This window comes from Anabaena sphaerica FACHB-251 (genome assembly GCF_014696825.1).
Classification (GTDB): domain Bacteria; phylum Cyanobacteriota; class Cyanobacteriia; order Cyanobacteriales; family Nostocaceae; genus RDYJ01.
Genome location: NZ_JACJQU010000025.1, coordinates 1 through 57671, shown reverse-complemented (window position 1 = coordinate 57671; position 57671 = coordinate 1). Strand labels below are relative to the sequence as shown.

The window sequence follows — 57671 nt, the reverse complement described above, 5'->3', positions numbered from 1 at the left end:
AACTCCTCATTATTTTCACTATCAGTAAATGAAGAAACAGGAGAAGTAATATTTATTTCTACCTCAGAAGGCGATATAACCGAATGGAAGTTCTTGCTTTCTTCAATAAATTCAATCATCAAAGATGTAGCACTAGGGATATATTTAACTCCTCTTCCTTTTTCACCAATTAATATCAGAACAGAACCCCTATTTTCCAACTCCTTGTTAAATTCAGGAAACGCAGAAGCAGGGGGAGCTATATCTATTTCTACTTCACAAGGTAATATCAAAACAGGAAACCTATTCTCCTCCTCCGTGTCAAGTTTAGGAAATGCAGGAACAGGGGGAGCTATATCCCTTTCTACATCTCAAGGTGATATCACCACCACAGGAAATATACTTTCCTCCTCGTCTTCAAATTCAGGAAACGCAGGAGCAGGAGGAGCTATATCCTTTTCTACATCTCAAGGTAATATCAAAACAGAAAACCTATTCTCCTCCTCCGTGTCAAGTTTAGGAAATGCAGGAGCAGGGGGATCTATATCCCTTTCTACCGCTCAAGGTAATATCACTATAGGAAACCTTAACTCCTTCTCGTCTTCAGATTCAGAAAACGCAGAAGCAGGGGGAGCGATCGCTCTTTCTACCTCAGAAGGTAATATCACTACAGGAAACCTATTCTCCGCCTCATCTTCAAATTTAGGAAACGCAGGAGCAGGGGGAAAGATATCCCTTTCTACATCTCAAGGTGATATAACTACCACAGGATATCTAGACTCCGCCTCATCTTCAAATTTAGGAAACGCAGGAGCAGGGGGAGAGATATCCCTTTCTACATCTCAAGGTGATATAACTACCACAGGATATCTAAACTCCTCCTCATTTTCAAATTCAGGAAATGCAGGAGGAGGAGGAGCTATATCCCTTTCTACATCTCAAGGTGAGATCAGTACCACCGGAAACCTCAACTCCTACTCATCTTCACCTAATGGCAACGCAGGAGCAGGAGGAGCTATATCCCTTGAAACCTCACAAGGTAATATCAAAACAGAAAACCTATTTTCCGCCTCATATTCACCTAATGGAAATGCACAAGCAGGGGGAGCTATATCTCTTTCTACCTTAGAAGGTGATATCACTACAGGATACCTCATCTCCATGTCATATTCAGATTTAGGAAACGCAGGAGCAGGGGGTGATATTACCATCAAAATATTTAACGGCGATATCAACATACCTTTCATCACCTCATCTGCTTCAGGACAAGGTGGAAATAGTGGCAAAATTGAAATTACAGGAGATAACTTAGATATCTACAATACCGTAATTGTTAGCGATGGTGTAAATGGCAGTAAGAGCGGTATCATTAGATTAGACGCACCCTTGATTCAATTTACAAATAGCGATATTAGTAGTTCCAGCTATAGTAGTGGTAATTCTGGAGAAATACAATTAAAATCCACAGGTGATATTAACGTAAATAACAGTCGTTTATTTACCACCTTAGAACCTGGTAGCACAAAAGCAGGTGGTCATATTCAGATTCAAACTAAAAATCTCAACCTCAGCAACTTTTCCGTTATCAATACCGGAACTTATAGCATTGGTAATGCAGGTAATATCACCGTTAATGCTGAAAATGTCTCCCTAACCAATGGCAGTAGCTTACAAAGTTTAACCGCAGATCAAGGCAATGCAGGTAATATCTTTTTAAATGTCCCATCTGGTAATATATTTCTGACTAATAGTAGCAGTATTAGTACATCTGCCACAAACACAGCATCAGGAAATAGTGGCAATATTGAAATAAATTCCCGCACCTTATCTTTATTAAATGGCAGTCAAATTCAAGCATTAACAGAAGGAATAGGAACATCAGAAGCTGGGGAAATAATTATTAATGTTAGTGATAGTATCCTCATCGGTGGAATAGATCCTAATTTTGCCAATCCTGATCCCAGTGCTTTACCAGGACAAAATGTGATTAAAGTTGATTATAATAATCAACAAATTTTAGGTATAGGTACAAATAATTCAATTTCCACAGCACAACAAATCCAAGCTAGTGATTTTCTCATTAATAATCTTAACAAAACAAATGAAAATTTAGTATTTTCTAGCAGAGTTCCTTATGTTTCTGTAAAAGCTACAGGAAATGATAAAATTCATGTTTACGCAATTCAAGTAAATGCTGGAACACAAGCAGTTTTTGATATTGATAATACTGGGTTTAATTCCTCTGGAAATTTCGGCACTCCTGAATACAAAACCTTTCCTGCTATAAATACCAAATTAACATTATTAGACAGTCAAGGCAACGTATTAGCATCTAATGATAATAGTCCTCATGGTCTGGGTTCAGCAGGAAGTGATTTCACTATGACTTTACAACAAGACCCATATATCAGATATACTTTTAATCAAGGAGGGATTTATTATATTCAAGTTAGTAATTTTAATGAACAAGGTGTCCCTAGTAGTTATAAAAATTCTGAGGGTAAGACTATTACAGAAACATTCTACGATCTGCAAATCTCACTAGAACCTAATCCCATTCAAGCAAATATTAATAATCAAGGACAACCTTCAGGAATTTTCGCCTATACTCAAGGAGCAGGAAAAGCAGGAAATATTAACCTTAATACTAACACTTTCAACTTAGAAAATGGTGGACAAATATCAGCATTTACTAATGGTAGTGGTAGTGGTGGTACAGTTAATCTTAATGCCAAAAACTCAGTTAATTTAGGTGTAGGAGTCCAGAATTTTGCGCCTGTGGTTTCTGTAGAAACTAATGGTGCAGGAAAAGCAGGAGATATTAATATTAATACTCCTAACTTCACCCTATCAGAAACCGCCCGCATCACTGCCACCGCTACTGAAAACGCCACCAATACAGAACAAGGTGGAAGCATCACCTTAAACGCCTCAAAAATGAATCTAGCCGGAGTTGTGGGTATTTTGGCCGAAACCCAAGGAGAAGCACCCGCAGGAACTTTAAAACTCAATCCTTACCAAAATCAGAACACATTAGATTTAACCTTGTTCCCTGGTTCAATTATTTCAGCTTCCACTACTGCACAAGGTAAAGGTGGTGATTTAATCATTACTGCACCCCAAAATATTAACATCTCAGGACAGGGAAAATTAGCAGTTGAAAGTACAGGAAGCGGTGATGCGGGTAATATTTTCATTACTACTCAAAACTTGAATATTACCGATGGTGTAAAAATCTCAGCTTCTACATCAAAAACTGGTAGAGGTGGAAATATTAACGTTAATGCTAATAAATTTAATACTAATAATGGCGCACAATTACTAACTACAACATCCGGTATTAAGCAAGCCGGAAATATCAACCTAGAAGTGAGAGATAATATCACCTTAGATGGTACAAATACGGGATTATTTGCGAATACAGAAATAGGTTCAATAGGTAAAAGTGGAAATATTACCATAGATCCAGAAATATTTATTATTAAAAATGGTGCAGGAATCGGAGTAAATAGTCAAGGAAGCGGTGAAGGTGGCAATATTTCTATAGAAGCTGGTACTCTCAGATTAGATAATAAGGGTTTTATTAATGCAGAAACAGCCAGTAACCAAGGTGGTAATATTAATCTGAATATTCAAGATTTTTTATTCTTGCGAAATCACAGCAAAATTACCGCAACTGCGGGAACAGCACAAGCAGGGGGAGACGGTGGTAACATCAATATTAATGCGCCTTTTATTGTTGCCTTTCCTGATGAAAATAGTGATATTACTGCTAACGCTTTTCAAGGAAATGGGGGAAAAATTAATATTACAACCAATGCTATTTTTGGATTAGAATATCGACCTAAAGAAACTGAAAAAAGTGATATTACTGCATCTTCTAAATTTGGTTTAGCAGGAGAAGTAGAAATCAATACTCCTGATGTAGATCCCACTTCTGGTTTAATAGAATTACCTGAAAATTTAGTTGATGCAGCATCATTATTAGGAAAAGATATTTGTTCTTATGAACAACGTGCTAAAAAGAATTCTTTTACTATCATCGGTAGGGGTGGTATACCTGCGGAAGCTAATGAATTAATTAGTAATTCACCTGGTATGCTAGAATGGGCTACTCGTTCAAATAAACCAGAAGTGAAGAGGGAGAATTTAAAGTCTCTCTCATTGGAGGAAAGAGGTTTGGAGAAAGATTTTTCAAATTCAATAATTCAAGAAGCTCAAGGATGGATAATTACAGCTGATGGAAGGGTGTTTTTAACAGCAGCATCACCAAATATTACTCCGCAAAGTTCGGGGTTAAATCATCCTGGTTGTGGTGTTTTGAATAATTAAGTAAATTGATTATGTTTCCTTATCATTTTATCGGTTATTGGGGTGAGAATAAGGAAGATTTTTTCACGCAGAGACGCAGAGACGCAGAGAGAAGAGGGGAGGGAGAAGGGTTTGTTTGGAATGTTGTTTATGTTGGGTGTGAATCTGCACCTGAAATAGAGAAAAATACTATTGCTGCTATTTCTGCTTCGGGTTTTTTTGATGCTGATATTTGGGTAATGTTAGAAGAAGATAGGTTAATTTTAGGTAGGGAAGCTTTTGGGAGAGTTTCTTTATTTTGGACTCAACAAAATGATGTGATTTGGTTCGCTTCTCAGTTACAGTTACTTTTAGACATAAAAGAAAAACCGGAAGTTGATATTTTTGGTTTATATGGTTATTCTTGTTTTTCTTATGTTCCTAATCCTTTAACTTCTGTTAATCAAGTGTTTTCTGTACCTGCGGGGACGGAGTTAATTTTTGATATTAATAATATTGGTTTTCCTGAAGTTAGAAAGATTTATCAGTGGCGTGAATCAAAAAAACAAATCACAGATGAAAATATCGCAGTTTCTCAGTTACAAGTTTTATTAAAACAATCAATAGAAAAGCAAATTGCAGATTTAAATGATGAACCTGTGGGGGTTTTCCTTTCAGGGGGTTTAGATTCTTCCATTGTCGCGGCTTTGTTGGTAGAAGCGGGGGTGAAGGTTCGCGCTTATTCTTTAGATTTTGGGAAGTTTGGTATTTCTGAATATCCTTATGCGGAACAAGTAGCGCATTTTCTCAATATTCCTATTATTAAGGTTGATGCTAGTCCCAAAAATATTAAAAATGCTATTATTCCTACTATTAAGGCTTTAGATTTACCTTTTGGTGATGGTGTAACTGTTCCTTTATATTTACTTAATCAAGTTGCTTCTCAAGAAACTCAGATTATTTTTAATGGTGAAGGTGGTGATCAATTATTTGCAGGTTGGACTAATAAACCTTTAATTGCTGCTAGTATTTATCAAGTTGAACATCCGAATAAAAGTGACAGTTTTAGTGAACAATATCTGCGAACTTTTCACCGTCTTTGGGGTTATGAAGCTAGAGTGTATCAGCCAGATGTATATGCACAGATTCAGGGTTTAAATGCCCAGGAATGGCTTTTAGATGCTCTTGATTCGAGTTTTTGCCCTTCGTTGTTGCATCGTCTCCGTCGTGCTAGTTTGATGTTAAAAGGAGCGCAAAATATTCATCCTCGTGCGACTGCGTTGGGGTTTGTGCATGGGTTAAATGTGCGATCGCCTTTTTGTGATTTACTTTTAGCAGAATGGACTTTTCAGCTATCTGGAGAACTGTGTTTACACGGTGCTTGTGAAAAATATATCCTCAAACGCGCTGTAGAAAATTGGCTACCACCAGAAATTGTTTGGAGACAAAAGCGGGGTATGGGTGTTCCCTTAACCTCTTGGTGTTTAAATGATTTTTGGCATGATATCGGTAATTGGCTAAATCCGGGTATACTAAAGGCAGAAAATATTTTTTACCTTGGTATAGCAGCACAAATTGTTACAGGACAATTAGGAGGAAATATTCAAGGACGACGGATAGGTGAGAGTCTTTGGTTACTAATTATGTGGGAACTTTGGTATACTCACGTTTTTGGTGTCAAACTAGGTCAAAAGTCTTGGAATCATCCATTTTTATTACCTAATTGGTTATGGAAATATTACCAAAAATTTACCAAGCAATCCCAAATTTAAGAACTCCATTTTCTTTGGAACTCGCTCAAGAGTTATTACAAATTTACGGTTCTCCTTTGTATATTTATGATGGGGATATTTTACGTCAAACTATTTCACGTATTACTAAAGCTATCAGTTATCCTCACACTCAGTTTCATTTCGCTAGTGTGACAAATGGCAATATTGCATTATTAAAAATATTTAAAAATGCTGGTTGGGGACTTCATGCTAATACTCCAGGGGATATTTATTTAGGTTTAAATGCGGGTTTTGAACCTCAAAATATTGTGTATAGCGGGAGTAATTTAAATCGGGAGGAAATGGAACAGGTTTTAAATTGGGGTGTGACTACTCTGAATTTGGATAGTATTTCTCAGTTGCGTTTGTTGTGTGAGGTTTTTTTGTCTCACGCAGAGACGCAGAGACGCGGAGAGGAAGAGGAGTTACGTCTTGGTTTGCGGTTGAATGTTTCGGAAGATAGTCGTATTGGTGTTAGTTTAGCAGATTTTAGTGAAGCTGTTTCTATTGCTAAGGATGTGGGTTTAAAGATTTCGGGTTTACATTTTTATCGGGGTACGGGGACTAATGCAACTTCTGCTTTTACTGATGTGATTGATTGGGTTTTAGACATAGGACAAAATTTACCAGATTGGCAATATTTAGATTTCGGTGGTGGTTTTGGTTATCCATATCATCATCAAGGTGCTGCTTTTAATTGGGAATTATTTGGAGATGAATTGAGTAGCAGAATTAGGAAGTTAGAAAAAAATATTAATTTGATTATTGAACCAGGACGCGCTGCTGTAGCTGCTGGTGCGACTTTGTTAGCTAAGGTTGTATCTGTAAAATGGCAAGGTGAAAAACAAATTATTGGTGTAGATTCTACTGTTGCTAATATTTCTGTTCCTGCTGTACATGGGGGTTATCGAGAAATCGTAACTTGGAAAAATCCAACTTCGGAAAATTACTTCACTGATGTTTGTGGAAATACTACTTATTCACGGGATTATTTAGGTAAAAATTGCCAACTTCCAGCTTTAGTAATTGGTGATATCATTGCTATTTTAGATGTTGGTGCTTATGGTTATGCTATGTCTTCTCACTTTTTACATCGTCCCAAACCTGCGGAGGTTTTATTAGAAAATAGTACACATCGCTTAATTAGAAAAAGAGAAGATTACAGTGTTTTAATAAATAATCAAATAGTTTAAATATATTACCCATTACCCATTACCAAAAACTTATGAAACGTATTAACTGCGGAACTGATAATAACCTCAAAGACAGAACAGCAAATAACTGAAGATGTAAACGATGTAATCATCCTTTTGTTTTTCAATCCAAAAAAGTGGGAACTATGAAAATTACATATCTTATGTTTGCTAAAACATTAACCAATATTTCTGCTAATGAAACTCTATATTTTACACCTAAGCAGCTTTTATATTTCTTAGATAATCGTTTGCGGAAAAAATGGAAACAATCACTGACACCTTTGTCACTTGTCGTCTCCTATATAATGTTTGGTGTTTCTATAACTGTGATTTTGGGAGGTGTTACCCGTGCTTTTTTACCTCATTCTTTTATAGTTTGTAACTTAATTTATCAAGGAATAGCAATTTTCTATTTATTCAAATCTAGAACATCCAGTAAATATAATAATACTACTCGTCAAGCAAGCGGGAGATTTTTAAAAATTTTAGGAATATTAATTATAATAGTGGGAACATTGGTAAGTATATTAATAAACTCTATTCCTATTTTCTGTACTGTTATAATTTTAGGAATTTTGTCAATATATTTAGGAAATAAATGGGTAACAAAAGTCGAAAATTTACCACAGAAGTTTTTAGTGACTCAATCTTATGTAGATGATTTGTTGAAAGAATGGGAAGCAGCTAATGGTAAAGTTGAAAAGGTTTTACCTGAACCAAAAAATCAAATTAAACCAGCATCTATTAACCCGGATGTAACCGCTTACAGTTTTGATAGGTTAGTAGTTTGTGATAGTGCTAATATTGCACAATTGTTAATTGCTAATAATTTCCACTTTGAAAATAACTGTGCAATTCTTAGTATCAATGGTTATCCCCAAAGTATCTTTAATACTACAATGAAAATGTTACGCAGAAATCCCAACTTACAGGTTTTTACTATTCATGATAGTAGTCCTCAAGGTGTCAGTTTGGTGCATCATCTCCGCACCAGTGAGATGTGGTTTTTAAATAGTGATGTGACTATTATTGATGTGGGTTTATTACCACGTCAAATTATTAATAATCACAGGGAAATATTTATAATAAATGATTCTGCTTCAGCTAAAAAATCCAAAGAGTTACCTTTAGAAATTCGTCAAAATTTAACTAAGGAAGAATTAAAATGGTTAAATGCTGGTAATTTTGTAGAACTAGAATCTTTTTCACCACAAATGTTAATTAAAGTTCTCAGAAGTGGTATTTCTGGAAGTTTAAATTTAACAACGGGTGATGATAGTAGTTTTCTTTTGGTGGATGATACAGGGAATGATATTTATGTAGTAGAAAGTTTTGGTTAGGTAAAAACAGTATAAACTATGTGTTTAATAATGCAAATAATAGAGTTTGATCTGTACCTATTATCATCTCATCTGTTAATCACAAAAACTTTAATCACATATATTACCAATTAACAATTACCAAAAACTTATGAAATGTATTAACTGCGGAACTGACAACAATTTAAAAGACAGAACAGCAAACAACGGAAGATGTAAACAGTGTAACCATCCTTTTGCTTTTGAACCAACAACAATGGGAAATGTAAAAATTACAGATCCCATGTTTTCTAAAATCTTAGCTGATATTTCCGGTAATAATACTTTGTATTTTACACCAAAACAACTTTTGTATTTTTTAGATAGTCGTATCCGCAAAAAAGGATTTCAAACTGCTGGATTTCTTGGTACTTATTTATTTCTCAATATTTGGGTAACTGGGTTTGTGGGAGGAATTACCAGTGCTTTTTTACCTAATTCTTTTCTGGTTGCTAATTTACTTTACCAAGCAGCGACAATTTTCTATTTATTTAATAACACTAAGTCAAGTAAATTAACTACTGCTAGTCGCAAAGTGAGTGCTAAAAATTTACGATTTCTAGGAATAATAATTTTGGTTGTGGGAATATTAGCGAGCTTGTTTGTATTTAATTCTTTTCCACTTTTTTCTAGTGTAGTAATTTTAGGAATGCTGTCAATATTCTTAGGAACTCGACAGTTAGGAAAAGGAGTAAATTTACCACAGGAATTTTTAGTTACTCAATCTTATGTAGATGGTTGGTTAAAAACATGGCAACAAATTAATGGTAAAATTGATAAGGTTTTACCTGCACCACAAGAACAAATTGCACCTGCATCTATTAACCCCGATGTAACAGCTTATAGTTTTGATAGGTTAGTTGTTTGTGATAGTGCTAATATTGCTCAATTATTAATTGCTAATAATTTCCACTTTGAAAATAATTGTGCAGTTCTTAGTGTTAATGGTTATCCTCAAAGCATTTTTGAGACAACAATGGAAATGCTGCGACGCAACCCCAATTTACAAGTTTTTGCTCTTCATGATTGTAGTCCTAAAGGTGTGAGTTTAGTGCATCGTCTCCGCACCAGTGAGAATTGGTTTTTAAATAGTGCTGTAAAAATTATTGATGTGGGTTTATTACCCCGTCAAATTCTTGCAAATAAGCGGGGAATGTTTGTACAAAATGTAGCTGCTTTAGCTAAAAAATCGACAGAATTACCTTTAGAAGTGCGTCAAACTCTATCTAATGAAGAGTTAGCTTGGTTAGATGCTGGTAATTTTGTGGAGTTGGAATCTTTTAGTCCGCAAATGTTGATTAAAGTTCTCAGAAGTGGTATTTCTGGAAGTTTGAATTTAGAAAGTGATGATAGTAGTATGATTTTAATTGGTGATTCGGGCAATGATATTTATATGGTGGAAAGTTTTGGTTAATTAAATGATGTCACATATTTACAAATTATGATCCCAGTATTTTGCCGATAAAAGTAAATCTGTACCAAAATCAAATTGCCATGTATCAGGGAAATCTGTTTGTTTATACTCAAGTGATTTTTACTTAATTACTAATTTTTTATTTACCTGCAACCAAATTTCCAAACTTACCAATAACCATAGTTTAACACCATATCTTCCCCAAATATCTCCTTTAAAATCTAACCAATTACGTAAAATATCCTGATTAATATAAGGTGAAATCGCACTATTTCTATTTAACAGCAATTTCCTCGCTTCCCGTTGCCAATATTTTTTAAATCCTAGTTGTACGGGAACCATCATCCCGCTTTTAGGACGATGAATAATGCTATCTGGTAAAATATCACTTACAGCTTTTTTAAAAACTGCTTTTTCTTCCACTCCTGAAAGTTTATATTCTGGGGGAATTTGCATACTTAAATCAACTACTCGCTGATCAAATAAGGGTGATAAACCTTGTAAATCTGCTGCTTGAGTTAAGTTATTCACTTTTGTTAAAATTTGATCTGCACCTTTAAATTTAATATTCAATGACATTAATCTATTTAAATAATTAGCATCAGAATTTAAATCAGCCGAAAATACAGATGATTCGTTTTTTATACTTTGGTAAATCTCTGGTTTTAAAAGTTGTGGTAAATCTAATGCACACTTTTGAAAAGAAATTAAATAAGCTTGCAGAGAATCTTGATTATTAATTGCACCATATAAACTATTAATCAACATAGGTTGATTTTTAGGTCCACCAAAGCAAGGATCTCCACCTTCTCCATTGAGGGTAATCTGTACATTTTCCCTTGCCATTCTTCCTAATAATAGGTTTGGGACTGTTAATGGATCACCGATAGGATCATCTAAATAACTCATTGTTTCCGGTAGACGTTCCCACATATCCCGGAAGGTAATTTCTAAAATATGGTGTTGGGTTTGGCAATGTTGAGCAACTAAATTAGAAAATTCTAATTCATTGGCAGTTTCTGTACCAAAATGAATTGAATAAGTATGAACTGGTGCAGTATGAATTTTTGCGGCTAATGCAGTAATGCTACTTGAATCTAAACCACCTGATAAGAAAACTCCTACAGGTTCGTTTTTTGGTAAATATTCCTGTACAACTAGCTCCAGTAAAGAACGGAGTTTTGTGCTATACCATTCTAAAGGTTGATTTATATCTATAACTTGTTCTTGTAGTTGCCAATATTGATAAATTTCCTCTGTTGGCATTTGCATTAAGGTTCCGGGACGCATTTCTCGGACATTTTGCCACAGTGTTCTTTCTCCGGGGACGAAAGCACAACAGAGGTAATCTCTCAATGCTACTAGATCTAAATCATGTGAGTGAAAAGGGTTTAGAGTTCTTAATTTTGGGGCTATCCAGCGAGTTGAACCCGTGGTAGTGTAATATAAAGTGCGGCTACCTATGGCATCTCTTCCTAAATATAATATTTGCTTCTCCCTATCCCAAACTACTAAGTTGAACATCCCTAATAATAGGTTTAGAAATCCAGAGTTGTATTTTTCCCAAAGTTGTGCAATTATTTGTTGATTACTAATATTATCATGAATATCAATCCCCAATTCTGTGAGTAGATTTTCTCGATTGCTTAACCATATATCACCAATTACGACAAATCTTTTGGTGGGACTAACTGCACAATTTTTTGGTGTAGAAATAACTGCAAATTTTTCATCTTGCCAAATGACATCTGCTGTTAAATTATCCAACTTTCCATAAGCTACACACCAACTATGAGTTACTTCAAGATGGGAAAGTTTTGATTTAGGAGTTTTAAAAAAATTAACAAACATAGATATACATACAATTCAGAATTCAGATTATTTCGTAGAGTTGGTAATGATAACCAAATCTTATTTTGAAGCTGTAAAAGGTATAAAATCTAAAGTAAGCAATAGTACGAAACAAAAAGAGATTTGGATTACATCTGAGTATAAATAATATCTTAGGGTCAACTAAAAAAATATGTATGGCATTATTATATACTAAAAATATAAGCAGTGAATTTACAGCAGCAGCCAGAGATGAGCATTCATCCACTATAAATTACCAATTACCAATTACCAGCCTTGCAAGATATGACAATCATTTAAACAGACCTGATATTACCCATGATTAACACAATTTTAGTACCCCAAGGAGCAGAATACCAAGCCGTGTGTAGCGGGTTAAATCGTGTCCCTGGTTTTCAATCCAAGGTGATAGCTGTTCCTATTGGTATGCAACCACTGTATCAATTCTTAGAAAAAAATTGCCAACATCTAAATCAACTAAATCAAAAAGTCCTACTGATGGGTTTATGTGGGAGCTTAAATCAGCGTTACAGCGTTGGTAATATTGTTCTCTATCAAGATTGTTTTTATCAAGGAAATCTGCAAGCGTGTGATAGTAACTTTACCACAGATATACATAACCAACTTGGGGATAAAGTATCTTTTGTGAAGGGATTAACGAGCGATCGCGTGATATCCTTAGCAAAGGAAAAACGTAATTTACATGAAAAATCCGGTGCTGATGTTGTCGATATGGAAGGAGTCGCGTTTCTAGAATTTTTCCAGCAACTTGGGGTATCAACAGCAATGTTACGAGTCGTCAGTGATGATGCTTTCCATGATATACCTGACCTCACAACAGCTATCAGCGCCGATGGTTCACTTCAACCTTTACCCCTAGCCTGGAAATTAATTTGCCAACCTCTGGCTGCTACTCGGCTGATTCGCGGTTCCTTACAGGGACTCAAAGTATTGGAAAAAGTAGCTTGCTGTTTAGCAAGTCCGCAAACTACGAGATAGATCCCCGACTTCTCAAAGAAGTCGAGGATCTGAGTATCACACAACTCAAAGCTTAAATTGCCGCTTCTTCCCGCTGAGAATCAAAGAACATCTCGAAAGAACTATCAGGTACTATTTGGCGTAAGTGCTGAATATAACCGTCGGCATCTGACCGACTACGGAATCTAGCAACAATCACACGCTCTTGATTCGCAACCACACGAGCTATAGCCCAAGCATTCAGCCGATTTCTATAAGAAATTGCCTGATTTGTTGATTTGGTATCTTTGTAATCTGTGTTTTGTGGCATGATTATATTATCCGTATGAATTTGATTGATTGGCGTTAGTGCGTCTCTTAGGGGGGATAGCACTAGCGCCTTTAATTGATGATGCCACCTTGTTATTACATAATTCTTGGATTGTCAATACTTAGTGCAACACATTTGTTTTTACTAGGCAAGAAAACTTAGATAAATGGAGTTTACAGAGTGGTCAGGATACACAAATCAAGTTCACTAAAACAATGCTGAATGCTTTGTAAATAAAACCACATCTCGTCTAGTAAAATAGTTACATCTTACTTAAATATCTTACTTAAATATCAATTTCTCAATACATATAGCATTCCTCAATAATATGTGAGAAAATATGTTGCGTATTCTCCCTTACCTATCTCTAGGATAAAGTTTACAGTTATCACAGGAATGCTATATGAGATTAACTACATCAATTTTAAAAAAAGTAGCTATAGAAATGGGTGCTACTGTTTTAATTGAACCTGAATATGAATTAATTGGACATATTACTTTTGAAAATGGGAAAAAAACCGTTTTTGATAATACTAGACTCAATATTAATGGTTTTGGTTCTGCATATTTAGCTCAGGATAAAGGCTTCTCGAATTATTTTTTGCAGCAACTTGGTTACAGAGTTACAGAGGGTAAAACATTTTTTAATGAAAAAATGTGTGCAAAAATAGCCAACCCTAGAAATATCCATGATGGTTGGGATTATGTCCAAGAATTAGGATTACCTGTAATTGTTAAACCGTTAAATCTCAGTTTAGGAATCTTAGTTACGAAAGTATCTGACCAATCTGAATACTATCAAGTTGCAGAAAAAATTTTTAATATTCATCCTGGACTAATAGTAGAAAGATTTTATAATGGTAATGACTTTAGAATTCTAGCTTTAGATAATGAAATAATTGCTGCTTATCAAAGAATTCCCTTATCTGTAACTGGTGATGGGCATTCTACTATTTTGCAATTACTAGAAACAAAACGCGAACAGTTGATAAAGACAGGTGAAAAGATATTAATTGATTTAGAAGATTTCCGCATTATTCAAAAATTACACAAGCAAAACCTCACTTTTGATAGTGTAATTAGGAAAGATACTTTAGTTTATCTGTTAGATAATGCTAATCTATCTACTGGAGGTGATTCAGTAGATTTCACGGAAAATATTCATCCTGATTTTCAGAAATTAGCGATTAATATCACTAAAGATATGGGTTTGAGATTAGCAGGTGTAGATATCCTTACCACTGATATTACTCAACCATTGGTAGATTATACTCTATTGGAAATTAATAGCGCCCCTGGTTTAGCTCATTATGCTTTTCTTGGTGAGATGCAAATACAGAAAGTAGAAGATTTATATCGCAAAATTCTCCAAGCATTAGAAAACGAATAAATGTGGTAAGAATTCAGGAGTCAGGAGTCAGAAGTCCTAACTCCTTAGAGGATGTCTGAGAGGGTGTTTGAAAAGTCTCAATCCATACTAACCCTGCCGAATATAATTCGCGGCTGCACAGACAAAACCCACCTCCGTGGGTTAGAAACCCTTGATTTTTTATTACTTGTGTAGTAGTGTTCGCGCCAGCGTGGCGAAGCCATATTATATTCGCCCAAAACTTTTCTTTTTCGTGTTCTATACTTGTAGACCCCCTAAATCTCCCTTAAAAAGTGGGACTTTCATTGCGTAAGGGGGATCTCGATAAAATCTGATACTTATCAGATATCCTCGTTTAATTCACAAATTTTTATCTAGTAGAGATTCAAATTCCGCTTGTAAGGCTTTGATATCTGCCACTCTAGCCACTAGTAAATTATCTCTTCCCGCATCTTTTAACCTGGTTTTCCAATATTGAATACTTTCTGCATTGTTCAACCAAAACTCAATCACAGTGTCTACAACTTGATCTAAATTCCAACCTCCAGATGCTGGAACTGATTCCACAGATTCTAGAAACGCATCTAGTGTACAAGTATCGGTTCCGAAGTATTCTATACGTTGGGGCTGAGATTTTTGCATATTCTGTTGTTGGTGATCGAAAAAGTACAAAACTGGAGATACTCCTACAATGTCAAAAGTATATTCCATTCAGTCCTCCAAATCAGTTGTCAGTGGGAAAAGGCAAAAGGCAAGAGCCAAGAGGATTCTCTCAGATTTAAGGTGTACCGAATTTTTTCAAAGTTCCAATAGCAGTCCTATAGTATTTCTATATATTCAAATATAACTACAGAAACGTAGAATTACAACTTCAATGACAGGTTTTTAAAATTATGCAAAATTTATTTATAATTTAGCACTTGTTGACTGAGAGTGCTAATTTAAATTCAGCTTATTTGATGTATTATGAAATAGTTTCTAGCATTAATTAAGGAGGAAAAATTATTTTTAATAGTTTCTTAATTATTGCATTCACCAATGGTAGAGGTGAATTAGCAGCGTTGTCTGTTGCCTGTTTATGGGCGATCTCATCTGTGGTATATGGAGTATTGGGGCAACGGATTCCACCGTTACAGCAGAACTTAATTAAAGGGATAATTGCGATGCCTACTGCGGGCGAAGCCATCGCACTCCTGCTAATTACAGTAATAGTTGCAATTATCGGATTGGCTTATTATTATACCAAGCATAGTCCAAAAAACCACAGTATAGAAATTACAGCAGGGAACAGGTAATAATTACCCATTACCAATTAAAAAATAAGTTGTCACTTCACCTCTACCCTTGACTTGAATTTCTCCCCGCTTTTCTAATTCGTACTCATCTTTGAGGTGCAGATAAGTTGTTTCAGAAACTTGAATTTTACCGACAACGCCGTGAGATTCCATGCGACTAGCTAGGTTAACAGCATCACCCCATAAATCATAACTAAACTTTTTCAAACCAATCACCCCAGCAACGACAGAACCAGTATTAATACCAATTCGCAGTTGAAATGATTGGCCTGTTGCTGTTTTAAATTGAGAAATACTCTGTTGCATATCCAGCGCCATTTGAGCAACTGCGATCGCATGATCTGAGCGTGGAGTAGGTAAGCCACCAACTACCATATAAGCATCACCAATAGTCTTGATTTTCTCTAAGCCATAAAATTCTGCTAACCTATCAAAACTGGAAAAAATCTGATTGAGTGAGTTGACTAATTCTATCGGGGATATTTGAGCAGCTAAACCAGTAAAATTGACAAGATCAGCAAAAAGAATTGTTACCTCATCAAATCGGTTAGCAATCGGACTTTGTTCCTGCTTCAACTGTTGGGCTATCTCTGCGGGTAAAATATTCAGCAGCAAGCGTTCTGACTTTTCCTGTTCATCTCGTAGACAAGCTTCAATCCTTTGGCGATCGCTAATTTCTTTTCGCACTCTTTGAAACATTTGTTTAAAAGCCTCAATCACCTCACCCATCTCATCTTTACGTTCAATAGATAAAGTAGAAAAAGGTGGATCATCTAAATCCGCACTAATAGCTTCACCCGCAGCTACCAAATCATCTCGCAGCAACAAAATTGGCCTAATTACCGTTATTCCCAAAGTTAACATCGTGGAGAGGGTGACAAAAACCGAGATCACTAAAACCAATCCAGCAATCCGTATTAAAAAAGCATACAATTCTACTTGCACAGCAGCAGAGTTGTGACGTACAATCAGGATATATTTTGTCTGCGGTTTGGGAATAGACCAAGCGACATCGTAGCGTTTTCTATCCTGACTTCTCCATCGAAAAACTTTAGCTTTACCCAAAGAATCATAGGAAATAGTAGGTTGCTCACCAAATTTTTCCACCAATTTTCCATTAGCTTGGTAAAGCACTCCTCCCAGAATCACAGACTCAGGTTTGAGTTTTTTAGTTGTCATGGTCAACATTTCTTCAGGATCTTCTCCTTGCTCAAGTTTGTAAACAAGGGAAGAAAAAACTTCGTTAGAAACATTCTCCAGCTTTGATAACAGTTCATCTTCTCGTCGCAAGTAAGATGGTATCAAAATTGCTATTTCAACAACTACAATACTAGTGAATACCCAGGTAACAATGGACCTGGATAGCCTAGCTTGAAAAAGCTGTAGGAAAATTTTTAAATGGGTGAACATCCAGCCTTCTCCTTCAATAGTACTGAGTGCTTTAAACGCCTGGAGGGTTCCTTCCCATAGGCTGTGTTGAGTAATACATCATAAATAACTCTTTTTATTTTCTTTGTCTCAACACATAACTCTTGTTACGCTAACAGCACTCAGCACTGTTGTAGTCAAATTAACTCAATCCTGAAGATTGATCACCATCTAGGGGCAAAATAAAGTATCCCGTGTATCCCTACCCGTTACAGGATTAGTACCTTTAGCCAGTTTGCATAATTTATCTTGCTCATCCCGACGCAACAGTACATCAGTAAAATCTGCTCCGTCAACTATAGCACCATCAAATTTAGCACTAGCAGCAAACGCACCTTCTAACACTGCATTGGTTAAATTTGCTTTAATCAGACGTGCAGAATCCAAAGTAGCATTGGTGAGATCAGCCCCTACCAAGTTTGCTGACTCTAGATTAGCTGCAAAGAAGCTCACACCACGCAAGTTAGCACCACTGAAATTGCTCTGACGAAGATTAGCTTTGGTAAAGCTGGAATCTGTTAAATCACGTCCAGAAAAATCAGCTTCAATCAAGATTTCTTTGTTGTATTCTAGAGCCGAAGCCGTTGATGTTAAACCGACTAATGCTGTCATGGGAATAATTGCCCAAAGCAGTAAACTGAGTATGAGTGACAAAAATCGATACTTTGTATTCATGGTAATTTTTCACTATTTTTAATTCATGCCTAAACCTCCTGCATCTAATTATGCTGATATCGGTGACATAGGAGAAGACCTAGTAGCACAATGGTTACAATCTACAGGTTGGGAAATTCTGCACCGTCGCTTTTCTTGTCGCTGGGGAGAAATTGATATTATTGCCCAGTATCACGATCAAACAGCAACAGTAACCCAGCAAACCCCTAATCCTCAAAACTCAATACTGGCATTTGTAGAAGTGAAAACCCGCAGTGCAGGTAGTTGGGATGCCGGAGGGAGAAATGCTATCACGTTACAAAAGCAAGCAAAACTCTGTAGCACTGCTGAAATATTTTTAGCTCAGTATCCTGAAAAAGCCGATTATCCGTGTCGCTTTGATGTGGCTATTGTCTTTTCTCAACGCTTGTCAAAAAAACTTGAGGGGACGCTAGTTACCCCAGAATCCCTAGCTAGTTTATCAATAGCTGGGTATAATTTTAAGCTGCTTGAATACATACCAGCAGCTTTTGATATGCCAGTTATTAATTAGTGGTTGGTAATTGGTAATTGGTAATTGGTAATTGGTAATTGGTAATTAGTAATTGGTACTTGGGAAAAATGTTTACCCAGTCCCCAGTCCCCAGTCCCCAGTCCCCAGTCCCCAGTCCCCAGTCACTTCTTTTCACGCCAAAGTTTCTGGACAATAGCCCAAACCTCGGACAAATTGTTGTCGGAATGCTTCGATTTCCTCTTTTTCTGGGCTACCATGAGATACAATAGCTACTTGGTAGCGACGCATCACATCCACGGGATGCTGTCCCGCCTCCAAGCTCCAAAGTGCCATTTGTACCCTCATGGGTGGCTCGTAACTAATTCCTAATTCATTGAAGAAAGCCCGAAAATCACCATCTTCTTGGGCTGAGATAGGCTCTCTAAGTTTGATTCTCACTACCCAACCATCAATTTGATGAATTACGGTGATGAAGGAAACAGGAGTTTGGGGTCTACTGTGCAGGTGTTGAACGACCCTGAGCGTTAGACTAGCATTTGCCAGGTAATATAAATATTCCATGATGGTGTTTGGGATCAAATCCAATCCTACATCTATATCTTCCTGAATAAAGGATAGTTCCCGGTAGGGTAAAAGTCCCCGTTTTTGTATGGGGAGATTTACCCAATTTTGGTAATTTGTCATTGGTCAGTTGTTATTTTTCTCCCTTTTACCTGTTACCTGTTACCTGTTCCCTTTGAAAAAATGTCTAACTTAGAGATTCAAGATGTTGATTTAGACCGTTCATTATCTGGGTATGATTACGAACTTCCGACTGAACTGATTGCCCAAAATCCGGCTGTACCCAGAGATAGTTCACGTTTACTGGTGGTAAATTCTCCCAATACAGGTAAGGAAACACCAGCCCTCAACTACATTTTCCGGGATTTGTCTGAACTCCTACAACCGGGGGATTTGTTAGTGATGAATAATACAAAAGTTATTCCAGCAAGGTTGTATGGTCGCAAGTCTACGGGGGCTGTGGTGGAAGTGTTGCTGTTGGAAGAAAGACAGCATAACTGTTGGTTAGCTTTGGTGAAGCCAGGAAAGCACTTCAAGGTGGGAACTAAGATTATTTTTGATGGGGACAGATCAGCCTTGGGTACTGAACTGAGGGCTACAGTTGTGGAAAGAGATGAAGCAACTGGGGGGCGGTTGTTGCAGTTTGATGTACCGGAGAATATGTCTTTAGTGCAGGTGTTGGAGAAATTTGGGGAAATACCTTTGCCTCCTTATATCAATGCGTCAACTGCTGCTGATGAACAGTATCAAACTGTATACGCTCAGGAACAAGGAGCGATCGCTGCACCAACGGCAGGTTTACACTTTACACCAGAGCTTTTCCAAAAATTGCGCGATCGCGGCATTAATCAAGCTTTTTTAACTCTGCACGTGGGAGTCGGTACTTTTCGTCCTGTGGAAGTGGAAGATGTGACTACTCACCAAATGCACGCAGAATGGATTGAAGTTAGCGCCGCCACAGTAGAGCAAATCCGCGCTACTAAAGCTGCTGGAGGGCGAATTATTGCTGTTGGTACTACAGTAGTCCGGGCTTTAGAAGGTGCTGCACAATCTGGGTCTTTACAACCTTATGTGGGTAAGGTAAATTTATTTATTTATCCTGGTTATCAATGGCAGGTGGTAGAGGGTTTAATTACCAATTTTCACCTACCCCGTTCTAGTTTGCTGATGCTGGTAAGCGCCTTGATTGGTAGAGAAAGGTTGTTGAAGATTTATCAACAAGCGATCGCATCTCAATATCGTTTCTATTCCTTTGGTGATGCCATGCTAATTTTGCCAGCAGCAACTCTTAATGCTGGTGATTGGTGATTGGTGATTGGTGATTGGTGATTGGTGATTGGGGACTGAGAAGATGAATAACCTAATTACCAATTCCCTGTTCCCTGTTCGCTATTCCCTGTTCCCTATTCCCTATTCCCTATTCCCTATTCCCTGTTTCCTGTTCCCTGTTCCCTGTTCCCTGTTCCCTGTTCCCTGTTCCCTGTTCCCTACGAATTATGAATTGAATTGTGAATTTTTGATGTAGTTATGGGTACTCTGATGTTGTGAGGATCTCAACTTTAAATACAGGGCTGCTATATGTCTAAAAAACTGCAATTTAATCAGTGCTTACACAGTCAATTTAAAGGAACATTTTACAAAAGTTCTGTACAGCGATTGGGACTTCTGTTTGCTTCCTCTGCATTTTTAGTGTTGGCTTTACCGGCTATTGATTTACCTGGTAGTAAGTTGTTGGCGCAAAATGTGGTTTCTCAGGATTTGGATGCAGCTATGTTTTACCAACAGGGAGTTACACGCTATAACCGCAAAGACTTACAAGGTGCAGAATCAGCCTTTCGTCAAGCATTGCAGCGAGATTCCAATATTGGTTTGGCACGGAATTATTTAGGCAATATCTTGATGGAGCAAAATCGTCTAGATTTAGCTGTACAAGAATATGGGGAAGCAGTTAGACTTATTCCCAATTTTGGCGAGGCTTATTACAATTTGGGGTTAGCTTTGCAAAAACAGGAACAGAAAGAAGCAGCGATTACTGCTTACCGACAAGCTTTGGTCATAAATCCGACGATGGCATCTGCTCACTATAATCTAGGTTTGCTCTTGTATGAACAAGAACTGCGTGAGGAGGCGATCGCATCTTATCAGCGAGCTATTAATTTAGATAGCAGTAATGTGAATGCTTACTTGAATTTAGCGATCGCTCTCCAGCAAGAAGGTCAAACAGAACAAGCAATTTCTAACTATCGTCAAGTCTTAAAGCTTGATCCTAAAAATACTGTAGCTTATAACAACTTGGGCAGTCTTTTAGTCATTCAAGGTCAACCTTCAGAAGCTATTGCCGTTTACCAACAAGCTATTCGCCAAAATACCAAAAATGCTTTAGCTTACTATAACTTAGGAGTAACTTTATATAATCAGGGAAATCTCAAAGAAGCTAATCAAGCATTTAAACGCGCTCGTCAAGAGTATGGTCAACAAGGAAATACAGAACAAACCTCAAAAATTGACGAGATGACCCAGAAAATTTCCCAATACTTAGCACCAAAAAAACCTGAAGTTAATCAAACAACAACTCCCACTCCTAGCGGTGATGTAGTGTTGCCACCACCTGAGCAAGCAACACCAGTTAATCCGACTAATGAGCCTAATACCTTTCAACTACAGCTACCACAGCCAGAACAAATGCCAACAGAACCAACAAATTCCAACTCAAATCAGAAGTGAAATTATAGCTGAGGAGGTTGGGAGATGGCGAGATGGGGAAATGGGGAGATGGGGAGATGGGGAGATGGGGAGGAAGAAAATTTTAGATTTTAGATTTTACACATTAATAATTTCTGCCTCCTGCCTCTTGCCTTCAAATTGGTAAACGATTAATATCTTTATTACAGCCAATCACTACCATTGCTGAACCCCGCTCTAATCGCTTAGATGGGTCAGGATTAATTTTAAATTTACCATCCTGACTCACTGCCAATAAATTTAAACCATAACGATTCCGAAGTTGAATTTCCGCAACAGTTTTATTGTGGAATTCATCAGGGACAATCAACTCAACAATACTATGATCTGGATCAAGGTCAAATCGATCTAGAATTGATGGTTTAGTCAGTGTTCTTGCTAAAGCACAACCAGCTTCATATTCAGGGAAAACTACATGATCTGCCCCCACTCTTTTTAACAGCTTGCGGTGAACTTCACTAGAGGCTTTAGCAACTACATGAGGTACTCCAGCTTCTTTCACGTTGAGAGTAGTAATAATGCTTTCTTGAACATAGTTACCAATTGCCACAATTACTGTATCAAATTCAAAAATACCAGCTTCTTTGAGTGCAGCAGGTTCAGTTGAGTCTAGTTGTACAGCATGACTAACTATTTCCTCAGTTAATGCTTCTGAAACTAGCTTTTCATCAACATCTGTAGCCAGAACTTGATAACCTAAATTATGCAGTGTAGAACAAACAGAACGACCAAAACGACCTAACCCAATTACAGCAAATTGCTGGTTATCCTGGCGTAAACTGCGAAAAAACTTTAATGATGAAAGGTTCATAATTTGTCATTAGTTATTTGTCATTTGTCATTTGTCGTTGGGTTATGAAACTCCCTATCTTCCCAGTCCCCAGTCCCCAATTAACCAACAAGTAAATTTTCTTCAGGATAGTGAACTCTGCTAGGACGAGGATCACCTAATATAGCTGACATTGATAATAAAACACCGACTCTGCCAATATACATTGTGATAATTAAAATCAGTTTTGCTGCTGTGGAAACACCAGCGGTTATACCTGTAGATAAGCCTACTGTAGCAAATGCTGATACCACTTCAAACAGAATTTGAATAAACTCTAATTTCGGGTCTGTGAGACTAATTAAAATTGTTGCCCCAATCACAGTAGCTAGAGAACCAACAACTACACCTACAGCTTTTAATATCAGTGATATTGCTATCTTCCGATCATACAGTAAAACTTCTTCTTTCCCTTGGAGTATAGTTTTTGTACAACTGGTGAGAACTCTCAATGTAGTAGTTTTTATACCTCCACCTGTACCACCTGGACTTGCACCAATAAACATTAATGCAATGGTGATAAATAAACCTGCATCAGTCATTTTGCCAATATCGATGGTGTTAAATCCAGCTGTTCTAGGTGTGACAGATTGAAACCATGCTAATAATAATTGGTCAGAAAAACTAAAATTCCCAAAGGTTTGAGGATTCCTAACTTCTATACAAAGAAAGGCAACTGTTCCCAACACTAAAAGCAACAAAGTCGTACTGGTTGCTACTTTAAAATCTAGAGAAAATACTATGGCATTGGGTTTCTTTAACAGTCTATCACGCAACCATAGATACATATCTAAAATTACCTGATAACCAATTCCTCCAAAAATAATTAATCCTGTCACGGTGAACACTACTAACAAAGAAGTTTGATAACCGATTAAATTATCCTTGAACAGACTAAAACCTGCATTATTAAAAGAATTGACACTATGAAATATTGCTAACCACAATCCTTTATCCCAACCATATTCAGGAACAAAAACTGGTAGTAATAAAAAGATACCCGTGATTTCAAAAATCATGGTTGTAGCTATAATTGAACGGATAATTTGCGTACTACCACTCATTCCTGGACGGTCTAAAGCTTGTTGAATTGCTACTTTTTGCTGCAAGTCAAATCTTCTGCCAATTAACAAAATCAGAAAGGTGGTAGTTGTCATGTATCCTAAACCACCAATCTGCACCAACAGTACCATAAACAGTTGACCCCAAAAGGAAAAATAAGTCCCAGGATCAACTACTGATAAACCTGTAACACAAACTGCGGAAGTAGAAGTAAAAAGTGCTACAGTTGGGTCATTCCACATACCATTACTAGTTGAGAAAGGCATCATTAACAGGATGGTTCCTGCTAGGATGACAGCCAAAAATCCCAAGCAGATTGTGCGAGCAACAGTCATAAGTAATTCAAAATTTTCCTATAAAAGCAAAATCGCCTTATCTAATTAAATACACAGATGGTAGCCTAGCAATATGTTTTTTTTAATTTGGCTTGATCTTCATCTGGTAGATTCATGAGTACAACACTTTATCAGCAAATTCAACAATTTTACGATGCTTCCTCTGGTTTGTGGGAACAAATTTGGGGAGAACATATGCACCACGGCTATTATGGTACAGATGGTAAGCAGCAAAAAGACCGTCGTCAGGCGCAAATTGATTTAATCGAAGAACTGCTGAACTGGTCAGGGGTAAAGGATGCAGACCATATCCTTGATGTAGGTTGTGGAATTGGTGGCAGTTCTTTATACTTAGCCCAAAAGTTTAATGCCAAGTCAACGGGAATTACTCTCAGCCCTGTACAAGCCACTAGAGCGACCCAACGAGCCTTGGAAGCTAATTTGGGTGCAAGAAGTCAGTTTCTGGTTGCCAATGCTCAAGAAATGCCTTTTGCTGATAATTCGTTTGACCTGGTGTGGTCGCTAGAAAGTGGTGAACATATGCCAGATAAAACTAAGTTTCTGCAAGAGTGTTATCGGGTGTTAAAGCCTGGTGGTACTCTGATTATGGTAACTTGGTGTCATCGACCTACGGATCAGTCACCACTAACTGCGGATGAGCAAAAGCATTTGCAGGATATCTATCGGGTTTATTGTTTGCCTTATGTGATTTCGTTGCCAGAGTATGAGGAGATCGCTCATCAATTACCATTAAACAACATTCGCACGGCTGATTGGTCAACTGCTGTTGCTCCTTTTTGGAATGTGGTTATTGATTCGGCTTTTACTCCCCAGGCATTTTTGGGATTACTGTTTTCTGGTTGGAGTACAATTCAAGGGGCGCTTTCTTTGGGGCTGATGCGTCGAGGTTATGAACGGGGATTAATTCGGTTTGGTTTGTTATGTGGACAGAAATAATTGATAATTTGTAATTTGTAATTTGTTACAAGCCTATGGATTTATCTGTAGGTTGAATCTAAAATCTAAAATCCAAAATCGAGTAATGAATCAGTTTTCTCAACAAAATTCGCCTATTTTTCCGGGAAGTTGGCTTTATGCTTTGTGGAAGTTTTCTCGACCACATACAATTATTGGCACAAGTTTAAGTGTGTTGGGTTTATATTTGCTGACTCTAGGTGTCACTTCTACAAGTTTTTCTGGAGTGCATTTAGGTCAACTTTTAGGAACTTGGTTAGCTTGCATATCTGGAAATATCTATATTGTTGGTTTAAATCAGTTGGAAGATGTGGCAATTGATAAAATTAATAAGCCTCATTTACCTATAGCTTCAGGAGAATTTACTAAAGAACAAGGCAATTTAATTGTCATTATTACTGGGATTTTAGCTTTGGTTTTAGCTTGGCTAAATAGTCCTTTTTTATTGGGGATGGTGGGAATAAGTTTAATTATTGGTACTGCTTATTCTTTACCACCTATTCGCTTGAAGCAGTTTCCTTTTTGGGCAGCATTGTGTATTTTTTCGGTGCGAGGAACTGTTGTTAATTTAGGACTGTTTTTGCATTTTAGCTGGTTGTTGCAAAGAAGCCAAGGTATACCTGCTGCTGTATGGGTTTTGACGGTATTTATTTTGGTGTTTACATTTGCGATCGCTATCTTTAAAGATATCCCCGATATGGAGGGCGATAAACTTTACAATATTACTACTTTTACCCTCCAACTAGGACAACAATCAGTATTTAATCTTGCCCTTTGGGTGTTAACTGTTTGCTATATGGGGATGATTTTTGTTGGTGTGTTCAGGATAGCTGAAGTTAACCCCATCTTTCTGTTTATTACCCATATCATACCCTTGATTGTGATGTGGAGACAAAGTAGGAAGGTAGACTTACAAGATAAAAGCGCAATTTCGCAGTTTTATCAGTTTATCTGGAAACTGTTTTTCATCGAATATCTAATTTTCCCTATCGCTTGTATTTTAGCTTAAACTTTAGCTTGAAATTATGTTAGAAAATTCACCCACTAGTAATATTGTCGCTATATCTTTAGTAGCTATCAGTATAGGCTTACTAATTTATTTTGCTTGGAAAACGTTGATAACTTCAAATTTATTTCAAAAAGGAGTTAATCTATTTCAAGCCAAAGATTATGAAGGAGCAGAAGCCGCTTTTCGTAAGGTGATTGCTATTAATTCTACTAATGATGTAGTGCGGTTATTATTGGGTGATATTTTAAATTACCAAGGTAAAATTGAGGAAGCTAAAGAATTATTCAGTGCTGTAATTAGTCGCAGTCCCAAAAATGCCGATGCTTATTTGAGATTAGCAAATATTTTACTACTGCAAAAAAATCCAGAAGAGGCAATAAAGAACTTACAAACATCAAAAGCTTTATTCCAAAAACAGCGTCAACCTCAAAAAGCAGCAACCATAGATAAAATTCTCAAAGAAATAGGGAACAGGGAACAGGGAACAGGGAACAGGTGACAGATGACAGGTGACAGGGAAGAGGTTACAGGGAAGAGGTTTTTACCAATGACTAATGACTAATGACTAATGACTAAAAAAGTTTACATCGTTGGTGCGGGTCCTGGAGATGTGGCTTATTTAACTGTTAAAGCCTATCGTCTCTTGGCATCTGCTGAGGTTTTAATTTATGATGCTTTAGTAGATAGCGAATTGTTAGACTGTGTACCAGCAGATTGTTTAAAATTAGATGTTGGTAAACGTGGTGGTAAACCTAGCACTCCCCAGGTTGAAATTAACAATTTATTGGTGAAGCATTGCCTGGAAGGTAAACAAGTTGTTAGACTTAAATCAGGTGATCCATTTATTTTTGGACGCTGTATTTATGAAATTGAAGCCCTAAAAGCTGCTGGTTGTGAATTTGAAGTGATACCGGGAATATCTTCAGCGTTAGCAGCACCTTTATTAGCAGGAATACCCCTAACAGATACCGTTCTCAGTCGCTGTTTTGCTGTGTTGACAGCACATGAACCAGAGGTTTTAGACTGGGAAGCACTATCAAGATTAGAAACTTTGGTAATTTTGATGGGGGGAAAAAATCTAGCGGAGATAGTCTATCAACTGCTACGATATGGGCTATTGCACTCCACACCCATTGCTATCATCCGTTGGGCAGGAACTCCTAGTCAAGAAGTTTGGACAGGTGAACTGGGTAATATTTTGGCACAAACTGCTGATTTATCTCTTTCCCCTGCTGTAATTGTTATTGGTGAAGTTGTAAGATTACGGGAGTTCCTATAGAATAATGAGATACCCAATTTGTATAATAAGTTGCGGATATTATCATTCACCAATTAGTGAGGATTGGTACATAACATAAAAAAATATAAACTGTTATCAATTACTCCTCTGCCAACTATAAAATCGTGCATAGCAATATCCCTATATCCCCATCCTCCCATCCTCCCACTTGTCCCCTCGCAGGTAAAACCATCTTAGTTACCCGTTCAGTTGGACAGTCCAGCCAATTTAGCGATCGCCTGACCGCCGAAGGTGCTACAGTAATTGAATTACCCGCTTTAGAAATAGGTCCTCCTTCCAGCTGGCAACCTTTAGACCAGGCAATATCTAAGTTATCAACTTTTAACTGGTTAATTTTCACTTCCACTAACGGCGTAGACTACTTTTTTAGCAGACTCCAAGCCAAAAGTAAAGATAAAAGCGCCTTAGCTAGGGTGAGAATTGCCGTTGTGGGTCAGAAAACAGCCCAAAGTCTTAAAAAACACAATATTCAACCAGATTTTATTCCTCCCCACTTTATTGCTGATTCTTTAGTTATCAACTTTCCGGAAAACCTAGCAGGTAAAAAGATTTTATTTCCCAGAGTTGAAAGCGGTGGAAGACAAGTTTTAGTCAAAGAATTAACGTCCAAGGGTGCAGAAGTCATCGAAGTTCCCGCTTATGAATCTTTCTGTCCCCAGACTATTCCTCCAGCAGCAGAAATAGCTTTGCAACACCACGCCTTAGATGTCATTACCTTTGCTAGTTCTAAAACTGCACAATTTTTCTGTCTATTAACAGCAACTAAATTTCCCGAAGGAATCACACATTACTTAGACAAAACTTGTATTGCTTCCATTGGGCCCCAAACTTCTAAAACTTGTTTTGATTTATTTGGTCGTGTCGATTTAGAAGCGGAAGAATACACTGTAGATGGTTTACTCAAAGCAATTATTCAATGGGCTAGTAAGTGATTGGTGATTGGTGATTGGTGATTGGTGATTGGTGATTGGTGATTGGTGATTGGTGATTGGGTAAATATAAATTAATAACTAATAACTAATGACTAATAACTAATGACTAATAACTAATGACTAATAACTAATGACTAATAACTAATGACTAATAACTAATGACTAATAACTAATAACTAATAACTAATGACCAAACGCTTAATAGGTTTAACTGGGGGTATTGCTACGGGTAAAAGTACAGTGGCTAATTATTTAGCTACTACTTATAATTTACCGATTTTAGATGCAGATATTTATGCCAGAGAAGCAGTATCTGTTGGTTCACCTATCCTCGCACAAATTGCCCAACATTACGGTAAAGAAATTTTACTTCCAGATGATAATTTAAACCGTCTAAAACTGGGAGAAATAATTTTTAATCAACCAGAAGAACGTGATTGGGTAGAAAATATTATTCATCCTTATGTAAGGAATTGTTTTTCTCAAGCTATTCATGAATCATCTGCAAATACTTTAGTTTTAGTTATTCCTCTATTATTTGAAGCTGGTTTAGAAAATTTAGTGAGTGAAATTTGGGTGGTTTCTTGTTCCGCAGAACAGCAAAAGCAAAGATTAATTCAACGTAATAATTTAACCGATGAACAAGCCGCAGCAAGAATTAATAGTCAGTTAGCAATAACAGAAAAAATTGCCCGTGCTGATGTGGTTTTAGATAATTCTTCTAGTTTAGAATCGCTTTTACAACAGGTAGATGAGGTGATGAAAAGTAGAACCTTTAATTTACGTTCCCCGTCAGAGTCAGGGAAGGAGGTCAGGAGGTAGAAGAAGGCGTTGCTGAATTAGGGTATGAAATTGAAAAATCAATGATTTCAAACTCTTACTCTCTGTGACTGGAGCGCCTCTGCGTGAAACAAAATCATACTCTTAATCAGTAACGCCAAATAACTGTTCCCTGTTCCCTGTTCCCTTCTTGAGAAATTAACTTTCTCCCCCCACAACTACATCACGAATACGCAAACTCGGACCACCGCAACCAACAGGTAAACCGTTTTGTCCACCTTTACCACATCCACCTGATTCATCCCAGTAAAAATCATCACCTATCGCTTCTATATCTGCGAGGGTTTGGAAAACATTACCGGAAAGGGTGACATCCTTCACAGGTTCAGCTATTTTACCATTTCTAATCATCCAAGCTTCCCCGGCGCTAAAGGTGAACATTTCCCCGTTTGTCATCCCACCTAACCAGTTACGAGCATATACGCCTTCTTTAATACCAGTAAATAAGTCGGCAACTGGGGTATTACCTCGTTCAATCCAGGTATTTGTCATCCTGACAATGGGAGAAAAGTGATAATCGAGACAACGTGCATTACCTGTAGGTGCTTCTGCTAATTTGCCCGCAGTTTCACGAGAATGCAACCTTCCGACTAAAACCCCATCTTTGATTAATTGCGTCGTTGTCGCAGGTGTGCCTTCGTCATCGTAAAAATAACTACCTCTATGGCCTTGGGGAGCAGCACCATCAAAAATTTGCAGTTCTTGGGGACCAAAACGCCTTCCCAGGGTCATAACTTCGAGTAAATCAGGGTTTTCATAGGCCATATCCGCTTCAGAAAGATGCCCAAAAGCTTCATGGACAAATAAACCGCTAAGTATTGGATCAATCACTACGGTATAAGTGTTACCTTTGACTGGTGGTAAGGATAAAGCCGTAACTGCCCTTTCAGCGGCACTTTTAACTTGGGGATCTAAATTTACTAAATCTTCGTAGGCTTTGCGTGAACCTACGGTTTCTCTCCCAGTTTGTACGGTGTCGCCATTTCTGGCTGTAGCCGCAAAGCGCATTTCCATATCTAGCCAAGATTGCTCAATCAGGGTTCCTTCTGAGGTAGCAATAATCACTCTTTGGGCGCTATCACCATAGCGGACTGAGGTGGTGGTGATGCGGGGGTCAACACTTTTTAATAATTCAGTATAGCGATCGCACAATTCTTTTTTCTGTTTTAGGGAAACTGTACGCGGATCGATACCTGTCAGAGGTAAATTACATATAGCTTGTATTGGATCAATGGGTGCGAGTATAGTTTCTTCATCTCCCACTATTCTAGCTGCTGCGATCGCTTCTTCTATCCTTTCTTGAATAGTAACCAACTGGTTGAAACTACTTAGTCCCCAGCCACCTTTATAACAAGCACGAACATGGCCACCAATAGAAATGCCTTCACTGAGGGTTTCTACTTTGTCACCACGCAATAAAATATCTGTTCCTTCTGCTTCTTCTAAACGAATCATCAGATAATCAACGCGGGAGGAATAGCGGGATATCAGATCAGAGAGTAAATTTTGTACGTCAGCAAGTAGGTTAGGCATTTTGGTTAGTGATGATCACGAACTATACAGCAGAATATGGCTTACGCCACGCCACGCTATCAGGAGTCAGGAGTCAGGAGTGAAACAGGCTAATGTGTATAGGTTTCAATTTTGATTCCATACCTCATTGATCTGCAATCTGCTATATTTATTTTCTAACTATTTAGGTCAATTTTTATATTCATTCAAAAACATATTTTTCAGCTACTTTCCAATAACGGGAAAATCGCTGCAAGTCAATAAATCCATCATAATCGAAAAATGCTTCTACTTCATATACTTCTAACTGTAAAGATTTTTCAACTTGATGACAAATATCTTGAAATCTGGGACTGGGACTATTTGTGGTGACAACTAAATTAGCATCATATTCTTGAGCAAATTTGATAATTTCTTCAGCTACGTTTCCCCGACGAATTTCTACAGGTAATTCTAGTAAACATTCATAAATAAAAGTTAGGCGTTTTAAACTGAGTTGCCATTCTTCTATTAAAGCATCATCCCAAACCCAAACTGCTGGAGTGTTAGGATATTCTTGTAATGTTGGGTTTTGGGGACTTAAACAATCTCCATTTATCCAAATAATTGGTTTATTCATATCAGATAGATTTTAACAAAGCTTCCTTAAATTCTATCGCAGTTTGAAAATATATTTGCGGTTTTTCTGTTAAAGCTAAATCTATAACTTCTATATATTGTTTTCCTGATAGTTTCCCTGTGGTAATAGTGAGGGTAACGGTAGATGGCATTTTTTTATAGTTTATTATTTTGGGGTTCAATCAATATTATATTCGGTTTGTGCTTTTTTTTGCTCACGCAGAGTCGCAGAGAGAATATGAGTTATTTGTATGTGATTTGAGAAAAAAAGTTTTTTTGCAATAGATGGGGGTCTATTCTCATTATTATTGAGAATGGTGTCAATAAGCCAACGATTTTTGGTGATTTCAGCTTGGGGGATTGACAGTGTTCCGAGTTTTGGGTATGCTTATGGTATCAATGGGAAAGTGTGCGCCCATATATATAAGGTTTTTATTCATCAAGATAATTATTTCCCAAATAAATCTGAGAAGCAGGGAAATGAGAAAGTAAATATAGAACTGGTATTTGATTTTTGAAATTATCTGTGTAGAGAGGGAACAGGGAACGGGGAACAGGGAACAGGGAAAGTGTACGGAGTGTTTTTCAAGAATCAAATATGATTCCTATAGGAAGATGAAACTATGCCACTAATCAAAATACCAAGATATTATCTTGTATCTCAGGATGAAGATTCAATTACAGTAGATGTACCAGAGTCAATGCTTTTACATTGGAAAAAGGACTATGAAAAAATTACTCAAGCTAAAGGAATTTTAAAGCATAAAAAAGAAGCAATGCTGACTCATTTAGATACTCTGCGTCAGGAGTGGGACGAATGAGATATGTTTATGATACAAATATTTTTATTTACTATTTAGCCGATGAATTAACAGTTAGTTCATTTTTTACAGAAAAATTCTTGAATTTGCACGAAGTTCTGGTTTCACCTATTATCCGCATTGAATTACTGAGTTTTTCAGGTTTATCAAAAGAGGAGGAACAGTCTATTGAAGATTTGCTATCCCAGTTTAACACCATTCCATTTTTACGAGAGATTGAAGATCAGACAATCAAATTAAAACGACAGTGTAAAATTAAACTTCCTGATGCAATTATCGCTTCTACAGCCATAAATCAAGACGCAGTTTTACTGACAAGAAATGTTAATGATTTTCAAGGAATTGCTGGATTAAAGATTGAAAATCCTTTTGTTAATTAATTGTCTGATAGCGAAGCGTGGCGTAGCCATATCAGGATTTACATTTACAGGATTTGAGGATTTACAGGATGTGATTGAATGATTGTTTTTTGGAAGTTGGGGATTTCTTCTGTCTTAATCAGGATGTCCAGGATTTGAGGATTTACAGGATGTGATTGATAAATTTGTTGTGGGGATTTTTTAATGTGGGTGAAAATGACGGTGTTGGAAGTTTAAAACCCTATATATATTGCGCCCACAGATTCCCACTCATAACATAAGTGTACAATAATCTTTTCGACTTGTCAAGTCTAAAAATTTGTCAGAATCAGGATAACCAAGATTTAAGGATGTACAGGATGTGGTTGATAAATTGGTGGTTGGGATTTTTGTGATCATATGCGATCGCCAAAAAAAACAAGAAACTTCTTTTCTTCCTTCGTGTCCTACCCTTAGGGAACACCTTCGGTGAACGTGTCTTCGTGATTGATTAAAAACCCTATATATATTGCACCCACAGATTTCCACTCATAACATAAGTGTACAACAAATTTTTCGTCTTGTCAAGTCTTAACATCACAAAAATATCAAAATACGAAACTTCAGATGCAAACTTATATCCTGGTCATCCTGATTCTGACAAATTAAAATTTTACCTGCCTTTTTTCCCCTTTTGCCAACTTTGACTATTCGGCTTTTTACTAAACTCACCGTTCGGAAAAAGTCGCGCTTCCAACTCCTCATAACTACCTTCAAAATCACAATTTCCATACAGCGGACATTGACGACAATAAACCCCTTCTGTGTAACGTTCTAAATTTTCCCGATTGAAAAAATAAGGTTTGTGGCTAAAGGTACTCGCTACCCATTGCCATGACATATTATTACTTGCTGGGTCGCCATCTAGCAAATGTTGTAAAAACCATTTTGCGCCGGCTTGCCATTGAATACGTCGCCAATGGATAATATAAGCTGCTAACCACATTCTGATGTGATTGTGTATATAGCCAGTTTCTCGCAACTCCTGACTAAAACTATCAATACAAACCAGTCCTGTCTTCCCTTCCGTGATATCTTCCGGTAACTCTACTGCGTAGTCTGCTGGTTTATAGCCGGTTTTGTATTCTTCTTGATTTTGCCAAATATTGTTTCCTAGTTTAGCATATAACCTTTGCCAGTAGTCGCGCCAAGCTAATTCATTAATTAGTTTAGTCGCATTTTCTCGATTTTCCACACGCGCCAGGATATCTTCTCGAATTTCTCGTAAACTCAATACGCCGTAACGAATATAAGGTGATAATCTAGTAACTGCACCAGTTAAAGAATTACGTGTTTTTGCGTAAGTGATAGGATCAACTTTCTTGAGTTTTTCTGCTGCTGCTTTCCTTCCTCCCACAGTGCTGCTAATGTGATCATCTCTTTCTGCGGCTTTGGGGAATTGTTCGTGCAGGTAAGCTATTAATTCCTCTCGACTGGTAAAATCACGTAACATAGTTTTATTGGTTTAGATTTAAATGTAACGACAATCTCAATTAGTGGCATTTTAAATATAACTATATTATCCTCTACCTTATATCAAGTATTACCAGGAGCTAATTATGACAAAATACTCATCTTTGCAAGAACAACAAGGTTACTATCGCTATGATCCTAATAACTTGGATCAAAAAGGATATGCACGTTTATTTCCCTACACTGGGGAAGATGGCGTTATACGTTACATTTTAACCAAACTAGGTCAAAATCTGTTAGAACAAGGGAAACTCTCAGAACCTTGGACTTTATTACTGACACAGTTAGATAAAAAAGTTGCACATTTGGAGGAAAATTGGTTAAATATCTCGACTTTATTGGTAGAATGTGAAGTTTTTCAGTCGGGATGGTTTAATTTTTATTTACCTCCCCATGAACAATTTAATAGTAGTTATATCCGGGAAAGAAAAAAGTTAATCCAAACAATTTCTGCTGTAAAAAAAGCAGTCGAATCTGTAGATAAAAATCTACCGACACTCAAAAGAAATGAAGCACAAAGAAAGTTATTTTTTCAAGCATTAGCTAAAACTGCGGATGTTAAACCTCCATTTATGAGTATAGTGCATGAACGAGAGGGAGGTTTGAGCGATAAGGAATTTGTCCGTCAACGTTTAGCAGGTGCTAACCCGACAATTATCCGCCGAGTGCAAGCAAATGACCAAAATTTTCTTCAAGCTTTAGCTACTCAACCTTACAAGTTAGCTAATAATGGTGATATCGATTTAATTAAGTCTGCGAGTGAAAGCCGTTTGTTTATTGCTGACTATCCAATTTTGAAAGATTTGAAAATTACAGATTTACAACCTGGTAAATATGTGGGTAGTCCAGTAGCTTTATTCCATCGCACAGATAAAGGTTTAGAACCTGTACTAATTGAATTAGAAAAAGGTAGAGTTGTGACTCCCGGAATTATAGGAGAAGCAGCAGATGATTGGATGAAAGCAAAATTATACTTTCAAACTGCGGATGCTACCCATCATGAATTAATTGCTCATTTGGCTTATACTCATTTAGCAATGGAAGCATTAGCTGTTGCGACTCCCAGACAGTTACCAGGTAATCACCCAGTTTATCAATTATTATCTCCCCATTTTAAGTTTTTAATTGCCATTAATAACCGGGGAAATGATATATTATTATCAGCAGGAGCAGCGATTGATAATTTGATGGCTCCCACCATCGAAACTTCTTCCAAGTTGATGAATAAGGCTTATCGAGAAAAGTCTTTTTGGTATTATTCTCTATTAAATGATATCGAAGTCCGGGGAATAGAACCGAAATTATTACCAGATTTTCCCTATCGGGATGATGCTTTGTTATTATGGGAAGCGATCGCAAAATACACAACGCGCTATCTACAACGTTACTACCCAGATGATAAAGCAGTCATACAAGATGCCTATTTACAAAATTGGGCTGAAGAACTCAGCGCACCTTTAAACACCCGTCCTAAATCAGACTTTCCCCAAGCACCCGCATGGTTTCCCAAAGAACTAGTAGCAGCATCAGGAATAGAACCTCAAGAATTACCTTCTTATCCCCGTGTACCAGGGTTTACAAAAATAGGCAGTTTGCAACAATTAATCGACATTGCAACCATCACCATTTTTACCTGTGGACCCCAACACGCAGCCTTAAATTTTAGTCAATACGATTACTTTAGTTATGTCCCCAACGCACCTTTAGCAATTTATAGCCGACCAGATACACCAGCTAGTTTAGAGGAAATGTTACCCTCAACAGACAGAGATTTAGAGCAAATGCAATTAACCTTTGCATTAAGTGGAATTAATTGGAGTAAATTAGGAAGTTCTGATTTTATTCAATTTGCAGATAAAATTGATAAACAAATCCTAGCACAATTTCAAAATGATTTGTTAGAGATTGAACGCAAAATTAAAGATCGAAATCAGCAACGTTTAACAGATAGCGGTGTTGAATATCCTTATCTTTTACCTTCTCGCATTCCCAATAGTATTAATATTTGAGGAGAAAAGATTTATAATTAACCGCAGATGGACGCAGATGAACACAGATAAATTAATAATTTATTATCTTACTATCTGCGTTTATCCGCGTTTATCCGCGTTGAAAATTATTTATTTTTCATCATTCCATCATGACTAACATTCCCCAAACCGGACAACCAGCACCTGAATTTTCCCTCCCAGACCAAAACGAAAAACTTGTTACCCTTACTGACTTGAACCAGTGGATAGTCCTTTATTTCTACCCCAAAGACGACACCCCTGGATGTACAACAGAAGCCAAAGATTTTACAGATTTAGCAACAGAATTTACCGCTTTAGGTGCTAAAATCATGGGTGTTAGTCCAGATTCTAGCAAATCCCATTGCAAATTTATTGATAAACATAAGCTATCAATTACCCTATTAAGTGACCCCGAACATCAATTAATAGAAACCTATGGTGCGTGGCGTTTAAAGAAATTTATGGGTAAAGAATATATGGGCGTTGCTCGTTCAACTTTCTTGATTTCACCTAATAATATTATCGCCTATTCTTGGCCAAATGTCAAAACGAAAGGTCATGCTCAAGCAGTATTAACAAAATTGCAAGAACTAGCCGCTAAATAAACAGTTCGTAGTGAGCGATTTATCGCTCTTACCAAGATTTTATTAATTTATTTATGGTCATCTTATCGTTTATTTTCAAACTGTTAATTAATTTTAACTTTGTCTGATTGGGTAATGTTAATAAAATAACATGATCATTTAGACCTTATATAATATAAATAGCACCTCTATTTTATGAATATAGGAATATGGTTCCGATTATCCAAGCACAAAATATTACCCTTGCTTATTTAAAACAAAAATTTGCTCTGGAAAAGTCTAGAGATGAGCTTTTTTTTACAGAGTGGTTAGAATATTTACCGATAATCTCTGAATTAGAACAGCAATATTTAGACCGAGTTAGAAAGAATTATCTTGGCTTAGTGGAAACTTCTAGTATTTTAGAAGATGCAGTTAAATTAGTGGTATTATCTCCCTTACTAGATTTAGCTGGTTTCTATCAGTCTCCTTTTTATATTGCTACAGAAGAACCTATAGAAATTAGTGAAACAATAATCACTGATGAACAGGAAACAGGAGAAGAAATTACAGAGATCATCAAAGGTAAAATTGATGTTTTAGTTCTGCAACAGCAGTTATGGTTATTGGTAATTGAAGCTAAGAGGGCTAATTTTTCCTTAGCTAAAGCCATACCCCAAGCACTTACTTATATGTTGGCTAATCCTCAACCTGATTATCCTCTATATTCATTGGTAATTAATGGTGAAGATTTCCAATTTCTCAAACTCACCCAAAAAGATCAACCCAGGTATGCTTTGTCTGATAGATTCACTTTATATAGACGTGAAAACGAACTATATCAAGTTCTGAAAATCCTCAAAAAAATAGGTCAAATATTGAGTTAATTGTTGATATAAGTTATGTCTAATCGTCCCATTTACCTTGATTGTCACGCTACCACCCCCGTAGATGAACGGGTACTAAATGCCATGATTCCTTACTTTACAGAAAAGTTTGGTAACGCAGCTAGTATCAGTCATGTTTACGGTTGGGAATCAGAAGCAGCAGTTAAACAAACCAGGGAAATTTTAGCAACTGCTATTAATGCTAACCCGGAAGAAATTGTCTTTACCAGTGGTGCAACAGAAGCGAATAATTTAGCCATCAAAGGTGTAGCAGAAGCGTATTTTTCCAAAGGTCAACATATTGTTACTGTCGCAACCGAACATAAAGCAGTTTTAGACCCTTGTGAATATTTAAAAAGCATGGGTTTTGAAATTACCATTCTCCCAGTTAATCAAGATGGATTAATTGATTTAGAACAATTAGAAAAAGCCTTGCGTCATGATACAATTTTAGTATCAGTCATGGCTGGAAATAATGAAATTGGGGTTTTACAACCTTTAGCAGACATCGGTAAAATCTGCCGTGAAAAAGAAATTTTATTTCATACAGATGCGGCTCAAGCTATTGGCAAAATCCCCTTAGATGTAGAAGCATTAAACATTGATTTAATGTCTTTAACTGCCCATAAAGTATACGGTCCCAAAGGTATTGGTGCTTTATATGTTCGTAGACGCAACCCCAGAGTTAAACTTGCAGCACAACAGCACGGGGGTGGCCATGAAAGAGGTATGCGTTCTGGAACTTTATATACACCGCAAATAGTTGGTTTTGGTAAAGCTGTGCAAATCGCTTTAACAGAACAAGAAACAGAAAATTTGAGGCTACAAGAACTGCGGGAAAGACTGTGGAAACAGTTATCAACTTTGGAGGGAATTTATATTAATGGACATCCCCAAAAACGATTAGCAGGAAATTTGAATATTAGTGTTGAAGGTGTGGATGGTGCTGCACTTTCTTTAGGTTTACAACCACTAGTAGCAGTATCTTCTGGTTCTGCTTGTTCTTCAAATAATGTTGCACCTTCCTATGTACTTACAGCTTTAGGACATCCTGAAAAATTAGCTTATGCTTCGGTACGGTTTGGAATTGGGAGATTTAATACTGTTGAGGAAATAGATACAGTTGCAGAACATTTAATTACTACTGTCAAAAGTCTAAGAAAATTATCAGTAGTCAGTTGTTAGTAAACTCGAATCCCCCCCTTATGTCTTGTTCCCAGTCAGAGACTGGGAATACCGGAAAGGAGTCTCTGACTCTACTTTTAAGGAAGCCAGAGTCTTCCAGAATTCATTCCCATACAGAGTATGGGAACGAGAAATCCAAAATCTAAAATCCAAAATCTAAAATCTAAAATCCAAAATCCCATGACTCAATAAGGATCAGAATCAAACCTTCCCCGCTTCACACTCCTTAGATAATAACCCTTTGACGGTAGCTTATTTAAATCGAAAGTCTCACCTCTAGGAACTCTCCAAATTTTATAATCGGAATATGTTAGAGGACTTCCAGGTTGACAAACTTCTGGGGGATGATCTCCCAGCACGAAATAAGCAGCACCCCTCCCCATTACTTTAGCAATACCATATTTATCCACAAGTAAAGATGTTTCTTCACTAATAGCAATTCCTAACGCAGTCGCAGACACACCATCTTGAATTTGTCGCGCAATAAAAACCATAATTCTCCCCATTCTTTTGCGTTCATCAAAATGGGTATCAATAATCGTTCTTCGCAAATGCTTCCACTGGAAAAAGTTATAGGTAAAGGTAATGTTGCGATAAGGATCATCCAGTGCTTCACTGGTTTCAATGCTATCTTCACAAGCACAGGAATCATAAACATATTCACTTTGAATCATTGCACCTGCACTAGTGCCACCAATAGCCCCACCTTTATCATAAACTGACTTGATGGCAGCTTCTAATTTCGTGTTTTTCCAGTTGCGAATATATTCACATTGATCACCACCTGCGAAGAATATTACTCCAGCATTTCTGACCTTATCAAAAATATCCGTTTTGTTGGCTTCTTGTCTGTTTCTGATGATTAAAGTTTCTACATAATTTACCCCTCTCATGCGATAAATTAGCTGATTATAATCATCATTACCAGCAGCACGAATAACTAAAACATTAACTTTTTTGTGAGAATTATCACCTCCCCTGACTTGATTAATCATCCATTGAATCGCATCATCAACATCAGCACCACCACCACCCAAATTATGTACAGGTCCAGCTAGGAGGGGTATTTTATAATTGGGGTTCGGTAAGGTCGGACTAACATCGCTGCTAATTTTCTCAAAGTAGCGGTTTCGGTTTGCTGTAAAGTGGGATATGAGGAAGGTTCCCATCTTCAACAACATAGTTCTTGCTTTTCTCAAGCACTTGGCTATATTTGGGAATGCCTTGGTCATACTCAGGAATGTGAAGCAAACAGCTATCATTGTTAACTCTCGCACTCCCAAGGGGGAAATTCCCAGCGTACAGCCTTTGTACTGTTTGTTAATGGCAAAAAACGCAGAGTAATTAATAATTCTCTCCACTACTCTGCGAAAACCTCAGTTTTACTTTGTGTTTAATTACCAATCAACTTGCGATCGCTCCTTTACCACTCTTTCATATACCGCTTCTGTCCTTTTCGCTAATTTCGGCCATCGAAACCGTCGTTCTAAATCTTGATATGCGTTATCTATCAACCATTGTCGATAACCTGGATTTTTCAAAACTTCCAAAATTCCCCATGCTAGAGAATCAGAATTATTTACTTTAGTCACAATTCCTGTTTTCGTATGTTGTACTACTTCAGGAAAACCACCAGTATCTGATACCACCACAGGAACTCTAGAAGCAAAACCCTCTAAAGCCACAATACCAAAGGGTTCATAAAGACTAGGAAAAACTGCACAGTCAGCAATGGTTTGGAATTTATCCAAGTATTCATCAGATAGAAACCCAGTAAAATAGCATTTATCCCAAATTCCTAAATCCCAAACTTGCTGTTTAAGATGGTCAGTATTACCACCACCAACTATCACAAATTTAACGTAACCTCCCATTTCCCAAAGCACCTTGGGAGCAGCATTAAGCAATACAGGTACACCTTTTTCATAGGTCATCCTTCCCAAGTAATAAACAATTTTTTCATGATCTGCGGCAAATTGGCGGCGAAAATCTTGAGCATGAAAATCTTCGTGATGCTGTTTTTTTTCCGGTCGAATACCGTTAAAAATAACGTCGATTTTATTCCCAGGACTATGTAAAGCCCTGACTACTTCCCCCCGCATATATTCAGTACAAACAATGATGCGCCAAGCGTTATAAACTAGTAACTTTTCTTTGTCACTAATGTAGTTTTGGGTGTCATTGTAAATACCGTTATAGCGCCCGTGTTCTGTCGCGTGAATGGTAGCAATTAAGGGGATTTTAAAAGTATGCTTGAGAGCGATCGCTGCATCTCCAACTAGCCAATCATGAGCATGGATAATATCAAATGGTCCTTCCTCCAAAATCAATTTACCACCGTGAAGTCCCATACTCTCATTTAAATTGACTACCCAGTGGAAAAAGTCGTTACTATGGGCTACTGGTACTCGATGTACATGAATACCTTCAATTACCTCATACAGCGATGCTTGTTTAACTTCAGGTGTAATCAGATGAATGTCATGTCCTAGTTTTACCAATTCCGGGTATAATTCTGCTACATGACGGGCAATTCCTCCCACTATTCTCGGCGGAAATTCCCAACTTAGCACCAGTATTTTCATTGACTTGACTCCCCGATGTTTTACAAAAATTTAAAAAACTACATTTATCTCAAAATACAAAGTGTGACAATTACTGCGAGTATTCCTAGCGCAATTTTTATTTTTTTTAATAAATTGTTTTTTGATAAAGCTTATCATATTGATTTGCGATTTATAGCTACATAAAAAACCTGATTTCATCAGAAAACCAGGTTGATAATACTTTTTAAATTTGCAACTATCTAGGGAACAGGGAACAGGGAACAGGGAACAGAGCAGGGAGCAGGGAACAGAGAGCAAGGGGGAAAATACCTCTCCCCTGCACCTTGCCCCTCCGCCCCCCTGCTTCTTCTGCCTCCTGTCACCTTCTTCTACACTAATTTTGATCTAAACGCAGCACAGCCATAAAAGCCTCTTGGGGTACATCCACCGTTCCCACAGATTTCATCCGCTTTTTACCCTTGGCTTGCTTCTGCAACAGCTTTTTCTTCCGGCTAATGTCACCACCGTAGCACTTAGCCAAAACGTCTTTCCGCAAAGCCGGGATATGTTCACTGGCAATAACTTTACTACCAATAGACGCTTGAATGGGTACTTTAAATTGATGACGTGGTATAAGTTCTTTGAGCTTTTCAGCCATTGCTCTGCCAACATTGTAGGCTTTATCCCGGTGGACAATCATCGCTAAAGAATCAACCGGATCACCATTAATCATGATATCCAACTTGACCAAATGATTCTCACGGTAGCCAATAATATGATATTCCATACTGGCATAACCACGCGATCGCGATTTCATTTGGTCAAAAAAGTCTGTCACAACTTCTGCCAAAGGTAACTCATAAGTCAGTGTAGTCCTTCCTTGGGTGAGATATTTCATATCCTTGAAAATACCCCGGCGGTTTTGTGACAACTCCATCAGAGTACCAACATAGGTTTCTGGAGTAATCATTTCTACCTTGACATAGGGTTCTTCTATTCTTTCCCGTTCATTGGGAGCAGGTAAGCGGCTAGGATTATCAATGTACACTTCCTCACCCTTAACGGTTATCACCTTGTAAACCACCGAAGGGGCTGTGATAATTAAATCTAGGTTGTACTCACGCTCTAAGCGTTCTTGGACAATTTCCATGTGCAGCAAACCCAAGAACCCACACCGGAAGCCAAACCCCATCGCGCTAGAAGTTTCCGGTTCGTAATGCAGGGCTGCATCATTGAGTTCAAGTTTTTCTAAAGCTTCCCGCAAATCTTCAAATTGATCAGCATCAATGGGGAACATCCCACAAAAAACCATTGGGTTGGCTTCGGTGTAACCAGGTAAAGCAGCTGCGGCTTTGGCTTTAGCTAGGGTAATGGTGTCTCCTACCCGTGCATCAGCTACAGCCCTAATTGATGCGGCCAAATAGCCCACTTCCCCCGCGTGGAGTTCTTCCACTTGCGTTTGGTTGGGAGAGAGAACGCCTAACTCGTCAATTTCATATTCTTTACCCGATGCCATCAAGTAAATGCGATCGCCCTTTTTCACACTACCATCCATCACCCGGAAGTAGACAATTACGCCCCGGTAACTATCATAGTAACTATCAAAAATCAACGCCCGTAAGCGTTCATCAACTTTGTCTGGTGCTGGTGGTATCCGCTCAACAATTGCTTCTAAAATTTCAGGAACACCAATTCCCTCTTTAGCCGAAGCCAAAATCGCTCCACTACAATCTAAACCAATAATTTCTTCAATTTCACCAATTACCCTTTCAGGTTCTGCTCCTGGCAAGTCGATTTTATTCAAAACTGGGATAATTTCGAGATTATGCTCCAGCGCCAAATAGACATTTGCCAAAGTTTGTGCTTCTACACCTTGGGAGGCATCCACTACCAACAAAGCACCTTCACAAGCAGCAAGAGAACGCGATACTTCATAAGAAAAGTCCACGTGTCCAGGAGTATCAATGAGGTTAAGAACATACTGCTGACCATCCTTGGCAGTATAGTTCATCCGGGCAGCTTGCAGCTTAATTGTAATGCCGCGCTCCCGTTCCAGATCCATGTTGTCGAGAAACTGCTCCTTCATCTGTCGATTTTCTACAGTCCCAGTGGTTTGTAGGAGGCGATCAGCGAGAGTAGATTTCCCGTGGTCAATGTGAGCAATAATACAAAAATTGCGAATGCGAACTGCGGGAACGTCAGTCATATACCATCTTTGCTTCAGCAGCAACCAAAAGTTAGAACTATTTACTTCATGTATTTTAATGCTTTATTGGGTAATGGGTAATGGGTAATTGGTGATTGGTCGGTCAGTTGTTAGTGGAAGAAGGCACTCATGCAAAATTTGATTAATTTTCCCCTGCCCAGTAAAGAGTCCCCAGTCCCCAGATAGGTGAATTATTTTTCAGGATATGATGATGTATATTAAAACTCCCACTTAAAACCTGACCGTCTTAGTTTGGTACTATTTTGGGGAACTGTCTAACTGCATTTTTTTCATACTTGCTAGTTGAATAGTCTGAATCATAAATATAACAGCTTGACAAAGCAGGAAACAAAATCATTTCACAGCCTGTAAACCCATGAATACGCAAAACAACCCTACCAATGCGGAAAACATACACCCCGACAAGGTAGAAATCGCTGTTCGCCTAGACTCTGAATTAATAGCCCAAATTCAGCATCTTACCAATGACCCCAGTAAGGTGATAGAAGTCGCTATCCGCCAATGGTTGCGCGGCGACGTACCTAGAGATGACGAACTAACTCGTACACCAGTACGTACACCAGTTCCCCCTAGAGGAGAATGGAATGATTAAGATTACCAAACAAAGCCATAAGGCATAAGCCATAAGGCATAAGGCAGTGGGAGAATCACAACTGACAACTGACTCATCTCCCTATTTTTTATTCCCTGTTACCTATTCCCTCTTGTAATGATACAAAATGTAAAGTTTCATGCTCTAAATTCCAGAAAAGTCAAAAATACACAATCGAAAGTGTGAAAGCTGTAAAACTTTATGCCAAAATTTAAGCAGCTTTAGTACAACCACGGTGGAAAGCAATTTGTCTACCCAATTCGATTAATGACTATTACTGCGAATAACCAATTGTCAAATTTATTTTCTCAGAATCAGGAATCTATTAACCGCAGTACAGATGGCTTATTACCAACTCTGGCATCTGAGTTGGTATATACCCAAGATGGCACTGGGCGTTATCTGACATTTGATTGGCAGCACAGCGAACTCCTAGACCTGGAGACTGAGAAAATAGTTGATGCGCTTAATGAAAATGAAGCCTTTACTCCGGTAGATAAAGTTACCTATCTGGAACGCTTGCACCGGATTTTAACAACTTTAGTCCCGGAAAGAGTTCAGTGCTGGTTTAAAAGCAGTCAGCAGTTATTCGAGTTGGAGTTGACAATTACTCCAATTATGCCGCGATTGGGTCTAGCCGCGACGACAGTCTTGGTGATGGGTAGGTTGTTACCATCTCAAGTCAATAGCAAAGAAGTTAATCAGGAAGCAAAAAAGCCTTCACAACTAGAGTTGGCTTTGCGTTCGCGTAGCGTGCCACAGGTATCGGTACAAAACCAAAAACTATTAAACAAAATTACCAGAAATATCCGACGGACTCTGGATCTAGACATTATTTGGCAGCAAACAGTGGACTGTTTAGGAAATATTCTCAACCTGGAGCGTTGTATTATCTGTCCTTATCAGCCTGGTTCGGCAAAAGTCCAGATAATCGCAGAATATCACCAACAACAATTAGAACCACTGCTAGGCTCAGAAATAGATATATCTTCAGAGCCTGCCTTTGCTCAGGCTTTGGCAACTCTGGAACCGATGGTTATAGAGTTGCCTATCCAAAAAAATCAAGAGCAGCAAAAATTTTTGTTGGTTGCTACTAACTATCAAGACCAAGCAAATGGTTTGGTTGCCTTGAGCTTGAGCAATGAATACCAATTATTAACCGAAACCGAACTAGAATTAACCAAAGAGTTAGCAGATCAGCTGGGAACAGCGATCGCTCATGCAACTTTATACAAAGAACTAGAGGACGCACGACAGAAAGCGGAAGAAGCATCCCGCTTAAAAAGCGAATTTCTTGCCAACGTATCCCACGAAATTCGTACCCCCCTCAACGGCATGATCGGCTTCTTAAAGCTAATCTTAGAAGGGATGGCAGATGATCCCGAAGAACAACATCAATTTGTATCGGAAGCTCATCAATTATCAATCCACCTGCTGAATATTCTCAATGACATCTTAGATATTGCCAAAATCGAAGCTGGCAAAATGGAGCTAGACTGCTCACCAGTTAAACTAAATGAGCTATTCGGTGATGTAGAAAACTTTACCCGTCCTCAAGCGGAAATGAGAAACCTCAGCCTCCAAATGCAAATGCCTGTAACTTCCGATGAAATTATCGTCCAAGGTAATTACCAAAGGTTGTTACAAGTTATGCTCAATTTGGTGGGCAATGCCCTTAAATTCACCCATGAAGGTGGAGTCACCATCAGCGCCGATTTAGTTATCAAAAAAAGCAAAGGAAAATCGAGCAAACCATCCACACCCGGCATGGTGAAAGTGCGAGTTGCAGATACTGGTATTGGTGTTTCCTTAGACAAACAAGATAAACTTTTTCAATTATTCTCTCAGGTGGATGGTTCCCGTACTCGTCATTACGGTGGCACCGGTTTAGGATTAACTATATCCCAAAGACTTATAGAGGCAATGGGTGGTGAGGTGCATTTCTACAGTTTAGGCGAAGGACTGGGTTCAACCGTCACCTTCACAGTGCCACTTTATCAACAACCAGTGCTGTGTTCCCCTAGCGAGTGCGAGATAGAATCTCAAAATTGATATCGCATTGCTCCCATTGGGAAAAATCTTTCCTTTCTTCCTCCTGCCTCCTACTGTATTTTCTGAACATATAGTGGCAATTGGATCTAGGATCGATTTAATTCAGCAAAAGAAGAAAATTTTGGATATTTTGGGAAATGGTTAACAATTCTCAATCCCAATTTCTACACCTATCGTTAACTTAACAGGTCTAAAACTATGGAACTGACAATTGACAACGTTGAAACCGTATTAGATGAAATGCGCCCTTATCTAATGTCGGATGGCGGTAATGTGGAACTCGTAGAACTTGATGGACCTATTGTGAAACTGCGTTTACAAGGTGCTTGCGGTTCTTGTCCCAGTTCCGCAATGACTCTGAGAATGGGTATTGAACGCCGCCTCAAGGAAATGATTCCCGAAATTGCTGAAATTGAACAAGTAATTTAGGCAATAGGTAGTGGGGACTGGGAACTGGGGAGCAGGGGAGCAGGGGAGCAGGGGAGCAGGGGAGCAGGGGAGCGAATAATATCTTAATTACTTTCTGCCTTTTGCCTTTTGCCTTTTCCCAATTACCCATTACCCATTAACATCATTAATAATTCAAGATTATTAGTAAGTCCCGAATAACTTATCACTCCTCATGTCTCACCCCCTGTACGTCGCTTTTATCTGGCATCAACATCAGCCGCTGTACAAATCTCCTGGTAGTGGTGTTTCTGCCTCTGCTAGTCAGCAGTATCGCCTACCTTGGGTCAGGTTACATGGTACTAAGGATTATCTAGATTTAATATTACTCCTAGAACGGTATCCCAAATTACACCAAACAGTGAATTTAGTACCTTCTTTGATTTTGCAACTGGAAGATTATATTGCTGGTACTGCTTTTGACCCTTACCTTACAGCCAGTTTGACACCTGTGGAAAAGTTAACCACAGAACAGAAAGAATTTATTGTTCAACATTTTTTTGATGCTAATCACCATACCTTAATAGATCCCCATCCTCGTTATGCCGAGTTGTACTATCAAAGACAGGAAAAGGGACAAGCTTGGTGTTTAGCAAATTGGCAACAGCCTGATTACAGCGATTTACTAGCGTGGCATAATTTGGCTTGGATTGATCCCTTGTTTTGGGATGACCCAGAAATTGCGGCTTGGTTGCAACAGGGACGGAATTTTACTTTAAGCGATCGCCAACGCATTTATTCTAAACAAAAGCAAATCCTCAGCCGCATTCTTCCCCAACACCGGAAAATGCAGGAAACGGGACAGCTAGAAGTTACCACGACCCCCTACACTCACCCAATTTTACCTTTGTTAGCTGATACCAACTCTGGGCGGGTAGCAGTGCCAAACATGACATTACCTAACCAACGTTTTCAGTGGGCGGAAGATATTCCCCGGCATTTGCAGAAATCTTGGGATTTATATAAAGACCGCTTTGGACAAGAACCACGGGGTTTGTGGCCTTCTGAACAGTCAGTTAGTCCAGAAATATTACCGTATATTATTAAACAAGGCTTTAAATGGATTTGCTCAGATGAAGCTGTTTTGGGTTGGACAATAAAACACTTTTTCCATCGGGATGGGGCGGGAAATGTACAGCAACCAGAATTACTTTACCGTCCTTATCGTTTGCAAACTCCAGCTGGTGAGGTATCTATAGTTTTCCGCGACCATAGATTATCTGATTTGATTGGTTTTACATATGGGGCAATGCAACCAAAACAGGCCACAGCGGACTTAGTGGGACATTTGCAAGCGATCGCTAAAATGCAAAGAGAGAACCCCAGCGAACAGCCTTGGCTAGTTACCATCGCCTTAGATGGTGAAAATTGCTGGGAATTTTATCCCCAAGACGGTAAACCCTTCCTAGAAACCTTATATCAAAGCTTAAGTGACGAACCTCACATCCAACTTGTCACCGTCTCCGAATTCCTAGACAAGTTTCCTGCTACAGCCACCATCCCCGGAGAAGAACTCCATAGCGGTTCTTGGGTAGATGGCAGTTTCACCACTTGGATAGGAGATCCCGCCAAAAATCGCGCTTGGGACTACCTCACCCACGCCAGACAAGTTTTAGCCAATCATCCCGAAGCTACCGAAGAAAATAACCCCGCCGCCTGGGAAGCTTTATATGCGGCTGAAGGTTCAGATTGGTTTTGGTGGTTTGGTGAAGGACATTCTTCAAATCAAGATGCCATTTTTGATCAGTTATTTCGCGAACATCTCTATGGCATTTATAAAGCCTTAAATGAACCCATCCCGGCTTACTTGACAAAACCGCTAGAAGTCCATGAAGCCCGCGCCGACCATCGTCCAGAAAGTTTTATTCATCCGGTTATCGACGGTAAAGGTGATGAACAAGACTGGGATAAAGCTGGACGGATAGAAGTTGGCGGCGCACGGGGAACAATGCACAACAGCAGCCTGATCCAGCGCCTTTGGTATGGAGTAGATCACCTGAATTTTTATTTGCGGGTAGATTTTAAAAGTGGTGTTGCACCAGGAAAAGAACTACCAACAGAGTTAAATTTACTCTGGTATTATCCAGATAGAACAATGGTGAATAGTCCTGTACCTTTAGCAGAAGTTCCAGATATCGCACCAACTAATTATCTATTCCACCATCATCTAGAAATTAACTTACTCACACAATCAATTCAATTTCGAGAAGCAGGAAATAACTATCAATGGCATCCCCGTGTTAGTCGCGCCCAAGCTGCTTTAAATACTTGTTTAGAAATAGCAGTACCTTGGGCAGATTTGCAAGTTCCCCCTGATTATCCTTTGCGTTTAATTGTGGTTCTCGCGGATGATGGGTGTTTTCACAGCTATTTACCGGAAAATGCTTTGATTCCCATTGAAGTACCTTAATAGTAGGTTGGGTTTACTTCTATAAACCCAACTTTTAATTTATCGGTTAGTATCTGGGTTTATTTTTTTCACGCAAAGGCGCAAAGTGTCGAAGTTCGCAAAGGAAGAAAGCAAGATAAAAATCAAAAATTTCCTCTCTTTTCTCTGCGTCCTCTGCGTCTCTGCGGTTCGTTAAAAAAATATTTATTATCCAAAAATAGGTTGTAAATCTAAAATAAAACCTGGTAATACATCTTCCCCAGATAAATTTTGAGGATTTTCAGGATTTAATATTGATTTTTCCCGTGGTTAATTTTTCAAAGTATGATAATCTGATAAAATTTTAATTGTGTTAAGATGATTCTTTCAACAAGCAATTGATCATCTATTCTCAAATTAATAAAAATTACTAACCTAAATCATTAATTATTGAATAAAATCCTCGACATCCTGATGCAGACAAAATCAGGGTTTAGCAATGCTAAACCCCTACCAAATATTAAAACTCGGCGCTTTGTGGTGTGCGGGGGAAAGGAATTACATCCCGAATATTTCCCATTCCTGTCATAAACTGCACCAATCTTTCAAACCCCAAACCGAAACCTGCATGGGGAACTGTACCATAACGACGTAAATCTAAATACCACCACAAATCTTCTGGTTTCATTCCCTGTGCTAATACCCGTTTTTCTAACACATCAAGTCTTTCTTCCCGTTGGGAACCACCAATGATTTCGCCTATTTTTGGTGCAAGAATATCCATTGCGCGGACAGTTTTTTCATCATCACTCAACCGCATATAAAAGGCTTTGATTTGTGCAGGATAATCTGTAACGATTACAGGCTTTTTAAACAATTGTTCGGCTAAATAACGTTCATGTTCTGATTGCAAATCTGCACCCCAACTGACAGGATAATCAAATTTAACATCAGCTTTTTCTAAAAGTTTGACTGCATCTGTATAAGTCAATCTTTCAAATTGATTATTAATAATGTTATCTGCGGTTTCTAAGACGGTTTTATCAATACGTTCATTGAAAAATTCCATGTCTTCAGGACAAGTTTCTAATACATATTTAAAAATATATTTAAGAAACTCTTCTGCTAAATCCATATCACCTTCTAAGTCACAAAAAGCAATTTCTGGTTCCACCATCCAAAATTCTGCTAAGTGACGAGAAGTGTTAGAATTTTCGGCGCGGAATGTAGGACCAAAGGTGTAAACGTTACTAAACGCCATCGCCATTATTTCGGCTTCTAGTTGTCCACTTACTGTTAGATAAGTTGGTTTACCAAAGAAGTCTTGAGTATAATCAATTTCTTTGTTTTCAGTTCGGGGAACATCTTTTAAATTCAAGCTGGTAACATTAAATAATTCCCCAGCACCTTCACAATCACTCGCGGTTAAAATGGGAGTATGTACCCACAAAAAACCACGTTCTTGAAAAAATTGGTGAATAGCAGTCGCGCAAGCATTTCTAACGCGGAAAACTGCACCAAATGAGTTAGTTCTACCCCGTAAATGTGCAATAGTTCGGAGAAACTCAAAGGAATGACGTTTCTTTTGCAGAGGATAGGTTTCGGGATCAGCATCACCGTATACTTTTACTATATCTGCTTTTAATTCTATTCTTTGTCCTTTACCTTGAGAAGCTACTAACACTCCTGATACTTCTACGGAAGCACCTGTGTTTATTTGTTTTAATATTCCTTCGTAATCTGGTAAATCTTGATTAATAACTACTTGCAAGTTACCTAATGATGAGCCATCATTAACTTCGAGAAAGGCAAATCCTTTTAATTCGCGTTTTGTTCTTACCCAACCTTGCACTACTAAGGTTTCTTCAGGTTGACCACTTTTTAATATTTCTGCAATTCGATGTTTAATCATTTTATACAAATTATCTTTTTTTTCACTATATATAACACTAATTTAAACCAGAGACTAGGGACTGGGGACTGGGGACTGGAGACTGGGGACTGGGGAACAGGAATAAACCAATTACCAATTACTAATTACCAATTACCAATTACCCAACCGAAGATTTTAACAGCCAACCTATAATAACGCCTAAACCACCAAAGCGGACAGCTTGCCAAAAAGGTCTATTGAGGCTTTTCCAAGAAAATAACTGGCTTTCTAAGTTAATTTCTAGCACTTCCAACTCTTTTTGAATACGTTTTAACTCGGCTTTAATTTCTGGGGTCTGATTTTTATTGTCTTTCAGATTTTTAATTTCTTGTTGCCATTGTGCCTTTTGCTGTTGATCTTGTTGCACTTGGGCGTATCTTTCTTTCAAGAGTCGAAGTGAAGTTTCTACTTCCTCTAGTTCTTGTTCAAACTCTGGTTGCTGGTTTTCCTCTAAATTAGTCATTAGTCATTGGTCATTGGCTATGATGATAAATAATAACTTTAACTTTTGTCTATTAACTTAGCACTTCAGCACTTAGTCTTATGTCTCAAACCAGTCAACTAAATGATGTTACTACCCTGGAACTTGCCCAAGCCCTGATGGAAAGACTAAGTATTTCTCCTGATGATTGGCATCGTCTCAAGTCTAACCGGAATTCTCGCGCTAGTGAACAGGTAGCGGCTGCTATGGTGTTTCTCCTCAAAAATCAGCCCCTAGAGGCACAAGCTAGGTTAGAACAGGCTGTAGGTTGGTTAGATAAGTCAATTTCCGCTCCTCCCTGTCCAACTCATGGTAAAAATTGAGAGACTGGGTACTGGGTACTGGGTGGATGTAATATATAATTTTCCTCCTGCTTCCCTATTCCCTGTCGCCTGTCACCTTATCGTCTTAAAGATAACAAACGTCGAGCTTCTATTTGCTTACAAAGCCTTAATTCTGTACCTTTGCGGTTCCACTGTACTTGATCAAAAATTTGATGAAGTAGAGTCATACCTCTGCCATTTTCTGATTCATCTGGTGGTAAATAGTCGGTGGGATCACAATCAGCATCACAAGTGGGTGTAAAGCCACTACCTTGATCTGAGATGATCCACCAATATTGATTATCTATTAAGGAAAAACGCACTACTACTAATTTGCCAGGATCAAGATTATTGCCATGTTTAGCTGCGTTTACTAGGGCTTCTTGAAGTCCTAAGCGCAGTTCGGCTTGTAAATTTGTGGGAACATCTGCCAATAGCAAATCTAATATTGGACATAGATAAAGGGTTGAGGCAAAACTAATTGTACCCCAAGAACGCCCAAGTGGACGAAGAGAAATGGTAATCACAAGAGAAACCCCGTAGCTTTTAGTTAGCTAGACATCAGTTCGCTGTTACAGGCACCCTGATAAAAATTAAGGTGGTCATGCTGCCTTAAAACCTGCGTCTGTAAAACTAAATTTTTGAAAATGCTAGGGAGCATTGACTCTAAATATAAGTGAGAATTGCTTGGTTAAAATCTGGCTGTAATTGTTTTGCTAATGCAGTTAACAAATTCTCAGTTGTTATTTATTACTTTGAGTGAGTATATAAATATCCAACTTTGTCGCCGCTTAATAATTTACACAATTTGATTCACCTTTTAAGCTCAGAGTCTATGCAACTTTAATGTTTTTAAACAAAAGAATTTTATTTTTAGGTTAATTTGATTTTAGCATTATTAGTATTTACTAGACTACAAATTTTCTATTTAAGTTTTTGTAAAGAATTGATTATGAGCTAATTCAAAGCTGATTCTTCTGTTAAGATGGCGATCGCTCCAGAAAGGCTGCTGTTTCAACGTGGGCAGTTTGAGGGAAAAAGTCGGCGGGCTGTACTCTGGTAAGATTGTATAGTCCATGTTCACAAAGTAATTTCAGGTCACGAGCCAAGGTGGCTACTTTGCAACTGACGTAAACAATCCGTGAAGGTTTCAGGTTAAGCAAAGATTTTATAACATTAGCTTCACATCCTTTACGTGGCGGATCAAGTAACACCACATTTGGTATAATTCCCAAATTAGGTAGACTTTTCTCCACTGCTCCTACTTGAAATATAACATTATTAATTCCATTTTGTTGGGCATTTAAAATGGCCTGTTCTACTGCTGCTGATTGCACTTCTAAGCCAATAACTTGGCGTGCTTGTTTTGCCAGGGGTAAAGTTAAAGTGCCAATACCACAGTAGGCATCGACTAAAACTTCATGACCTTGTAAATTGAGTTCTGACTGAATTACTTGTAAAAGTGCTTCAGCCGTTTCTGTATACACCTGAAAAAATGTATCCGGGCGGACTTGAAATTCTAATCCCGCGAATTTTTCTCGCAAGTAAGGAATTCCGGCAATACAACGTGTTTCATTACCAAATATAGCATTTGTGCGATCGCTATTGCGATTCAGAGAAATTCCTACTAGCAGGGGATAACGCTGCAACCATTCCTGGGCTTGGGTTTCAATCCCTGGTAAATTCCCATCTTTTACCACCAAAGTTAGTAGCATTTCCCCTGTACGACGACCAATGCGTAAACCTAGATGGCGGATTTGCCCTTGGTGGCGTTTTTCGTCATAAATTGACCAACCTCGTTTTTGGATATCCTGCTTTACCTCAGACAATAAAGGATTTAAGCGTTGGTCTTGAACTGGACATTGATTTAAGTTGATTAATTGATGACTACCTTTTTGATAGTAACCAGCTTGAACCTGTCCTGTTGCTGAGATACCAATAGGATAGGTAGCTTTGTTGCGATAACCTAAAGATGAATCAGCTACCAATACTGGATATACAGGTGGGTTAACAAAACCGCCAATTCGTTCTAAAGCTTGAATTACTTGATTTTGCTTGGCTGTAAGTTGGTAATCATAATTTATATGCTGCCACTGACAACCACCACATTTATCAGCGACAATGCAACTGGGGCGGATACGCTGTGGAGATGGTTGGAGGATTTGTTTGAGGGCTGCATGAGCATATTTAGGCTTAACGTGTACCAGTTTGACCAGAGTGCGATCGCCTGGTACAGTATCTGGAACAAACACCACACGCTGATCAAAGCGTCCCACACCATCGCCAGTGTCGCTTAAATCAGAGATTTCTACTTCTATTACTTCACCCTGTCGCCAAACTGTATTAGTCATTGGTCATTCAATTTTGGATTTTGGATTTTGCATTTTGGATCTGGTGATTGAAGATTTATTACAAAAACTTCCTTAATGTTCCCCAATCCCCAATCCCCAATCCCCAATCCCTATCTTGCCATACCCTTCACTTCTGTACCGCGAAATAGGTAAACTAACAAATAATATTATTTCCCTTGATTAAATAATCATGACTGTAATTAGCCAAGTTATTCTCCAAGCTGACGACGAACTGCGTTACCCTAGCAGTGGCGAACTCAAAAGTATCAAAGAATTTTTGCAAACCGGCGCACAGCGGACAAGAATCGCTGCTACCCTCTCCGAAAACGAAAAAAAGATAGTTCAGGAAGCAACCAAAAAACTTTGGCAAAAGCGCCCTGATTTTATCGCCCCTGGTGGCAATGCTTACGGAGAAAAGCAACGTGCTTTATGTATCCGTGACTTCGGCTGGTATTTGCGCCTGATTACCTATGGTGTGCTTGCTGGTGACAAAGAACCTATTGAAAAAATTGGTTTGATTGGTGTGCGGGAAATGTACAACTCTCTAGGCGTTCCTGTCCCTGGAATGGTAGAAGCTATCAGTTCTCTAAAACAAGCATCCTTGGACTTGCTGGGTGCTGAAGATGCAGCAGCAGCAGCGCCTTACTTTGATTACATTATTCAAGCGATGTCCTAATACAAAGGGTGTGGTGTTTCTATCAGTCAAATTTCAGTTTACTGAAGTGAAACATTAGCGATATCTGCAACGGCTGACGCTTCGCGTAACGCTACCGATCAAATTCCTCATTTGATTACACTTTCCCCACACTTAGTAGTGGCTATGGCAAAATATTTGTCAAGTTATTATAAAGTTGTGGGGATATTTTATGTGGATTTACTGACAACCACCAATGACAAAAAACCGACAGGAGGCTGTCGGCCATTAGTTGTGTTCCCTATTAATGACTCGGCTAGAGTTCAGTTATAGATGATTATGCCAAGATGCTCACTATTAGAGGAGGATCTTAATCATGACTAATGGTGATTATAATCATTTTAAAACGTGATTTTTATCACTTATTTTTATGACCAACAAATGTAATTGATTCAGCAGTTTATTGAGAGAGAAGAATACATCATCTTTCTTTATAGCAGCAGGAACAGTGAATAGGATAGAAAAGTCAAATATTCTGTAAACAGCAACACATTTTTTATAAAATGAATCTTAATTTTCTTTTTCCAGTAATATCAGCAACCATGTTATTAAGTGTAACTACTGCTTGCACTCCACCACCCCAGAACCAAGTTTCCTCGGAAAATAGCCTCATTATTGAGGATAAAACCCTCGTGGCTGTTAATCAATCCGCAAAAGAGAGACCAATTAACAAAACAGCCACAATTTCTGTAGAAGGGGAAAAAACTACAGTTAATCTTAAACTTTACTCATATAAAAATTTATTTAGTACCTACTTTCCTGAACGAGATTTTTTGGTGGAAACTGCAACTTCCACTCAACCAAAAGGAGTGAAGTTGATTTCTAACTTTGGTGGTGTTAAAAATGAAAATGCTTATATTCAATTTGCCTTTCCTAATAATTTCAAAACTATAGGAGAAGTAAGAAAATTTATTAATGGCAAAAATGGTATATTAGCTTCTAATAGATGGAAATTTGTGAGTCGTACCAGCACTGTAACCTATCCTTGGGCAAAAGAAAAAATTGCTTTTAGTAAAGGTAAAGATATGATCGGTGATATTTACATTGGAGAACAAAATGGTAAAGTATTTTATGTCATTACCCATTTACCAGTAGAATATGGGGATGGCTTTGCACCTAGAGAAAATTTGATTTTAAGTAATCTGGAAATAGGTGGATAATGCCAATACGAACCGTAATATTTTTTCAGCTACAATAGAGAAAATATCAAAACTGTGAAAACAGATACCATATTCTATCAACTGTTTCAGACATTACCTAGTATTCTTTTTGAACTACTTGGTAAACCAGCTACAGAAGCGGAAGCATATCAATTTACTTCTGTAGAAATTAAGGAACTAGCATTTCGTTTTGATGGTTTATTTGTACCTAATTCAGAAATACCTGAACAGCCGATTTACTTTGTAGAAGTTCAATTTCAACCGAAAGCGGATTTTTACTGGCGGTTTTTTACCGAAATCTTTGTTTATCTGAATCAGTATCAACCAAAGAATGATTTTCACGCAGTAGCGATTTTTGCTAAACGTAGTTTAGATCCTGGTGTACCAATGCAGTATCGGGGTTTGCTAATGAGTCAGCAAATCACGTTTATTTATTTGGATGAATTAGAGGTTACAACCAATAATTCAATAGGACTGGGAATGGTACAGCTAGTTGTGGAAAAAGAGGAAACTGCTATTGATCATACCAGGCAGTTAATCCAAAAATCTCGACAACAATTAATTGATGCCAGCAAAAGACAAAAAGTTTTAGAATTGTTAGAGACGATCTTGGTTTACAAGTTAACTAATTTAAGTCGTCAGGAGATTGAAGCAATGTTTACTCTAGATGAATTAAAGCAAACACGGTATTTTCGAGAAGTTGCGGAGGAAGCGAAGGTAGAAGGTAAGTTAGAGGGTAAGTTAGAGGGTAAGTTAGAGGGTAAGTTGGAAACAGTACCGCTGTTATTGCAGTTAGGTTTGACTGTGGAACAAATAGCCGCAAATTTAGGTGTGGATATTGAAGCGGTGAGGAAGGTTGCAGAAAAATCTGTTGATGAAACTCCTTCAGAGTAGTTAGAATAAATGGAAAGTGATTAGTTTGACTGATCACTTTTTCAAAATTTTCAAAACTTGATTATTGATTTACTTCTTCCTGTGATTCATCTCTAATATTAAAATAGTAATAAAGATTTGCAACTGTTAAATCTGATGCTTGTTGTAAATTAGATGTAACTAGGGAAATAGTAGGCTTACTTGAAAAAGCTACTAAGAGTAATCATCGTAACATAAATTTTGGTGTTTTCATACAAGTAAATATACAGTTATCTCTCGTTCACTGGTTCTACCTGAAAATACAGTTTAGAATGTTCCGAGTTTAGATTATATGTAAATATACGTAAAATAACTATTTGAAATGGATAGTGAAATTTATCTCAGCATTTCTTCAGAAGCAGCAAATTCCTTTGGATCAATAATTTTAATTGATTCAAACATTTTCAATATTAGTAAATCTTTATCACCTGTAATAATGCAAACAGCCTCTCCAGCAATTGCTGTTGCTAAAATCATATCATCATCTACATCACGACAGACAGGCACATTTAACGGTGTCGGTATTACAACCTGCATTCTAGAACGCAATAAATTTATCACCTCTCCCGCATCTTCAGGAGAGTATTTAAACTTTACTGTCAGTTTTTCATGTAATTCATTGAGAATAAAATCTGAAGTAATGGGAGAATGCACAATTAGACAGTGTTCAACAACTGTGCTACACATCCCTTTAGCAATAAAAGCAGCAATCAAAACATTAGTATCTATAACTAGCTTCATGAAATTATCTCAAAAATTTCCTCATCTGTGTAAACTGTTTCATTCTTTTGCATCAAGTAAGAACGCAATACACGGAATTTGTGGGTAAAAATGTAGTCTTCAATGGCTTTACCGACTAAACTATCAGCAGATATACCTTCAGTTTGAGTAATTTCTAAAAGTGCTGCTTTCAGTTCTGGGGTAATGGTAATGGTTAGGGTATCTTGCATATTTTATCAGCGAGCTACATAGTTAATTGTACAGTAGACTAGGCTACTGCACCCCCAGATTCGCGACTTCTGATACCAAGTTAATATGAAGCTGCATAGAAAAGAGCTTCGAGAATAAAGTTATAAGATGAGATAGATATCACCTCGTCAAAAGTAAGTTGCTCGAATAATTG

At 37.9% G+C, this 57671-nt stretch carries 50 protein-coding genes and 2 pseudogenes (1 of these 52 running past the window's edge); 31 read left to right on the top strand and 21 right to left on the bottom strand.

The window, feature by feature from the left end; genetic code table 11:
- The 5 genes from H6G06_RS24565 to H6G06_RS24545 all read left to right on the top strand — a co-directional run.
- Positions 1-4311 carry the 3' portion of a two-partner secretion domain-containing protein gene (locus H6G06_RS24565; RefSeq protein WP_190564681.1) on the top strand. Its footprint begins 2328 nt before the window's first position, so 4311 of the gene's 6639 nt are visible here — the last part of the coding sequence; the start codon falls outside the window, past its left edge; its stop codon occupies positions 4309-4311.
- 11 nt (positions 4312-4322) lie between these two features.
- A complete protein-coding gene (locus H6G06_RS24560; RefSeq protein ID WP_190564680.1) occupies positions 4323-6041 on the top strand; it encodes an asparagine synthetase B family protein in 1719 nt (572 codons plus the stop codon).
- Complete coding sequence (locus H6G06_RS24555; RefSeq protein ID WP_190564679.1) at positions 5999-7234, top strand: diaminopimelate decarboxylase family protein; 1236 nt, start codon at positions 5999-6001, stop codon at positions 7232-7234. Before H6G06_RS24560 ends, H6G06_RS24555 begins: the two co-directional genes overlap by 43 nt.
- Positions 7235-7380: 146 nt before the next feature.
- Positions 7381-8577: a toprim domain-containing protein gene (locus tag H6G06_RS24550; RefSeq protein ID WP_242039846.1), complete on the top strand. Its 1197-nt coding sequence runs from the start codon at positions 7381-7383 to the stop codon at positions 8575-8577.
- Positions 8578-8707: 130 nt separating this feature from the next.
- A complete protein-coding gene (locus H6G06_RS24545; protein WP_190564678.1) occupies positions 8708-10009 on the top strand; it encodes a toprim domain-containing protein in 1302 nt (433 codons plus the stop codon).
- Positions 10010-10129: 120 nt separating this feature from the next.
- Here the strand turns inward: H6G06_RS24545 and H6G06_RS24540 are convergent, their stop codons facing one another.
- Positions 10130-11860: an asparagine synthetase B family protein gene (locus H6G06_RS24540; RefSeq protein ID WP_190564677.1), complete on the bottom strand. Its 1731-nt coding sequence runs from the start codon at positions 11858-11860 to the stop codon at positions 10130-10132.
- Between the two features lie 176 nt (positions 11861-12036).
- On the opposite strand from H6G06_RS24540, the gene H6G06_RS24535 reads away from it, so the two are divergent.
- Positions 12037-12186 carry a hypothetical protein gene (locus H6G06_RS24535; RefSeq protein ID WP_190564676.1) on the top strand — a complete coding sequence of 50 codons (150 nt, stop codon included), beginning with the start codon at positions 12037-12039 and terminating at the stop codon, positions 12184-12186.
- On the top strand, positions 12179-12859 hold the full coding sequence (locus H6G06_RS24530; protein WP_190564675.1) for a phosphorylase family protein: 681 nt from the start codon (positions 12179-12181) through the stop codon (positions 12857-12859). The genes H6G06_RS24535 and H6G06_RS24530 overlap by 8 nt, the downstream gene beginning before the upstream one ends.
- A gap of 52 nt (positions 12860-12911) precedes the next feature.
- On the opposite strand, the gene H6G06_RS24525 is transcribed toward H6G06_RS24530, so the two are convergent.
- Positions 12912-13148 carry a hypothetical protein gene (locus H6G06_RS24525; RefSeq protein WP_190564674.1) on the bottom strand — a complete coding sequence of 79 codons (237 nt, stop codon included), beginning with the start codon at positions 13146-13148 and terminating at the stop codon, positions 12912-12914.
- A gap of 403 nt (positions 13149-13551) precedes the next feature.
- On the opposite strand from H6G06_RS24525, the gene H6G06_RS24520 reads away from it, so the two are divergent.
- Complete coding sequence (locus tag H6G06_RS24520) at positions 13552-14538, top strand: cyanophycin synthetase (RefSeq protein ID WP_190564673.1); 987 nt, start codon at positions 13552-13554, stop codon at positions 14536-14538.
- A gap of 339 nt (positions 14539-14877) precedes the next feature.
- On the opposite strand, the gene H6G06_RS24515 is transcribed toward H6G06_RS24520, so the two are convergent.
- Positions 14878-15228 (bottom strand): hypothetical protein, encoded by a 351-nt coding sequence (locus tag H6G06_RS24515; RefSeq protein ID WP_190564672.1) that lies wholly within the window; start codon positions 15226-15228, stop codon positions 14878-14880.
- Between the two features lie 314 nt (positions 15229-15542).
- On the opposite strand from H6G06_RS24515, the pseudogene H6G06_RS28085 reads away from it, so the two are divergent.
- A pseudogene (locus H6G06_RS28085) lies at positions 15543-15734 on the top strand (hypothetical protein); the annotation flags it as partial.
- A gap of 81 nt (positions 15735-15815) precedes the next feature.
- On the opposite strand, the gene H6G06_RS24510 reads toward H6G06_RS28085, so the two are convergent.
- Together H6G06_RS24510 and H6G06_RS24505 are read right to left on the bottom strand one after the other, a co-directional pair.
- A complete protein-coding gene (locus H6G06_RS24510; protein WP_242039845.1) occupies positions 15816-17117 on the bottom strand; it encodes an adenylate/guanylate cyclase domain-containing protein in 1302 nt (433 codons plus the stop codon).
- 294 nt (positions 17118-17411) lie between these two features.
- Entirely contained in the window at positions 17412-17915 is a 504-nt protein-coding gene (locus H6G06_RS24505; protein WP_190564670.1) for a pentapeptide repeat-containing protein, read from the bottom strand.
- Between the two features lie 25 nt (positions 17916-17940).
- On the opposite strand from H6G06_RS24505, the gene H6G06_RS24500 reads away from it, so the two are divergent.
- A complete protein-coding gene (locus tag H6G06_RS24500; RefSeq protein WP_190564669.1) occupies positions 17941-18447 on the top strand; it encodes a YraN family protein in 507 nt (168 codons plus the stop codon).
- A 132-nt stretch (positions 18448-18579) separates the two neighbouring features.
- On the opposite strand, the gene H6G06_RS24495 is transcribed toward H6G06_RS24500, so the two are convergent.
- Entirely contained in the window at positions 18580-18969 is a 390-nt protein-coding gene (locus H6G06_RS24495) for a hypothetical protein (protein WP_190564692.1), read from the bottom strand.
- A 183-nt stretch (positions 18970-19152) separates the two neighbouring features.
- Between H6G06_RS24495 and queA the strand changes: the two genes are divergently transcribed.
- Positions 19153-20277: a tRNA preQ1(34) S-adenosylmethionine ribosyltransferase-isomerase QueA gene (queA, locus tag H6G06_RS24490; protein ID WP_190564668.1), complete on the top strand. Its 1125-nt coding sequence runs from the start codon at positions 19153-19155 to the stop codon at positions 20275-20277.
- Between the two features lie 270 nt (positions 20278-20547).
- A complete protein-coding gene (locus tag H6G06_RS24485) occupies positions 20548-21693 on the top strand; it encodes a tetratricopeptide repeat protein (protein WP_190564667.1) in 1146 nt (381 codons plus the stop codon).
- A 133-nt stretch (positions 21694-21826) separates the two neighbouring features.
- Here the strand turns inward: H6G06_RS24485 and H6G06_RS24480 are convergent, their stop codons facing one another.
- Positions 21827-22522: a potassium channel family protein gene (locus H6G06_RS24480; protein WP_190564666.1), complete on the bottom strand. Its 696-nt coding sequence runs from the start codon at positions 22520-22522 to the stop codon at positions 21827-21829.
- An 80-nt stretch (positions 22523-22602) separates the two neighbouring features.
- Positions 22603-23937, bottom strand: a complete 1335-nt coding sequence (locus tag H6G06_RS24475) for a TrkH family potassium uptake protein (protein WP_190564665.1) — start codon at positions 23935-23937, stop codon at positions 22603-22605.
- Between the two features lie 114 nt (positions 23938-24051).
- On the opposite strand from H6G06_RS24475, the gene H6G06_RS24470 reads away from it, so the two are divergent.
- The 5 genes and pseudogenes from H6G06_RS24470 to coaE all read left to right on the top strand — a co-directional run bounded on the left by H6G06_RS24470 (position 24052) and on the right by coaE (position 28975).
- The gene (locus H6G06_RS24470) at positions 24052-24894 is read left to right on the top strand and encodes a methyltransferase domain-containing protein (RefSeq protein ID WP_190564664.1); all 843 of its coding nucleotides are present in this window, start codon (positions 24052-24054) and stop codon (positions 24892-24894) included.
- Between the two features lie 85 nt (positions 24895-24979).
- Positions 24980-25921, top strand: a complete 942-nt coding sequence (locus H6G06_RS24465; RefSeq protein WP_190564663.1) for a homogentisate phytyltransferase — start codon at positions 24980-24982, stop codon at positions 25919-25921.
- Positions 25922-25937: 16 nt separating this feature from the next.
- The gene (locus H6G06_RS24460) at positions 25938-26420 is read left to right on the top strand and encodes a tetratricopeptide repeat protein (RefSeq protein ID WP_190564662.1); all 483 of its coding nucleotides are present in this window, start codon (positions 25938-25940) and stop codon (positions 26418-26420) included.
- Between the two features lie 69 nt (positions 26421-26489).
- Positions 26490-28153 (top strand): annotated as a pseudogene (gene cobA / locus H6G06_RS28180) (uroporphyrinogen-III C-methyltransferase).
- 186 nt (positions 28154-28339) lie between these two features.
- Positions 28340-28975, top strand: coding sequence for a dephospho-CoA kinase (gene coaE / locus H6G06_RS24445; RefSeq protein ID WP_190564660.1), 636 nt, complete (start codon positions 28340-28342; stop codon positions 28973-28975).
- A gap of 156 nt (positions 28976-29131) precedes the next feature.
- Here coaE and H6G06_RS24440 read toward each other — a convergent pair whose 3' ends face one another.
- From H6G06_RS24440 to H6G06_RS24430, 3 genes are all read right to left on the bottom strand, one after another.
- Entirely contained in the window at positions 29132-30526 is a 1395-nt protein-coding gene (locus H6G06_RS24440; protein ID WP_190564659.1) for a TldD/PmbA family protein, read from the bottom strand.
- Between the two features lie 181 nt (positions 30527-30707).
- Positions 30708-31124: a hypothetical protein gene (locus tag H6G06_RS24435; RefSeq protein WP_190564658.1), complete on the bottom strand. Its 417-nt coding sequence runs from the start codon at positions 31122-31124 to the stop codon at positions 30708-30710.
- A 1-nt stretch (position 31125) separates the two neighbouring features.
- Positions 31126-31275 (bottom strand): hypothetical protein, encoded by a 150-nt coding sequence (locus H6G06_RS24430; RefSeq protein ID WP_190564657.1) that lies wholly within the window; start codon positions 31273-31275, stop codon positions 31126-31128.
- Positions 31276-31746: 471 nt separating this feature from the next.
- On the opposite strand from H6G06_RS24430, the gene H6G06_RS24425 reads away from it, so the two are divergent.
- Both H6G06_RS24425 and H6G06_RS24420 read left to right on the top strand, forming a co-directional pair.
- Positions 31747-31944: a hypothetical protein gene (locus H6G06_RS24425; RefSeq protein ID WP_190564656.1), complete on the top strand. Its 198-nt coding sequence runs from the start codon at positions 31747-31749 to the stop codon at positions 31942-31944.
- Positions 31941-32324, top strand: a complete 384-nt coding sequence (locus H6G06_RS24420) for a type II toxin-antitoxin system VapC family toxin (protein WP_190564655.1) — start codon at positions 31941-31943, stop codon at positions 32322-32324. Before H6G06_RS24425 ends, H6G06_RS24420 begins: the two co-directional genes overlap by 4 nt.
- A gap of 631 nt (positions 32325-32955) precedes the next feature.
- On the opposite strand, the gene H6G06_RS24415 is transcribed toward H6G06_RS24420, so the two are convergent.
- Complete coding sequence (locus H6G06_RS24415) at positions 32956-33795, bottom strand: FAD-binding domain-containing protein (RefSeq protein ID WP_190564654.1); 840 nt, start codon at positions 33793-33795, stop codon at positions 32956-32958.
- A 106-nt stretch (positions 33796-33901) separates the two neighbouring features.
- Here H6G06_RS24415 and H6G06_RS24410 point away from each other — a divergent pair, with 106 nt between their 5' ends.
- The 4 genes from H6G06_RS24410 (at position 33902) to H6G06_RS24395 (ending at position 38462) form a co-directional block, all read left to right on the top strand.
- A complete protein-coding gene (locus tag H6G06_RS24410; RefSeq protein WP_190564653.1) occupies positions 33902-35824 on the top strand; it encodes a lipoxygenase family protein in 1923 nt (640 codons plus the stop codon).
- A gap of 131 nt (positions 35825-35955) precedes the next feature.
- On the top strand, positions 35956-36432 hold the full coding sequence (gene bcp, locus H6G06_RS24405; RefSeq protein WP_190564652.1) for a thioredoxin-dependent thiol peroxidase: 477 nt from the start codon (positions 35956-35958) through the stop codon (positions 36430-36432).
- Positions 36433-36620: 188 nt separating this feature from the next.
- Positions 36621-37277: a type I restriction endonuclease gene (locus tag H6G06_RS24400; protein ID WP_190564651.1), complete on the top strand. Its 657-nt coding sequence runs from the start codon at positions 36621-36623 to the stop codon at positions 37275-37277.
- A gap of 15 nt (positions 37278-37292) precedes the next feature.
- Positions 37293-38462 carry an IscS subfamily cysteine desulfurase gene (locus tag H6G06_RS24395; protein ID WP_190564650.1) on the top strand — a complete coding sequence of 390 codons (1170 nt, stop codon included), beginning with the start codon at positions 37293-37295 and terminating at the stop codon, positions 38460-38462.
- Between the two features lie 185 nt (positions 38463-38647).
- On the opposite strand, the gene H6G06_RS24390 is transcribed toward H6G06_RS24395, so the two are convergent.
- The 3 genes from H6G06_RS24390 to lepA form a co-directional block, all read right to left on the bottom strand.
- Complete coding sequence (locus tag H6G06_RS24390) at positions 38648-39643, bottom strand: cyanophycinase (RefSeq protein WP_422387066.1); 996 nt, start codon at positions 39641-39643, stop codon at positions 38648-38650.
- A gap of 216 nt (positions 39644-39859) precedes the next feature.
- Positions 39860-41047: a glycosyltransferase family 4 protein gene (locus H6G06_RS24385; protein WP_190564648.1), complete on the bottom strand. Its 1188-nt coding sequence runs from the start codon at positions 41045-41047 to the stop codon at positions 39860-39862.
- 355 nt (positions 41048-41402) lie between these two features.
- A complete protein-coding gene (gene lepA / locus H6G06_RS24380; protein ID WP_190564647.1) occupies positions 41403-43214 on the bottom strand; it encodes a translation elongation factor 4 in 1812 nt (603 codons plus the stop codon).
- 376 nt (positions 43215-43590) lie between these two features.
- Here lepA and H6G06_RS24375 point away from each other — a divergent pair, with 376 nt between their 5' ends.
- The 4 genes from H6G06_RS24375 to H6G06_RS24360 all read left to right on the top strand — a co-directional run bounded on the left by H6G06_RS24375 (position 43591) and on the right by H6G06_RS24360 (position 48736).
- Complete coding sequence (locus H6G06_RS24375) at positions 43591-43827, top strand: hypothetical protein (RefSeq protein ID WP_190564646.1); 237 nt, start codon at positions 43591-43593, stop codon at positions 43825-43827.
- Between the two features lie 267 nt (positions 43828-44094).
- Positions 44095-45879: a sensor histidine kinase gene (locus H6G06_RS24370; protein WP_190564645.1), complete on the top strand. Its 1785-nt coding sequence runs from the start codon at positions 44095-44097 to the stop codon at positions 45877-45879.
- Between the two features lie 198 nt (positions 45880-46077).
- Complete coding sequence (locus tag H6G06_RS24365) at positions 46078-46308, top strand: NifU family protein (protein WP_190564644.1); 231 nt, start codon at positions 46078-46080, stop codon at positions 46306-46308.
- Positions 46309-46501: 193 nt separating this feature from the next.
- Positions 46502-48736: a glycoside hydrolase gene (locus H6G06_RS24360; RefSeq protein ID WP_190564643.1), complete on the top strand. Its 2235-nt coding sequence runs from the start codon at positions 46502-46504 to the stop codon at positions 48734-48736.
- A 478-nt stretch (positions 48737-49214) separates the two neighbouring features.
- Here H6G06_RS24360 and asnS read toward each other — a convergent pair whose 3' ends face one another.
- Both asnS and H6G06_RS24350 read right to left on the bottom strand, forming a co-directional pair.
- Positions 49215-50606, bottom strand: coding sequence for an asparagine--tRNA ligase (gene asnS, locus H6G06_RS24355; RefSeq protein WP_190564642.1), 1392 nt, complete (start codon positions 50604-50606; stop codon positions 49215-49217).
- Positions 50607-50745: 139 nt separating this feature from the next.
- Complete coding sequence (locus H6G06_RS24350) at positions 50746-51090, bottom strand: sll0565 family protein (protein WP_190564641.1); 345 nt, start codon at positions 51088-51090, stop codon at positions 50746-50748.
- An 80-nt stretch (positions 51091-51170) separates the two neighbouring features.
- Between H6G06_RS24350 and H6G06_RS24345 the strand changes: the two genes are divergently transcribed.
- Positions 51171-51431 carry a DUF6439 family protein gene (locus tag H6G06_RS24345; RefSeq protein WP_190564640.1) on the top strand — a complete coding sequence of 87 codons (261 nt, stop codon included), beginning with the start codon at positions 51171-51173 and terminating at the stop codon, positions 51429-51431.
- A 77-nt stretch (positions 51432-51508) separates the two neighbouring features.
- Here H6G06_RS24345 and H6G06_RS24340 read toward each other — a convergent pair whose 3' ends face one another.
- Positions 51509-51958 carry an ATP-binding protein gene (locus tag H6G06_RS24340; protein WP_190564639.1) on the bottom strand — a complete coding sequence of 150 codons (450 nt, stop codon included), beginning with the start codon at positions 51956-51958 and terminating at the stop codon, positions 51509-51511.
- Between the two features lie 453 nt (positions 51959-52411).
- Positions 52412-53782 carry a 23S rRNA (uracil(1939)-C(5))-methyltransferase RlmD gene (gene rlmD / locus H6G06_RS24335; RefSeq protein ID WP_190564638.1) on the bottom strand — a complete coding sequence of 457 codons (1371 nt, stop codon included), beginning with the start codon at positions 53780-53782 and terminating at the stop codon, positions 52412-52414.
- A gap of 190 nt (positions 53783-53972) precedes the next feature.
- Here rlmD and H6G06_RS24330 point away from each other — a divergent pair, with 190 nt between their 5' ends.
- The 3 genes from H6G06_RS24330 (at position 53973) to H6G06_RS24320 (ending at position 56530) form a co-directional block, all read left to right on the top strand.
- Complete coding sequence (locus H6G06_RS24330; protein ID WP_190564637.1) at positions 53973-54458, top strand: allophycocyanin subunit alpha-B; 486 nt, start codon at positions 53973-53975, stop codon at positions 54456-54458.
- Between the two features lie 560 nt (positions 54459-55018).
- Positions 55019-55636 (top strand): hypothetical protein, encoded by a 618-nt coding sequence (locus H6G06_RS24325; RefSeq protein ID WP_242039844.1) that lies wholly within the window; start codon positions 55019-55021, stop codon positions 55634-55636.
- A gap of 54 nt (positions 55637-55690) precedes the next feature.
- A complete protein-coding gene (locus H6G06_RS24320; RefSeq protein WP_190564635.1) occupies positions 55691-56530 on the top strand; it encodes an Rpn family recombination-promoting nuclease/putative transposase in 840 nt (279 codons plus the stop codon).
- 354 nt (positions 56531-56884) lie between these two features.
- Here H6G06_RS24320 and H6G06_RS24315 read toward each other — a convergent pair whose 3' ends face one another.
- Positions 56885-57289 (bottom strand): putative toxin-antitoxin system toxin component, PIN family, encoded by a 405-nt coding sequence (locus H6G06_RS24315; protein WP_190564634.1) that lies wholly within the window; start codon positions 57287-57289, stop codon positions 56885-56887.
- Positions 57286-57498, bottom strand: coding sequence for a hypothetical protein (locus tag H6G06_RS24310; protein ID WP_190564633.1), 213 nt, complete (start codon positions 57496-57498; stop codon positions 57286-57288). The genes H6G06_RS24315 and H6G06_RS24310 overlap by 4 nt, the downstream gene beginning before the upstream one ends.
- Between the last annotated feature and the right edge of the window lie 173 nt (positions 57499-57671).

Coding starts and splice junctions, on each gene's coding strand:
- rlmD (WP_190564638.1), bottom strand. CDS start 53,782: ATGACTAATACAGTTTGGCGACAGGGTGAAGTAATAGAAGTAGAAATC.
- H6G06_RS24505 (WP_190564670.1), bottom strand. CDS start 17,915: ATGAATACAAAGTATCGATTTTTGTCACTCATACTCAGTTTACTGCTT.
- H6G06_RS24410 (WP_190564653.1), top strand. CDS start 33,902: ATGACAAAATACTCATCTTTGCAAGAACAACAAGGTTACTATCGCTAT.
- H6G06_RS24440 (WP_190564659.1), bottom strand. CDS start 30,526: ATGCCTAACCTACTTGCTGACGTACAAAATTTACTCTCTGATCTGATA.
- H6G06_RS24360 (WP_190564643.1), top strand. CDS start 46,502: ATGTCTCACCCCCTGTACGTCGCTTTTATCTGGCATCAACATCAGCCG.
- H6G06_RS24495 (WP_190564692.1), bottom strand. CDS start 18,969: ATGGAATATTTATATTACCTGGCAAATGCTAGTCTAACGCTCAGGGTC.
- H6G06_RS24415 (WP_190564654.1), bottom strand. CDS start 33,795: ATGTTACGTGATTTTACCAGTCGAGAGGAATTAATAGCTTACCTGCAC.
- bcp (WP_190564652.1), top strand. CDS start 35,956: ATGACTAACATTCCCCAAACCGGACAACCAGCACCTGAATTTTCCCTC.
- H6G06_RS24480 (WP_190564666.1), bottom strand. CDS start 22,522: ATGAACCTTTCATCATTAAAGTTTTTTCGCAGTTTACGCCAGGATAAC.
- H6G06_RS24475 (WP_190564665.1), bottom strand. CDS start 23,937: ATGACTGTTGCTCGCACAATCTGCTTGGGATTTTTGGCTGTCATCCTA.
- H6G06_RS24520 (WP_190564673.1), top strand. CDS start 13,552: ATGAGATTAACTACATCAATTTTAAAAAAAGTAGCTATAGAAATGGGT.
- H6G06_RS24425 (WP_190564656.1), top strand. CDS start 31,747: ATGCCACTAATCAAAATACCAAGATATTATCTTGTATCTCAGGATGAA.
- H6G06_RS24470 (WP_190564664.1), top strand. CDS start 24,052: ATGAGTACAACACTTTATCAGCAAATTCAACAATTTTACGATGCTTCC.
- H6G06_RS24525 (WP_190564674.1), bottom strand. CDS start 13,148: ATGCCACAAAACACAGATTACAAAGATACCAAATCAACAAATCAGGCA.
- H6G06_RS24515 (WP_190564672.1), bottom strand. CDS start 15,228: ATGGAATATACTTTTGACATTGTAGGAGTATCTCCAGTTTTGTACTTT.
- H6G06_RS24545 (WP_190564678.1), top strand. CDS start 8,708: ATGAAATGTATTAACTGCGGAACTGACAACAATTTAAAAGACAGAACA.
- H6G06_RS24465 (WP_190564663.1), top strand. CDS start 24,980: ATGAATCAGTTTTCTCAACAAAATTCGCCTATTTTTCCGGGAAGTTGG.
- H6G06_RS24435 (WP_190564658.1), bottom strand. CDS start 31,124: ATGAATAAACCAATTATTTGGATAAATGGAGATTGTTTAAGTCCCCAA.
- H6G06_RS24325 (WP_242039844.1), top strand. CDS start 55,019: ATGTTATTAAGTGTAACTACTGCTTGCACTCCACCACCCCAGAACCAA.
- H6G06_RS24535 (WP_190564676.1), top strand. CDS start 12,037: ATGGCATTATTATATACTAAAAATATAAGCAGTGAATTTACAGCAGCA.
- H6G06_RS24550 (WP_242039846.1), top strand. CDS start 7,381: ATGAAAATTACATATCTTATGTTTGCTAAAACATTAACCAATATTTCT.
- H6G06_RS24500 (WP_190564669.1), top strand. CDS start 17,941: ATGCCTAAACCTCCTGCATCTAATTATGCTGATATCGGTGACATAGGA.
- H6G06_RS24420 (WP_190564655.1), top strand. CDS start 31,941: ATGAGATATGTTTATGATACAAATATTTTTATTTACTATTTAGCCGAT.
- H6G06_RS24330 (WP_190564637.1), top strand. CDS start 53,973: ATGACTGTAATTAGCCAAGTTATTCTCCAAGCTGACGACGAACTGCGT.
- H6G06_RS24375 (WP_190564646.1), top strand. CDS start 43,591: ATGAATACGCAAAACAACCCTACCAATGCGGAAAACATACACCCCGAC.
- H6G06_RS24555 (WP_190564679.1), top strand. CDS start 5,999: ATGGAAATATTACCAAAAATTTACCAAGCAATCCCAAATTTAAGAACT.
- H6G06_RS24400 (WP_190564651.1), top strand. CDS start 36,621: ATGGTTCCGATTATCCAAGCACAAAATATTACCCTTGCTTATTTAAAA.
- H6G06_RS24430 (WP_190564657.1), bottom strand. CDS start 31,275: ATGCCATCTACCGTTACCCTCACTATTACCACAGGGAAACTATCAGGA.
- lepA (WP_190564647.1), bottom strand. CDS start 43,214: ATGACTGACGTTCCCGCAGTTCGCATTCGCAATTTTTGTATTATTGCT.
- asnS (WP_190564642.1), bottom strand. CDS start 50,606: ATGATTAAACATCGAATTGCAGAAATATTAAAAAGTGGTCAACCTGAA.
- H6G06_RS24560 (WP_190564680.1), top strand. CDS start 4,323: ATGTTTCCTTATCATTTTATCGGTTATTGGGGTGAGAATAAGGAAGAT.
- H6G06_RS24530 (WP_190564675.1), top strand. CDS start 12,179: ATGATTAACACAATTTTAGTACCCCAAGGAGCAGAATACCAAGCCGTG.
- H6G06_RS24345 (WP_190564640.1), top strand. CDS start 51,171: ATGTCTCAAACCAGTCAACTAAATGATGTTACTACCCTGGAACTTGCC.
- H6G06_RS24315 (WP_190564634.1), bottom strand. CDS start 57,289: ATGAAGCTAGTTATAGATACTAATGTTTTGATTGCTGCTTTTATTGCT.
- H6G06_RS24310 (WP_190564633.1), bottom strand. CDS start 57,498: ATGCAAGATACCCTAACCATTACCATTACCCCAGAACTGAAAGCAGCA.
- H6G06_RS24395 (WP_190564650.1), top strand. CDS start 37,293: ATGTCTAATCGTCCCATTTACCTTGATTGTCACGCTACCACCCCCGTA.
- H6G06_RS24385 (WP_190564648.1), bottom strand. CDS start 41,047: ATGAAAATACTGGTGCTAAGTTGGGAATTTCCGCCGAGAATAGTGGGA.
- H6G06_RS24350 (WP_190564641.1), bottom strand. CDS start 51,090: ATGACTAATTTAGAGGAAAACCAGCAACCAGAGTTTGAACAAGAACTA.
- H6G06_RS24540 (WP_190564677.1), bottom strand. CDS start 11,860: ATGTTTGTTAATTTTTTTAAAACTCCTAAATCAAAACTTTCCCATCTT.
- H6G06_RS24485 (WP_190564667.1), top strand. CDS start 20,548: ATGTCTAAAAAACTGCAATTTAATCAGTGCTTACACAGTCAATTTAAA.
- H6G06_RS24370 (WP_190564645.1), top strand. CDS start 44,095: ATGACTATTACTGCGAATAACCAATTGTCAAATTTATTTTCTCAGAAT.
- queA (WP_190564668.1), top strand. CDS start 19,153: ATGTCTAACTTAGAGATTCAAGATGTTGATTTAGACCGTTCATTATCT.
- H6G06_RS24390 (WP_422387066.1), bottom strand. CDS start 39,643: ATGTTGTTGAAGATGGGAACCTTCCTCATATCCCACTTTACAGCAAAC.
- H6G06_RS24365 (WP_190564644.1), top strand. CDS start 46,078: ATGGAACTGACAATTGACAACGTTGAAACCGTATTAGATGAAATGCGC.
- H6G06_RS24460 (WP_190564662.1), top strand. CDS start 25,938: ATGTTAGAAAATTCACCCACTAGTAATATTGTCGCTATATCTTTAGTA.
- coaE (WP_190564660.1), top strand. CDS start 28,340: ATGACCAAACGCTTAATAGGTTTAACTGGGGGTATTGCTACGGGTAAA.